Here is a 56985-nt window from a genome sequence, read left to right as displayed (position 1 = left end):
GCTTGATGGACCTTGAGTTGCTGCTGCGCGGCATCGAATTGTTGATCGAGCTCGGCACGGGCTTCAGGGGCCAGGGGCACCACGCCGGTGGCCTGGTCCTGCAACTGTTTGTGCGCATCCCGGGCCTCTTTGGCCTTGTCGAAGGCACGCCGGCCCAGCTGGGTGTACAGGGCCGTGTCGGTGAGCTTTTCCAGCAGTTCGCTGCGCTCGTTGTCCTTGGCCTTGAGGAACGCACTGAACTCGCTCTGCGCCAGCAACACGGCGCGGGTGAACTGTTCGAAGTTCAGGCCCAGGGCCAATTCCAGCTGGGTCTTGTATTCGGTTTTCTGGCTGGCCAGCAGTTGGTCGCTGTCCAGGTCGATCAGGCTCTGGCGGCTGTTCTGCAACTTGCCGCTGGCCTTGTCGCGCGCGCGATTGGCTTCCCAGCGCGCGCGGTAGCGGCGGCCACTGACGCCGACAAAATCCACCTCGGCATAACCGCCACCGGTGCCGCGGCGCAGCAGGGTACGTGGGTCACCGATGGAGATGTCGCTGTCGGCATCCGGCATCTTCGCCTGGCCGGTATCACCCAGGCGTGGCACGGCGCCAAACAACGCCAGGCACAAGGCATCGAGCAAGGTGCTTTTACCGGCGCCGGTCGGCCCGGTGATTGCGAACAACCCGGCGCTGGCCAGGGGCTCGGCGGTGAAGTCGATCTCGAACGGGCCGGCCAGGGACGCGAGGTTTTTCAGGCGGATGGCAAGGATCTTCATGGCTGTTCCTCCTCTTGCTGCACTTCCTGGAGCAACACGGCGAAGTCCTTCAAGGTCTGTTCATCCACCTCGCTGCCGTAGCTGTCCTGCCAGGCGCGGCTGAACAATTCCTGGGGCGTGAGCCGGTCGAGTTCGATCAGGCGGTCGTCGCCTTCGTCCTCACGGGGGCCCTTGCCGGCGTACTCGGCAGCGATGCGCACCAGGCGCACAGCCTTGCCTTGCAGCGCGGCTTCGATTTGCTGACGCAGGTCGGGCTGCGGTTCGTCGAGCAGGACGCGCACTTCGAACCAGGGGTGGCGTTGGGTTTCAGCCAGCAGGTCGATGTCCGGCAACTCGGCCAGGGCCTTGAGGATATCCGCCAGGGGCGCGGCTTCCAGACGTTGCAGGTCGACCGAACGCGGGATCAGGATGGGTTCGACGCTCACCAGGCATTGGCCCTGGAACACCACATCGAGGATCTGGTGCTTGTAGCCGATTTCGGAAAACGACAGTGGGATCGGCGAGCCACTGTAGCGAATACGTTCTTCGCCATTGACCTTTTGCGGCTTGTGCAAATGGCCGAGGGCAACATAGCCGACACTTTTATCGAACAGGCTGGCCGGCAGCGCCTCGGCATTGCCGATGATCAGGCTGCGCTCGGAGTCTTCCGACACCGAACCACCGGCCATGTGCGCATGGCTGATGGCAATCAGCGCCTGGCCTTTTTTGCGCTTGGCATTGGCCGCGGCGATCAGCCATTCATGCACCTGGCCGATACCCCGCAGGTAGTCGTCACCCAGGTGCGCGCCGGTGACTTCCGCCGGGCGCAAAAAGGGCAGCGCCAGGCACCACGCGGCAACCTTGCCTTTGGCGTCGGGCAGAGGGATCAGCAGCCGTTCGGCGTCGAGCTGGCCATCGTCCAGCCACAGCACGCGGCCGAGGGCATGGGTGTGCAGGCGGCGCATCAACGGTGCCGGCAGCTCGATACGTGAGCCGGAGTCGTGGTTGCCGGCGATCATCACGATGGTCAGCTTGGGGGTTTGTTCGTGGGCGCTGATGATGAAGTCATACAGCCGCTCCTGGGCCTTGAGCGGCGGGTTGACCGTGTCGAAGATATCGCCGGCGATGAGCAGAGCGTCCGGCTGATGGGTCTTGAGTTGGCCCAGCAGCCATTCGAGGAAACAGGCGTGTTCGAAGTCGCGTTCCTGGCCGTGGAGGTTTTGCCCCAGGTGCCAGTCGGAGGTGTGAAACAGACGCAAGGCGAACTCCGTGGAATAGATGAAAAGGAGGGGAGTTTACCTGTAATGCGACCATGCTGCCCCAGGCGATACAGATTCAATGTGGGAGGCGGCTTGTTCCCGATGGCGGTGGGTCAGTCAGTGCATTTCTATCTGACACATCGCCTTCGCGAGCAAGCCCGCTCCGTGCCAAGGGTTAGAATATTTCTCTGAAAAAACGCAAAGCAAAATGTTATTAAATGCCGATCCCATAAGTGGGCGGCAGGATTAGGAATCGCCTTACTTATTCCGACACTAAAAAATGACAGGACTTTCCTTCCAGGATTTAGGAAGCAGCTGGCTTACTTTGATAAAAAATTCATGCAGTCTGGCAAGCGTGGAGTGGTCAAGTAACGCGCTCCTCGTGTGATGCGCTTTTGTGTTTTCTTAATATGGATGGAGATTATTATGAAAAGCCTTATTGCATTGCCGCTTGCTGTATTGATGTTGATTGCCATGCCAGCCTCTGCGCTATGCCTCTATATCACTGATAGTTACAATGGAATTATACCGCCTGAGGAGGAAATTACTGCTCATGGTCCATTCGCAATAACCTCCGCCAACGGCTGTTACGGGGCGAGTATTGATGCAATGGTCACAGTAGGAGGGGCTGGAAGTACTCCTGGGATTTTTATCGAGCGTGAAGTAGGCGGGACCTGGAAAAAGGAAACTTTCAGTATAGGCAGTAACGCCTCGTACTCAGGCCCGTTTGGTAACTATCGAGTCAGGCTGAAAAACAACGAAGCGACACCGAAATCCTACTCAGGTACGATCAGGTACGGTCGCTGAGGGGTTAAAGGCAGTGCGTCAGGGCAGTCCCCGACGCACTGTGCTTCACGCTGTGCATTTAAGCACGCTCATTGACTGATAAATTACTATGCGTTGATTTTACGAAGTAGGCCAGCGCATTGATAGCTTGATTGGCCTCGACCATGCTTCGTAAATGGTCCATGGCACCATCGCGCTTGCTGATTCGTGGATCAGTTTTAAAATAAGCTACCGTGTCTTCCAGTTGTTCGTTGAATAACGCTATGCCGTTAAATTTCACATGGGTATTTGTCTGGCGCCCATTGGCATCGGATGCGCCGTCACCAGAAATGAACATTCCAAATGCACGCTCACTGATCATTCCGTCGTCAAAAAGCCGTCTGCCAACTTTCTTCAATTCTGCGGTACTGATTGACGTCATATCATAATCTTTCAAAAACTCCTTAAGCTGACTGATCTTCTCCTGATCGCCAAGCTTCAATGTATCCGCCGCCTCGGAGGCTTCGGTAATGGTGAATGCATTCGTGACTTGCTGCGGATTTTTGATGGTATAAGCATCTGTCTGCTTACTTAATGGCGGATAGGAAACATTCAACGTAATGGCCATTTTAAAAACTCCATTAATCGAAAGCTACATGGCTTTATCGGCCATGCCTGTCCTATCTTGAGTAGTGACCTTGGCTACTTGGGATACAGCGGCGGCAGGCTGGTGGTATCCGCCGCCGGGTCCGGTTCGCGCTCAGCTATCGGAATCGCCTTCACCGCACGCCACAGGTCTTCACCCAACCAGAAATGCCCGCTCTCGCTATACAGTGCACCATTCAAGCCGTCCAACGCGTCCGACAGCGGCACAAACCGCGCCGCCATATCCGCCAGGGTTTCCGGCTGTTGCCGCGCCCAGGCGTCAAGGGCCTGGCGGGTGGCTTGGGGGTCGTTGGCCTGGGTGGCGCGTTTAAGGTCGTCGAGCAGCGTGCGCGGGCTCGGGCCGGTCTGTGCGGCGCGCTGCACGGCCGGTTGCCGACGTGCACGCCACCACAGGCCAAAACCCAGCAGGGTGGTGCAGGCCAGGATCAGCGTACTCAGTTGCCACAGCCACAGGCGTTCATCGTCCGGTGCGGTGATCACCGTCGGCGTAGCGGGGGTATCCACGGCCAGGCTCGGGTTGATGGCGACCTGCAAGGTGCGCGCTGGCAGGCTGGTGCGTTCGAGGTGGTCTTCGTGGGTGTTCCACCACACCACGTCCACGGCGGGCAGTTCCAGATTGCCGGCGCGAGTGGGCACCAGGGCCTCGCGGTCTTCGCGGCTGCCGATCAGGCCATGGTCGCTGGTCTGGTTGCCGAGCACCGGCTGGTCCGGGTAACGACGCAGGCCGTTGGTTTCGGTGCTGGGCAGCGCCGGCAGTTGTGCGCTGGAAAGACCCTCGGCCTTGACCGTAAGGCTGCGGGTCAGGGAGTCGCCGACCTGCACATGCTCGGGCTCCGGGTTCCAGTGTTCGCTCAAGGTCAGGCTGCGTGCCGGCAACCACGGCGCATCGGCGGGATACAGCGCCGGTTTGGGTTTGACCACCAGCGGCAGCTCTGCGGAACTCACGTGGATCAACTTGCCCGGCTTGGTGCCTTGCAGGGTGTTTTCCTGGGGCGGGCGCGATTCCACCAGGGTCGCGCTGAAGGTCTGCGTCGGGATCGCCAATGTGCCGCTGTGCTGCGGGTAGATCGCGTAGCGGGTCTCGATCACGCCGTGGCGGATGCTGTTGATGACCTTTTCATAGGTGCGCGACTCGCCCAACTGCTCCACACGCGCATCGGCAATCTGCAACGGCGTGAGGCTGCTGTCGTCATACAGCGACACCGAGTGGTAGACGCGCACGGTCAACAGCGCCTGGGCCTGGACATAGACGCTGGTCTGGTCGAGGTTGGCCTCGATAAATACCGGCGCCAGCTCGGCAGCGGTGTTCTGGCTGGCGGTCTCCACCACTTGCAGGCTGATCGGCTGGGTCTTGTGTTCGCCCACTTGCAGGGGCGGGATGACCACCGTGCCGTTTTCCCTGGGCAGCAGGGTGATGATCCAGCGCGTGGTGGCGTGGTTGTCGCCGCCCAGCGTGGTGAGTTGGTTGATCTGCCGCGTGCCGCTGACTTCGAACTGCGCATCCAGCGGCGACAGGTCGGGTTTGCCGAACTGAGTGACGTCGCTGGACTCCACCGTCAGTTCCACCGTTTCCCCGGAGTTGACGCGGCTGCGGTCGACGCTGGCGACCAGGCTCGCCGCCTGGGCGTGGCCGGCCGACAAGGCGAGCAGAAGCAGTAGGGTGGTGCGGCGGCTCATCGAGTCTTGTCCTGATGTTGTTGCTGTTCGTACCAGAATTTGCGGCGCAGCAGTTCGCCGGGGTTGTCCGGGATCTCCTGCAGCCATTGCTCCAGGGCCTGGCGATGTTCACCGTCGAGGCTGGCATCGCTAGGCCGCAGCGGTGGGGTGGTGGTCTGTTCGTCGCCCAGTTCGCTGCCCGGTACTTCATTGCCCGCGGTTTGCGGCGCGTTGCCGGGCTCGGTGTCGCCAGTGCCGGCTTCACCCTGGCCTTGGGATGACTGTTCGCCGCCTGTGGCGTTTTGCCCAGTGGCGCCCGGTTGCGCAGTTTGGCCGGGTTGGGTGGTTTCGTCATCCTCGTTTTTTGCCGCAGGAGACGGCTCCGGCTGGGCCTGTTCCTGCATAAGGGTTTCTACCAGCGCTTTGTTTTTCAGCGCCGGTTGCAGGTCGGGCTGGGCTTCGAGGGCTTGCTCGTAGGCGTCGATAGCGGCTTCCAGTTCCCCGGATTTTGCCAGCGCATTGCCCCGATTGTAGTGGGAGTAGGCGTCATTGCCTTCGGCAAACAGCTTGATGGCCTCGGCATAGTTGCCGGCCTCGTAAAGCGCCACGCCCTTCCACTGCGGGTCCTGGAAGTGTTCGGCGGCTTCGGCGGGGCGTTTTTTCTTCAGCAGATATTGGCCCTGCTGGTCGGGACGCAGCCACAGGTCTTGCAGGCCGAAGGCGTAGCTGGGTTGCGGTGCAATCAACAGCAGCAACGGCAGGCAGAACAGCCAGCCGCGCCGACCGGCGCAGGCGGCCAGCAGCAACAGCGGCAGGAGCAGCCAGTAGCCCTGGTCGGCCCAGGTGTCGAGGTGCAGCAAACGGCCGTCGTTGCGCAGGGTTTGCGGTGGGTCGAGCACGCCGAGCTGGCGCAGGTCCTTGTCGTCCAGCCGCGCAGCGCGGTAGCGGCCACCCATTTCGCTGGCGAAGGCCTTGAGGGTCGGGCTGTCCAGGCGCGGCACCAGGATCGCGCCTTGTTCGTCCTTGAGGAACTCGCCGCTTTCCTGGGTCACCGGCGTGCCCTCGCGGCTGCCGATGCCGAGGATCGACAAACTCGGCGCCTGGCCGCTTTGCAGCAATAGGCGGATGCCCTGGCGCTCCTGTTTGGACAGCGAAGAACCGATCAGCAACAGGCGGCCCTGGCCGAGGCCGCCTTGTTTGAGCAGACCCAGGGCCTTCTCGACGGCCAGGTCGGCGCGGTGGCCGGGTTCGGGCATGATCGAGGGACGCAAGGCCTCCAGCAGGTTGCGGCTGGTGGCCAGGTCGTCCGACAGCGGCACCAGCGTGTGGGCGCTGCCGGCATAGACGACAATGGCGGTTTGCGCATCGGTGCGCGCCTGCAACAGGTCGTACAGCTTGCGCCGCGCCTGCTCCAGGCGGTTGGGCGGGCTGTCGGTGGCGAGCATTTCCGGGGTCAGCTCCAGCAGCACCACCAATGGGTCGGACGGTTTCTGGCTGGACTGCTCGACTCTTTGCCAACTGGGGCCGAGCAACGCCAGCACTGCCAACAACCAGGCAATGCCCAGCACCACCCAGGGCGATTTGCTCTCGCGGCCGTTGCCACCGCTGAGCAATACCGCGTGGAAGGCCGGCGGCAGGATCATTTGCCAGCGTCCGGCGCGCTTTTGCCGGTGCCACAGATGCCACAGCAGCCAGCCGAGCAACGGCAACAGCAACAACCACCAGGGACGGAACCAGTGCGGCCACAGGTCGATCATCGACGCCTCCGCAAACGCAGGCGTTTGAGGCGCTGGCGCCATTCCGGGTGTTGCTGCAGGAAAATCCCCTTGCTCGACAGCTTATTGAACACGCGTTGCAGGGCGTTGTTCGGCCAACGTTCCTGGATCACCAGCAACATGCTCAGCACCAGCGTGAGGGCCAGCGGCGCGCTGTACAAGGCCAGGGCGGGCCGCGCCTGGGTGGGTTGTTGTTCGACAGGTTCGAGCTTGTCGAGGGTTTGCTTGATCGCTTGCAACTCTTCGCCATCACGTGCTCGGAAGTACTGGCCGTGGGTGGCTTCGGCGATGGCCTTGAGCGCCGGTTCGTCGAGGTCCAGGCTCGGGTTGACGCCAAGGATGCCCAGGGAACCCGTTTGCTCCGGGTCGGCGCCGATGCCGATGGGGTAGATCTTCACGCCTTCTTCGGCCGCCAGGCGCGCAGCGGTCAGCGGGTCGATCTGCCCGGCATTGTTGGCGCCGTCAGTGACCAGGATCAGCACGCGGCTCTGCGCCGGACGCTGGCGCAGGCGTTTCAAGGCCAGGCCGATGGCATCGCCAATCGCAGTGTTCTTGCCGGCAATGCCGATGCGCGCTTCATCCAGCCAGGTGCGCACGGTGCGGCGGTCGAACGTCAGCGGTGCCTGCAGGTAGGCCTGGCTGCCGAACAGGATCAGGCCGACGCGATCACCCTCACGGCCCTCAAGAAAGTCGCCGAGCAGGTGCTTGACCAGGCTCAAGCGACTCACGTCTTCGTCCTGCCAGTTCATATCGGGAAAATCCATGGAGCCGGACACGTCCACCGCCACCAGCAGGTCGCGGCCACTGGCGGCGATGGGCAGTGGCTCACCGAGCCATTCCGGGCGTGCGGCGGCGGTCAACAGCAGCAACCACAGCACCACGAAGGGCGCTTGCTGGCGCCAGCCCGGCAGGTTGACGCGGGCGCGGCGGCGGGCCAGGCCTTCGAGGTCGCTGAGGTAGCTGACTTTCAATGCGGGCTCACCACTGTCGGCGGCGGGCAGCACCAGGCGCATCAACCAGGGCAATGGCAACAGGGCAAAGATCCACGGCCAGGCGAACTCAAACATGTTTGCGAATCCAGGTATCGACCGCTTGGGTCAGGCCGGCGATGGCCTTGTCGTCGAGTCTGCATTCGGGTTTGTAGGCGCCTTCCACCAGCACCATCCAGCGCGTGAGGCCGGCGGCAGGGCAGCGGTTGTCGAGGAACGCCAGCCATTTGCGGCCGTTGAGGGTGTGGCTCTGGCTGTAGGGGTAGTCGTTGCGGCACAGGCGCTTGAGCAGGCCGTTGAGCTGTTGCAGCCAGGCGCCGGCAGGCGCGCCGTCGTAGGGTTTGGGCATCAGCGCCAGTTCCGCCAGGGCGGCAATGCGCAGCGGGTCCAGCGGTTGTTCGGCGCGAGCCACGGGGCGGCGGGCCGGCAGGAAACGGCGCAGGGACCACAGGCCCCAACCGAGCAGCGGAATCACCAGCAGCAACAGCCACCAACCTGGCGCAGGCGGCCAGAAGCCGATGGCGGGCGGGGCGATCAGCGGTTGCAGTTGGTCCAGGCTGCTCATTGTTTTTTAACCGGGCGTTGCGGGTTGAGGTATTCGCGCAATTGCTCGACCATTTCGCTCTGGGTGCTCAAAGGCATCAACAGCACACGCAGTTTCTGCGCGAGCAGTTCCCAGCGGGCAATGCGCGCTTCGGCCTGGGCCTTGTAGGCCTGGCGCAGGTCGAAGTTGAGTGTGTCCAGTTCCAGCTGGGCGCCGCGTTCGGCGAAGCGCAACAGCCCGGCGGCGGGCAGGGCGTGGTCCAGCGGGTCGGAGATCGGCAGCAGCAACAGGTCGCAGTGGCGTGACAGCAGGCTGAGTTGTTGCTCGGCGCCCTCGGTCAGCGCGCGTTCATCGCAGATCACAATCACCAGGCTGCCGGGGCGCAGCACTTCGCGGCCACGGCGCAGGGCCATGCCGAGGGCGTCGGCTTCGGGGCGGCTCTCGGTGTTCAGGCTCTGGTTGACTCGCACCAGGCGGTTGAGCAATTGCAGCAGGCTTTGTTTGCTGCGCCGGGGCTTGATTTCGTAGTGCTCACTATCGCCGAACACCAGCCCGCCCACGCGGTCGTTGTGGCCCAGCGCGGCCCAGCCGATCAGGCTGGCCGCCTGTGCCGCCAGCACCGACTTGAACATTTGCCCGGAGCCGAAAAACAGCCGGCAGCTTTGCTCCACCATGATGAAGATGGGCCGCTCGCGCTCTTCATGGAACAGCTTGGTGTGCGGCTCCTGGGTGCGCGCCGTCACGCGCCAGTCGATGGTGCGCACATCGTCCCCGGCCTGGTACACGCGCACCTGGTCGAAGTCCACACCGCGTCCGCGCAGTTTGGAGTGGTGCAGGCCGATCAGCGGGCTGCGCTGGCTTGGGGTGGAAAACAGCTGCACTTCGCGCACGCGATGGCGCATCTCGATCAACTCGCTGAGCGTGATGCGGATGCCATCGCCTGCGTTCATGGGTTTCAAGCGACGGCAACGACGTCGAGAATGCGTTGCACCACGCGGTCCTGGTCGATGCCGGCGGCTTCGGCTTCGAACGACAGGATAATGCGATGGCGCAGCACGTCGAACAGCACCGCCTGGATGTCTTCCGGGCTGACGAAGTCGCGACCGGCCAGCCAGGCATGGGCGCGGGCGCAGCGGTCGAGGGCGATGGAGCCGCGAGGGCTGGCGCCGTAGGCGATCCACTCGGCCATCTCCGGATCAAATTTGGCCGGCGTGCGCGTGGCCATGACCAGTTGCACCAGGTATTCCTCCACCGCGTCGGCCATGTACAGGCCGAGGATTTCCTTGCGTGCGGCGAAGATCGCCTGCTGGCTGACGCGACGTTCCGGCTTGGTTTCGCCGTTGAGCGCTTCGCCACGGGCCTGTTGCAGGATGCGTCGCTCCACGGCGGCGTCGGGGAAGCCGATCTTGACGTGCATCAGGAAACGGTCGAGCTGGGCCTCCGGCAGGGGGTAGGTGCCTTCCTGTTCGATGGGGTTTTGCGTGGCCATCACCAGGAACAGCGGCGACAGGTCATAGGTACTGCGCCCGACGCTGACCTGGCGCTCGGCCATGGCTTCCAGCAGGGCCGATTGCACCTTGGCCGGGGCGCGGTTGATTTCGTCCGCCAGCACCAGGTTGTGGAAGATCGGGCCCTGCTGGAACACGAAGCTGCCGGTTTCCGGGCGATAGATTTCGGTGCCGGTGATGTCGGCGGGCAACAGGTCGGGGGTGAACTGGATACGATGGAACTGCGCTTCGATCCCTTCGGCCAACTCTTTGATGGCCTTGGTCTTGGCCAGGCCTGGCGCGCCTTCCACCAGCATATGGCCGTCGGCGAGCAAGGCGATCAACAGGCGATCGATGAGTTTTTCCTGGCCGAGAATCTGCGTAGAAAGAAAGGTTCGCAGCGCAAGCAGCGCTTCACGATGTTCCATCGATGACGGTTCCTGGAGAGATGAGCCTTGGCGTTGTGAAAAATGCCAAGACCTGGGGCGTCTACTTTAAAGCATCGAGGGGGGTGGCGACTAACGGCGTGACGGGTATTTTTGGCAAATCTTGTAGGAAATGTGTGTGGGAACGCGGTCGATGTGGGAGGGGGCTTGCCCCCGATAGCAGTGGGTCAGACGCAGATGCAGGAACTGGTTCGCCGCTATCGGGGGCAAGCCCCCTCCCACATTTGATTGTGGGTGCCGCTTAAATTCGGGTGAAAGTGCCGGTGCCTTTCAGGATGTTTTGCAGGGTTTGCTCGACTTCGGCCATATCCGACGCCGCCGTGGCGTGGGTAATCTCCAGCTGGTCCTTGCCACCCAAGGCATCGGCATCGCCGGCAGCCAATTCGACCAGCAGGGTAGTGTCACTCAGCGTGACCTTCAGCCCATCCAGCGTCGAGGGCTCGTAATCCCAGGTCAACTCCACTTCGTCTTCATCAGGGTAGCGGGTGAGCATGAACATTTCGCCGTTCTTGCCGTGGCAGCAGAGCATGGCCATGTTGTCTTCTTCGTCGTCGCACGGCGTGGCCATCAGGGCGTCGGTTTTCAGTTGCAGCATGGGCAATCCTGTCTGGGGTAGGGCGTAATGCGCGCAATTGTGCCATTGCGGCGAATTTTGTGCTGCTTCCTGTGTCATACCCCGTGCATGACCTGGCGGGCAATATCGGTCATTTCTGATACTCGCCGGCGTGGAAATAGCCGGTTTTTCTCCCGGGAATGATGGGTTGCCCAAGTCGCAACCCGGTGCCTGCTTACTGATGACCGAATATGTCGCAGCGTCGCAAGCAGCTGGCTTCCCACACTCGTTAAGCTGCGCAACGGATGTGCATGAGCCTGGCGCCTGACCTGCCCGTCGTACCGTCACCCGGCAAGGTGCACATCTTATGGAAGTTGTATGTGACCTCATTGTCTTGTCCAGCTTCACCCACCTGTCACCCTGATTCGTTTATGGTGCTTAACTCGTCACCCAGCGAACAGCGCTGACGGTCTCCCCGCAAGGGGATAACACGCGACGCTTCCATCAATAACAAGCCCAAGCGGAGTACCACAGATGGCGTTTTTCACCGCAGCCAGCAAGGCCGACTTCCAGCATCAACTGCAAGCGGCACTGGCGCAGCACATCAGTGAACAGGCACTGCCACAAGTGGCGCTGTTCGCTGAACAATTCTTCGGCATCATTTCCCTGGACGAACTGACCCAGCGTCGCCTTTCCGACCTGGCCGGTTGCACCCTCTCTGCGTGGCGCCTGCTTGAGCGCTTTGACCATACCCAACCGCAAGTGCGGGTCTACAACCCCGATTACGAACGTCATGGCTGGCAGTCGACCCACACCGCGGTCGAAGTGCTGCACCATGACCTGCCCTTCCTGGTGGACTCGGTCCGCACCGAGCTGAACCGCCGTGGCTACAGCATCCACACCCTGCAGACCACCGTGCTCAGCGTACGCCGTGGCGCCAAGGGCGAGTTGCTGGAAATCCTGCCAAAAGGCACCCAGGGCGAAGGCATCCTGCAAGAATCGCTGATGTACCTGGAAATCGATCGTTGCGCCAACGCCGCCGAACTGAACGTGCTGAGCAAAGAGCTTGAGCAGGTGCTGGGCGAAGTGCGCGTGGCCGTGGCCGATTTCGAACCGATGAAAGCCAAGGTCCAGGACCTGCTGGCCGGTATCGATGCGAGCCAGTTCGCTATCGACGGTGAAGAAAAAGCCGAGATCAAGAACTTCCTGGAATGGCTGGTGGGCAACCACTTCACCTTCCTCGGCTATGAAGAGTTCGTGGTACGTGACGAGGCGGACGGCGGTCATATCGAATATGACGCCGGTTCCTTCCTCGGTCTGACCAAGCTGCTGCGCGCCGGCCTCACCGCCGACGATCTGCGCATCGAAGATTACGCCGTGGCCTACCTGCGTGAGCCAGCCGCGCTGTCCTTCGCCAAGGCCGCGCACCCGAGCCGCGTGCACCGCCCGGCCTACCCGGACTACGTGTCGATCCGTGAGATCGACGCCGACGGCAAGGTCATCAAGGAACACCGCTTCATGGGCTTGTACACCTCCTCGGTGTATGGCGAAAGCGTACGGGCCATTCCATACATCCGCCGCAAGGTCGCGGAAATCGAACGTCGCTCGGGCTTCCAGCCCAAGGCGCACCTGGGCAAGGAGCTGGCCCAGGTCGTTGAAGTGCTGCCCCGTGACGACCTGTTCCAGACCCCGGTCGACGAGTTGTTCAGCACTGTGATGTCGATCGTGCAGATCCAGGAGCGCAACAAGATCCGCGTGTTCCTGCGCAAGGACCCGTACGGTCGTTTCTGCTACTGCCTGGCCTACGTGCCACGCGACATCTATTCCACCGAAGTGCGCCAGAAGATCCAGCAAGTATTGATGGATCGCCTGAAGGCCTCGGACTGCGAGTTCTGGACCTTCTTCTCCGAATCCGTGCTGGCCCGTGTGCAGCTGATTCTGCGGGTTGATCCGAAGAACCGCCTGGATATCGACCCGCTGCAACTGGAAAAGGAAGTGGTGCAGGCCTGCCGCAGCTGGCAGGACGACTACTCCAGCCTGGTGGTGGAAAGCTTTGGAGAAGCCCACGGCACCAATGTGCTGGCGGACTTCCCGAAAGGCTTCCCGGCCGGTTACCGCGAGCGCTTTGCCGCGCACTCGGCGGTGGTCGACATGCAGCACTTGCTCAGCCTCACCGAAGCCAATCCGCTGGTGATGAGCTTCTATCAGCCGCTGGGCCAGGTCTCCGGCCAACGCGAGCTGCATTGCAAGCTGTACCACGCCGACACCCCGCTGGCGCTGTCCGACGTGCTGCCGATCCTGGAAAACCTCGGCCTGCGTGTGCTGGGCGAATTCCCGTACCGTCTGCGTCATGCCAATGGCCGTGAGTTCTGGATCCATGACTTCGCGTTCATCGCCGCCGAAGGCGTGAACCTGGATATCCAGCAACTCAACGACACCCTGCAGGACGCGTTCGTGCACATCGTGCATGGCGACGCCGAGAACGATGCGTTCAACCGCCTGGTGCTCACCGCTGGCCTGCCATGGCGCGACGTCGCGCTGCTGCGCGCCTACGCCCGTTACCTCAAGCAGATCCGCCTGGGCTTCGACCTCGGTTACATCGCCAGCACCCTGAACAACCACACCGACATCGCCCGCGAGTTGACCCGGTTGTTCAAGACCCGCTTCTACTTGGCGCGCAAGCTCACCGCCGACGACCTGGAAGACAAGCAGCAACGCCTGGAGCAAGCGATCCTCACCGCCCTGGACGATGTCCAGGTGCTCAACGAAGACCGCATCCTGCGTCGCTACCTGGACCTGATCAAGGCGACCCTGCGTACCAACTTCTACCAGACCGACGCCAACGGGCAGAACAAGTCGTACTTCAGCTTCAAGTTCAATCCGCACGCGATCCCTGAATTGCCCAAGCCGGTGCCGAAGTTTGAAATCTTCGTGTACTCGCCACGGGTTGAAGGCGTGCACCTGCGCTTCGGCAACGTCGCCCGCGGCGGCCTGCGCTGGTCCGACCGTGAAGAAGACTTCCGCACCGAAGTGCTTGGCCTGGTCAAAGCCCAGCAAGTGAAGAACTCGGTGATCGTGCCGGTGGGGGCGAAGGGCGGCTTCCTGCCGCGTCGCCTGCCTCTGGGCGGCAGCCGTGACGAGATCGCGGCCGAGGGCATCGCCTGCTACCGCATCTTCATTTCCGGCCTGCTGGACATTACCGATAACCTCAAGGACGGCGCCCTGGTGCCGCCGGCCAACGTCGTGCGCCATGACGACGATGACCCGTACCTGGTGGTGGCGGCGGACAAGGGCACTGCGACCTTCTCCGACATCGCCAACGGCATCGCCATCGACTACGGTTTCTGGCTGGGTGACGCGTTCGCCTCCGGTGGTTCCGCCGGTTACGACCACAAGAAAATGGGCATCACCGCCAAGGGCGCATGGGTCGGCGTGCAGCGTCACTTCCGTGAGCGCGGCATCAATGTGCAGGAAGACAGCATCACCGTGGTGGGCGTCGGCGACATGGCCGGTGACGTGTTCGGCAACGGCCTGTTGATGTCCGACAAGCTGCAACTGGTCGCGGCCTTCAACCACCTGCATATCTTCATCGACCCGAACCCGAACCCGGCCACCAGCTTCGTCGAGCGCCAGCGCATGTTCGAGCTGCCGCGTTCGGCCTGGACCGACTATGACACCAGCATCATGTCCGAAGGCGGCGGTATCTTCTCGCGCAGCGCGAAGAGCATTGCCATCTCGCCACAGATGAAGGAACGCTTCGACATCTCGGCCGACAAGCTGACGCCGACCGAACTGCTGAATGCCTTGCTCAAGGCGCCGGTAGACCTGTTGTGGAACGGCGGTATTGGCACTTACGTCAAGGCCAGCAGCGAAAGCCACGCCGATGTGGGCGACAAGGCCAACGACGCCCTGCGCGTCAACGGCAACGAGCTGCGCTGCAAGGTGGTGGGCGAGGGCGGTAACCTCGGCATGACCCAGCTGGGTCGTGTGGAATTCGGCCTCAATGGCGGCGGTTCCAACACCGACTTCATCGACAACGCCGGTGGCGTGGACTGCTCCGACCACGAAGTGAACATCAAGATCCTGCTCAACGAAGTGGTGCAGGCCGGTGACATGACCGACAAGCAACGCAACCAGTTGCTGGCGAGCATGACCGACGAAGTCGGCAACCTGGTGTTGGGCAACAACTACAAGCAGACCCAGGCCCTGTCCCTGGCGGCGCGCCGTGCCTACGAGCGTGCTGCCGAGTACAAGCGCCTGATGAGCGACCTGGAGGGTCGTGGCAAGCTGGACCGCGCCATCGAGTACCTGCCGACCGAGGAGCAGCTCACCGAGCGCGCCGCGAACGGCAAGGGCCTGACCCGTCCGGAGCTGTCGGTGCTGATCTCGTACAGCAAGATCGACCTCAAGGAAGCGCTGCTCAAGTCGCTGGTACCGGATGACGAGTACCTGACCCGCGACATGGAGACCGCGTTCCCGCCGAGCCTGGTCGCCAAGTTCGGTGAGGCCATGCGTCGCCACCGCCTCAAGCGCGAGATCGTCAGCACCCAGATCGCCAACGACCTGGTCAACCACATGGGCATCACCTTCGTGCAGCGACTCAAAGAGTCGACCGGCATGAGCCCGGCGAACGTGGCCGGCGCGTATGTGATCGTGCGTGACATCTTCCACCTCCCGCACTGGTTCCGCCAAATAGAAGCCCTGGACCACCAGGTCTCCGCCGAGGTGCAACTGGAGCTGATGGATGAGCTGATGCGCCTGGGTCGTCGTGCTACGCGCTGGTTCCTGCGCAGCCGTCGCAACGAGCAGGACGCTGGCCGTGACACCGCGCACTTCGGTCCGCACCTGGCGGCGCTGGGCCTCAAGCTCGACGAACTGCTGGAAGGCCCGACCCGCGAAGGCTGGCAGAAGCGCTACCAGGCCTACACCGAAGCCGGCGTGCCGGAGTTGTTGGCACGCATGGTTGCAGGCACGACCCACCTGTACACCTTGCTGCCGATCATCGAAGCCGCTGACGTGACCGGGCATGACGCCGCCGAAGTGGCCAAGGCCTACTTCGCCGTTGGCAGCGCTTTGGACTTGCCATGGTACCTGCAGCAGATCAGCGATCTGCCGGTGGGCAACAACTGGCAGGCTGCGGCCCGCGAAGCGTTCCGCGACGATGTGGACTGGCAGCAACGCGCGATCACCATCTCCGTCCTGCAAATGGCCGACGCGCCACAAGACATGGAAGCCCGCGTGGCCCTGTGGCTTGAGCAGCACAAGGACATGGCCGAGCGTTGGGTGGCGATGATGGTGGAAATTCGTGCGGCGGTCGGCACGGACTACGCTATGTACGCGGTGGCCAACCGGGAGTTGCTGGACCTGGCGTTGAGTGGTCAGTCTGTGCTTTAAACGTCTGATCCGTCGTTGAAAACAAAAATCCCCGCATGGAATGATGCGGGGATTTTTTATGGGGCCTTCAATGTCGCCAGATGTTCTGGGATCAATGCGGTGCGCCCACGATGATGAAGGGGACGAAGGATTTGAATACGTGTTCTATACGTTCATGCAGGCTGACGCGGATTGCTTCGCTGGCCGAATACTGTTGCGGCGTCATTTGATGCCAAATAGCATCCATGTCATGTTGCAGGTTTTCAGCCGCGAGGGGGTTGGTCAGTTTCGGCAGAACCATGCCCAGCACTGCATAGGCCTTGGCGAAATCCCTTTCAAGTCCGTACGTCCGCGGTGCCACGGTGTGTCGCTGCACGACAAGGGACAGCCCTTGGTTAATTTGCGGCATGCCTGCCAGTGCATACCCATATTCCACCAACGCATCGAGTTGACCCAATAAAGCGAGCTGGACCAGTCGTTGTTGTTTTTCCAGAATGTCTGCGGTGGACGTTTGGGAGAAAACACGCTCAGCCAGCGCCGGCACGCTACCGCCGTCGGCCGCTTTCTGCCGAAGCTCTTCGATCAGTGCGTGACGTTCCACGGCGTTGGGGATCAGTTGCGGAGTATCGTGATAGGCCTCGGCGAGCTCGAATTGCGCTGAAGAATCGTTGAGGGCAACGGCTTTTTTCAACCAATTCACATCCTTGTCGAGTTTAAACAGGAAGCTCATGGCCTGAGTATCTCCGGCCTCCGCCTTGGGGGTGAGTATTTCAGCGGCTTTGCGCAGGGATTGGGTATCGCCCAAACGCATCAGTGCCGGGACGTAGTCTTGAGCCGCCGCCAGCCTCAGCCATTGGCGAGTTTCTTGCGAGGCAATGCGAAAACCACCGTCCCGGCGGGTAACGCAGGTTGCCATTGCGTACTGGGCTTGAGCCTTGCCTTGGGCGGCGGCAATCGTCAGGCATAGCTCGGCTTTGTCATAGCTCTCAAGCGCGAGCAGTTCAAAGCCGATCTTTGTCGCGATCTCATTCAGTTGTCCCAGTGATCCATTGATTGTTTCACCCAGTAGGCTTTTCTGCGCATTCAGCTGTGTGAGCAGCGCGAACAGCGCAGGCATGGTTTGAGTATCTACATACATGATGATGACCTGTGATTAGGCACTTTAGTTGTGCAGACACAGGGTATGGAGCAGGTCGGTATCCGGGCGGTACATACCTAGGGGGTGAGGGGCGTCGTCATTGATTCAGTTGTCTTTCCAGGTGATTCAGGTGCAGGGTCATCAGGTTGACGGCGCGGGTGACGTCCTGCTGTTCAATGGCGTCGGCAATTGCCCCATGCTCCTGCCATGCGCAGTAGGTACAGGCTTGCGCTTCATAGCGAGCGATTGCGAGTGACGTGAGCGGCACCAGGCTGTTGAGGAACTGTGCAAGCGGCTCGTTACCGGCGATCTTTGCCAGCTGCAGGTGAAACTCCCCGGATAACCGAATCGCCGGCCCACGCTGGTCGCGCTCGATGCATTCGCGCTCCCTGGTGATCAAGTCGCGCAACTGGCGTATTTTCGCGGGAGTGGCTTGGGCGCAGGCCAGTTGCACCACGGTGATTTCCGTCAGTCGCCGCGCTTCCAGAATTTCCCGGGTCTGTTGTGCGTCCGGTGCTGCCACCTGGGCGCGCTGGTTGGGGCGCAGGATGATCACTTGCTGATGGGACAGCTTGGCCAGGACCCGGCGGATCACACTGCGACTCACACCAAAGGTCTCGCCCAGGCCTTCTTCGGTAAAACGGCTGGCTGGGGCAATACGCTGTTCGAGGATGGCGTCGAACAAGCGCGGATAGATGTCATCCACTGAAGACTTTTTACCGGCGACCAGGCGCAGGGTCGGGAGGATAGGGTCGTAGTGCAAGGCGTGGGCGGTCATGGCCTGTCTCCAAAAAATCAGCTGCCCAGATGGTCGTCCGGGATGTTCAAGCGAATACCCATGCGCAGGCCTTCCCGAAGGATGTGCCGCCGCATCTCGGCACTGGCCAGGGCGCTGTTCTTGTTGCGGATGGCGCGTACTACGGCTTCGTTTTCCTGCAGGCGTTCGGCCAGGTGTTCGGGCGAGTTGCGCAGTACCTGGGCGCTTTGCTTGAGGGCATTGCTGGTCTGTTGCACCACGTTCTGGAAGATCGGGTTGGAGGTAAGGGCGAACAGCTCTTCGTGAAAGCCGATGTAGGCGTTCATGCCGGCTTCGGCGTCGCCCGCGTCGAGGGCTTCGCGCATGTCCATCAAGGTCAGGCGCAGTTGGCCGACTTCCTTGCTGCTGATGGACTGCGCTACCAGGCCGACAATGAAGGGTTCGAGGGTGTAGCGCAGTTGCAGGATGTCTTCCAGGCTGGCGTCCGCTACCGCGTCGCTGGATTGCGGTTCGCTGACGCTGGTTTCCAGCACCACTACGCCTTTGCCAGGCATGGAGCGCACAAGGCCGAGGGTCTCCAGCACGATCACCGCTTCACGCAGGCTGGGGCGGCTGATGCCCATCTGTTCGGCCAGTTCGCGTTGGCCGGGGAGCATTTCACCCCGGCGCCACTGACCACGCGCCAAGGCGGCGCGGAGTTTTTCTACGACTGAATTGACGACGGTTGAGGTGCTGATCACGTCGTGCGTCTCCCTGATCTTGCAAATGGATGTGTGGGAGAGGGCAAGCCCCCTCCGACATTTCAGAACTCTTGATGCGCCGGTAATACCGGCTTCTTGGCCTGGAAGGCATAGCCTTGCTGACCGTCCAGCACCTTGTTGGCGCGCTGGATATCGATGTCTTTTTCCCAGCGAGCAATGGCCACGGTCGCCACGCAGTTGCCGATCAGGTTAGTCAATGCACGGCCGATGCCCATGAACCAATCCACCGCCAGCACCAGCACCAGGCCCACCACCGGAATCGCCGGGATCGCGGTGAGGGTCGCCGCCAGGATCACCAGCGCCGACCCCGGAATGCCGTGGGCGCCCTTGGAGGTGATCAACGACACCAGCAGGATCGTCAGCAGGTCGGTCATCGACAGGGGGGTGCCGGTGGCGTTGGCGATAAACACAATGGCCAGGGTCAGGTAGATCGAGAACCCATCGAGGTTGAACGAATACCCCGTTGGAATCACCAGGCCCACGGTGGAACTGCCAATGCCCAGGTGCTCCAGCTTGCGCATGATCTGTGGCAATACGGCGTCAGAGGAAGCGGTGCCCATCACGATCAGCAGTTCTTCACGCAGGTACTTGAGCAGCGGCAACATGCGCAGGCCCGACAGGCGCATCACCATGCCGAGGATCAGTGCGACAAAGGCAAGACACGTCAGGTAGAACAGGCCCACCAGGCTGCCCAGGTGTTGCAGGGAGTCCAGGCCATAGGTGCTGGTGGTGAAGGCGATCGCGCCGAACACACCGATCGGCGCCAGGCGCACGATCATGCCCATGATGCGGAAAATGATGTGGCTCAGTTCGTTGATCAGTCGCGAGATGCCCGACGCCGCTTCGCCCACCAGGTTCAGCGCGCTGCCGAACAGCACCGAGAACAGCAGCACTTGCAGCACGTTGTTGTCGGCAAAGGCACCGATGACCGAGTTGGGAATCAGGTCCATCAGGAACTGACTGGTGCCGCGGATGTGCTGGCCCTTGTCGGCCAGTTCATTCAAACCAGCGGAGGACAATTGTTCCAGATGGATATTGGCGCCTTGGCCGATGCCGGTGCTGAAGGCCATGACCAGGCCGATCACCAGCGCGACGGTGGTGAGGATCTCGAAGTAGATCACTGACTTGAGGCCGATGCGTCCGACTTTCTTCAAGTCGCCGGCGCCGGAAATGCCGCTGACCACCACGCAGAACACGATCAGGCCGATCAGCATTTTGATCAGCTTGATAAAGCCGTCACCCAGGGGTTTGAGTTGCGAGGAGAATTCGGGAAGGGCCAGGCCGCAGGCGATGCCGAGCATCAGGCCAATCACGACTTGCAGGAAAATCGAACGCGAGCACCATCTGAGCATGGGAGGGATCTCTATTCGGTGCCCTGGTGGTTCCAGGGCTTAATTGTTGTGGTCTTACCGGTAAGTCCAGTGCGGGGCCAGTCTACGCCCAGTATTTTTGAAATCACAAGCAATTATTTGGCGGTTGATAGGTCCCGGTCTGACCAGTTGGTCGGTAACGGCGATGCTTGAGCGGTTGGCAGGGCGGAATTTTTTTCGCTTATCATCCGCTGCTCGGCACATGAGGTGATGGATGGACACACCAGGACTGACCACTGACGAAACCGGGCAGACCCACTGCACCTGGCGCACGGCGGCGCCGGAATACCCGCGTTACCACGACGACGAATGGGGCGTGCCGGTGGCGGATGACATTCAGCTGTACGAGAAGATCTGCCTGGAGGGCTTTCAGGCGGGCATGGCGTGGATCACCATTTTGCGCAAGCGCGAACAGTTTCGAGTGGCGTTCGAGGGCTTTGATTTCAGAAGAGTGGCGCAGTACGGCGAGGCGGATATCGCGCGGTTGATGCAGGACCCGGGCATTGTGCGCAATCGGGCCAAGATCGTGTCCACGATCAACAATGCGCGCCGGGCGTGTGAGCTGGTGGATGAGACCGGTTCGCTGGCGCGCTGGTTGTGGGCGTTCGAACCCGATGAGGATGAACGGCCGGCGGTGGTGGACATGGCTTACTGGACGGGCAATCCCACGTCGCCGGCCTCGGTGCGATTGTCCAAGGCCTTGAAGAAGCGCGGTTGGACGTTCGTGGGGCCGACCACGATGTATGCGTTGATGCAGGCGATGGGCATGGTCAATGATCACCTGGAAGGCTGTGCTTGTCGCGAGCGGATCGAAGGCCTGCGCCGCCAGTTCAAACGCCCCTGAGTCACTGACCGATACAAATCAAAATGTGGGAGGGGGCTTGCCCCCGATGGCGGCGTATCAGTAGCAGATTCATTGGCTGACACTCTGCTATCGGGGGCAAGCCCCCTCCCACCTTCCTGATTTGTGGCGTGGTGGGTTACTTGGGCAGAGGGGTAAGCACCTCGGCCTTGTCATCCAGCACCATCACCACCAGCAACCTGGCCGGCTTGGTCTGGCTGGCATTGCTCGATTCAAAGTGGCGGGAACCCGCTGGCTCGTAGAACGACTCGCCGACCTTGTAGGTTTTCGTGGGCTCGTCATTCACCCGTGAAGTGATCGCGCCTTCCAGCACATAGGCCACGGCGGTGCCGGTGTGGCTGTGGGGCACGGTGGCCTGCCCGGGGGCGTAATCGACGGTGAGCATGAGGGTTTTCTTGCCCGGGACATTGGCCAGCGCATGCTCCTGCAGGACCTTGATCGACTCCTGGTTGTACACCGGTTCGTGAGCAAAGGCGCTGAGCGAGGCGAGCATCAGGGAGGCGGCGAGCAGTCGTTTCATGATGAGGTTTCCGAGTAGTTCGAGACCTCTTCACCCTACGCCGCAGGGCCTGAGTGACCAATGACCAATCCGGCGGAAAATCCGCTAGCCAATCTGCTGGAGAATATCGCGGACCGTATCCAGCGCCGGGTCGATGTCCAGGGCCTCGATGGCACCGAAGCCGATGATCAGGCCTGGACGTACCGGCGCATCGTGGAAGAACACATCCAGGGGATACAAGCCCACTTCTGCCTGGCGCGCGAGCTCCATCAGCAGCGGCATGTCCACCGGCACCTTGCACAGCGCCGCCATGTGGAACCCGGCCACGGTCGGCACCGCTTCGAACCACGGCGACAGATCCCCCGCCAGGCGCTGCAGGATCCGCTCGCGGCGCCCGGCGTAGATCGTGTGGCAGCGGCGGATGTGCTTGAGCAGGTAGCCCTCGCTGATGAACTTGGCCAACGCCCACTGGGGCAGGGTGGAGCTGTGCTGGTCGGTCAATTGCTTGGCCTTGAGCACCGCGCCGTAGATCGCCGGCGGCAGCACTGCGTAGCCCAGGCGCAACTCGGGCAGCAGGGTTTTCGAGAAGGTGCCCACATAGGTCACCACACCACGGGTGTCCAGGCTTTGCAGCGAGTCGGTGGGCCGCCCCTCATAGCGGAATTCGCTGTCGTAATCGTCCTCGATAATGATCGCGCCCAGCTCGAACGCCCGCGCCAGCAAGGCTTCACGACGCGCCAGGCTCATGGGCATGCCCAGGGGGAACTGGTGGGAGGGCGTCACATAGATCAGCCGTGTGCCGTCGGGAATCAGGTCGACCCGGATGCCCTGTTCATCCACCGGCACGCTGGCGACCTGGGCGCCCACCGCCATGAACATCTGGCGGGCGGGGCTGTAGCCGGGGTCTTCCATCGCCACAACGCTGCCCGGTTCCAGTACCACGCGGGCAATCAGGTCCAGCGCCTGTTGCGCGCCGTTGGTGACCACGATGTCGGTGTCGCGGCAGTTGACGCCACGGGAGAACGCGATGTGCCCGGCGATTGCGCTGCGCAGCGCCGGCAAACCTTCGGGTTGGCTGTAGAAGCCACTGTTCTGGGCAATGCGCCGCAGCGCGTCCTGGGTGCAGCGGCGCCATTCATCCAGGGGGAACTGGTGGCGGCTGGTCGCACCGCCGATAAATTCGTAGCGCAAGGTGCTGTCGCGGGTGGGATGACGCATGGGCGAGGGCAGTGCCTGCCATTTCGCCAGGTTGGCGGCGCAGGCCAGGTCGGTGGCGGTTTGCACGCGATTCGTCTGTGGCGCCCACGCATTGACGAAGGTGCCACGGCCAATCTTGCCCACCAGCAGGCCTTCATAGGTCAACGTGGCGTAGGTGTCGGACACGGTCTTGCGCGATACGCCCAATTGCTCGGCCAGCAGGCGGCTGGGTGGCAATTGCGCGCCCGCCGCGAGTCGGCCGGTGGCGATGGCTTCACGCAACTGCTGATAAAGCTGGGCAGCCAGGTCCTTGCGCCCGTTGATGACGATGTGGAGTTCCATGTTTCATCCTGGGACAGTTCGATCTGCGCCAAGGTTACGCGCAAATCGATCTGTAGAAACCCAGGTGTACTCAGGACAGGAAACCGCCGTCCACATTCAGCGATACGCCGGTGGTGTAGCTTGACGCGTCACTGGCCAGGAACAGCACCGCACCGGCCATCTCGCTCGGGTCGGCCACACGCTTGAGCGGGATCTGCGCCAGGGCCATTTTCAGGATGGAATCGTTCTTCACCAGCGCCGAGGCGAACTTGGTGTCGGTCAGGCCCGGCAGCAAGGCGTTGCAGCGAATGCCGAACGCCGCGCATTCCTTGGCGAACACCTTGGTCATGTTGATCACGGCTGCCTTGGTCACCGAGTAGATGCCCTGGAACACACCCGGCGAGATCCCGTTGATCGAGGCGACGTTGATGATGCTGCCGCCGCCGTTCTCGCGCATCAGCTTGCCTGCTTCCACGGACATGAAGAAGTAGCCGCGGATGTTCACGTCCACGGTCTTCTGGAACGCACCGAGGTCGGTGTCCAGCACGTTGCAGAATTGCGGGTTGGTCGCGGCATTGTTGACCAGGATATCCAGGCGGCCGAACTGCTCGCGGATACCGGCGAACACCTGGGTGATCTGCTCCATTTCACCGATATGACAGGCGATGGCCGTGGCCTTGCCGCCGTCGGCGATGATCGCATCGGCGACGTGCTGGCAGCCTTCCAGCTTGCGGCTGGAGACGATCACGTGGGCGCCTTGCTGGGCCAGCAACTTGGCGATGGCCTCGCCGATGCCACGGCTGGCGCCGGAAACGAATGCGATCTTGCCATCGAGGTCGAACAGGTGGGTCTTGGACATAGCGGTTCCTTAAAGGGACGATTTGCTGATGACGTTCAGGCTCATCTGCTCGAGCAGCTTGTTCATGTGAATGAACTGCGCAAAGCGTTTGTCCTGGGTCTGGCCATGGAAGAAACGGTAGTAGATCTGCTGCACGATGCCGGCCAGGCGGAACAGGCCGTAGGTGTAGTAGAAGTCGAAATTGTCGATCTGGATGCCGGAGCGTTCGGCGTAATAGTCGACGAACTCACGGCGAGTGAGCATGCCGGGGGCGTTGCTCGGCTGGCGGCGCATCAACTGCACCGGCGCCGGGTCCGCCGCTTCGATCCAGTAGGCGAGGGTGTTGCCCAGGTCCATCAGCGGGTCGCCGAGGGTGGTGAGTTCCCAGTCCAGCACGCCGATGATCTGCATCGGGTTGTGCGGGTCGAGGATCACGTTATCGAAGCGGTAGTCGTTGTGCACGATGCTGGACGTGGGGTGATCGGCCGGCATCTTGTCGTCGAGCCAGGCGCGTACGGCTTCCCAGCTTGGTGCGTCGGGGGTCAGGGCCTTTTCGTAGCGGTCGCTCCAGCCGCGGATCTGGCGCGCCACGTAGCCGTCGGGCTTGCCCAGGTCGGCCAGGCCGCAGGCGTGGTAGTCCACCTGGTGCAGTTCCACGAACTTGTCGATGAAGCTTTTGCACAACGCCTCGGTCCTGGTCGCATCCAGGCCCAGTTCGGGCGGCAGGTCGGAGCGCAGGATGATGCCGTTGACGCGCTCCATCACATAGAACTCGGCACCGATCACCGACTCGTCAGTGCAATGCACATAGGCCTTGGGGCAATAGGGGAAACCGTCCTTGAGCTGGTTGAGAATGCGGTATTCGCGGCCCATGTCATGGGCGGACTTGGCCTTGTGGCCAAAGGGTGGGCGACGCAGCACGAATTCCTGGCCGGGGTATTCCAACAGGTAGGTCAGGTTCGACGCGCCACCGGGAAACTGGCTGATCCTGGGCGTGCCGTCCAGGCCCGGGATATGGGCCTTGAGGTAGGGATCGATCAGGCTGGCATCAAGCTCTTCGCCTGGGCGAATCTGGGTCGATTGGTCGTTCAGCGCCATGCTTATCCCTTCTGCTTATTCTAAAGGCCTCGGACTATTTCCTAATCTAATGCGCACAACCGCCCAGCGACAAGGTCGGGGCGGCTTAATAGGTTAGCGTGTTGGAGGATGATCAGCGTGCCTGATCGGTCATTTCGTAGGCGGGGGCAGGGCAACCGGAGTGAGCACCGGGCGGCCGGCAAAGTACTCCACCAGGTTGTCGGCCACGCGCTGCACGGTGTCATGGGCCGCTTCCGGCGACAGCCCGGCCACGTGGGAGGTGAGCACGGTATTGCCGAGTTTCTTGAGCGCGTCGGGCACCTTGGGCTCATCGTCGAACACATCCAGCGCGGCGCCACCGATGCGACGCTGCTCCAGGGCGGCGACCAGGTCGGCGGTGACCACCACGCTGCCACGACCGATATTGACCAGGTAGCCATTCGGCCCCAGGGCATCCAGGGCGTGGCGGTCGATCAGGTGGCGGGTGCTGGCACCGCCCGGCGTGGCCAGGATCAGGAAGTCCGAGGTCCGCGCCAGTTCAACGGCGGTGGCGCAGTAGGTGTAGTCCACATCGTCACGGGGCTGGCGGTTGTGATAGCTCACTTGCATGCCGAACCCCAGGGCGGCGCGCTTGGCGATCTCCATACCTACGGCGCCCAACCCGAGAATGCCCAATTGCTTGCCGCCCAGGGACGGGCGCATCACTTTGGGCCATTCGTTGCGACGCACCGCAGCGTCGGTCTGCGGGATGCCGCGCACCAGCGCCAGCAGCAACGCCATGGCGTGATCGGCCACCGACGGCGCATTCACCCCGGCGCCGTTGGTGACCACGATCCCGCGATTGCTGGCGGCCTGCAGGTCGACGTGTTCGTAGCCGGCGCCGATCACGCAGATGATTTCCAGCAGGGGCAGGGCGGCGATTTCCTCGGCGTACAAGCCCAGCGGACCACGGGTCAGCACCGCCTTGATCTGGCTGCCGTGGGCCTTGATGGCTTCGGCGCGTTCGGCGGGTGTCGGCGCGAGGATCACATGAAAGTCATTGCCCTCGATGATGGGCAGGTATTCGTTGATGGTTTCAACCAGGACCAGAACAGTGGCGGTCATCGGAAGGCTCTTCCTGAAGGGTTTGAGGGGAGGAGTATGCGGTATTTGTGCGGTCAGAAGCGGGTCTCGACTGCGCTTGCCCACCGCCGGAAGCGGTCGTGGTGGTACGGGTGAGGGACGAACCGGAAAAAGTTCATGGCCTGGTCATGCCGGGACGTGGGAAGGGCTGTCAACGGGCAGGAGGGCATTTCTTGCAGCCTTCAGGAACTCGTCCGACAGGCTATTGCCCCGTGTCGCACGTGCCAGGGTCACTGCGCCCACCATCATTGCGTACTGGGCCAGCATGGCTTGACGGTCACCGTCCTCGAGTTGGGCGAAGATCTCCAGGGACTTTTCAACGCCTTCTATAAACGTGCGCTGCAAAGCGGTATCGGCCGGTTCATGGCACATGTCCGGGGCGAAAGCCGAGACCGGGCAGCCGTCGCCGGGGTTGTCGCGGTGGGTGGCGGTCAGGTAGGGCCCCAGCACCGCCTGGCGCGCGGCCTGTTGATCGTCGCTGTGCTCGATTTTGGCCTGCCAGCCCAGGTTGGCGTGCTCGAATGCCTGTTGGCAGGCTTCGGTGGCCAGGGCTTCCTTGGAGGCGAAGTGCCCGTAGAATCCGCCGTGGGTCAGGCCGGCAGCAGCCATCACGTCTGACAGGCTGATACCGTGCAGTCCGCGCTCACGAAACAGGTGCGTGGCGGCCTCGACGATGATTTCGCGGTTGAGATCGGCTTGTTTGCGGGAGACGCGAGGCATGGCGGGGCTCTCTGGATAAGCGGCGGGCGTTGTGTGAAAACTACAGTAACAGCCGTGATTCTAAAATAGATTGGTACGGGAATGTATATTCTGCCTTCAGCCACAGGCCCCGAAAACCGCCGTCTACAGCCGCCCCTGCGGGCTTGCACCGCACCACCGTTCCTCAGCTAAGTCTTTGCTTCTTCAGAAGAATCCCGGACAATCCGGCCCCTTCTATGGTCGGGGCGCTGCCTGTCAGGTTTTTCTGACTCGTCCCGGCCGTGTAAATGCGGAGATCCGACCGGATGAATGATCAGGCCAATAGCGTCGACGAACGCTATGCAACGACACCTGCAACCCTCACAAGCTGGAGCCGCCAGGACACCACCTGGATGCTTGGCCTGTTCGGTACCGCCATTGGCGCCGGTACGCTGTTCTTGCCGATCAACGCGGGCCTGGGCGGCTTCTGGCCCCTGGTGATCCTGGCGCTGCTGGCGTTCCCGATGACCTTCTTCGCCCACCGTGGCCTGACCCGCTTCGTGCTGTCCGGCCGTGAAGGTTCCGACATCACCGACGTGGTGGAAGAACACTTCGGCATCAAGGCCGGCGCGCTGATCACCTTGCTGTACTTCTTCGCCATCTTCCCGATCCTGCTGATTTACAGCGTGGCGTTGACCAACACGGTCGGCAGCTTTATGGAACACCAATTGCACATTGCGCCACCGCCCCGGGCGATCCTGTCGTTCGTGCTGATCCTCGGCCTGCTGGCCGTGGTGCGTTGCGGCGAGCAAGTGATCGTCAAGGCCATGAGCCTGATGGTGTATCCGTTCATCGTCGCGTTGCTGTTCCTGGCGGTGTACCTGATTCCGCACTGGAACGGCGGCATCCTCAGCACCGCCAGCGTCATCCCCGCACCGTCCGCACTGCTCAACACGTTGTGGCTGGCGATCCCGGTGATGGTGTTCTCGTTCAACCATTCGCCGATCATCTCGGCCTTTGCGGTGGACCAGAAGCGCCAGTACGGCGCCCACGCCGATGAGCGCAGCTCGCAGATCCTGTCCCGCGCGCACCTGTTGATGGTGGTGATGGTGCTGTTCTTCGTATTCAGCTGCGTGCTGACCCTGTCGCCGGCGCAACTGGCCGAAGCGAAGGCGCAGAACCTGTCGATCCTGTCGTACCTGGCCAACCACTTCAATAACCCGACCATCGAGTTCGCAGCGCCGTTGATTGCGTTCGTGGCGATTGCCAAGTCGTTCCTGGGCCATTACATCGGCGCCAGTGAAGGTCTCAAGGGCCTGGTGCTGAAGACGGGTCGTCGTCCGCAGGCCAAGCGTCTGGACCGCATGACGGCGGCGTTCATGCTGGTGGTGTGCTGGATCGTGGCGACGTTGAACCCGAGCATCCTCGGCATGATCGAGGCGCTGGGCGGTCCGATCATTGCTTCGATTCTGTTCCTGATGCCGATGTATGCCATTCGCAAGGTGCCGGTCATGGCCAAGTACCGGGGGCAGGCGTCCAATGTGTTCGTCACGGCGGTTGGCCTGGTGGCGATTACTGCGGTGGTCTATTCGTTCTTCGCTTAAACCTGACGCGGTAAAAATGTGGGAGGGGGCTTGCCCCCGATCGCGGTGTCTCAGTGCCGGATTTATTGGCTGACCCACTGCTATCGGGGGCAAGCCCCCTCCCACATTTGTACTGCATTCCAGGCATAAAAAACGCCGCGTACCTCACGATACGCGGCGTTTTTTCACATCAACACCTTAGGCTTGAATCACCGGGATGTTGGCGCTTGCTGCGATCTTGCGGAACTCGGCGATCTGGTCGAAGTTCAGGTAGCGGTAGACGTCACTGGCCATGGTGTCCAGTTTCGCTGCGTAGCCCATGTACTCTTCGACGGTCGGCAGGCGACCCAGGGTAGAAGCTACCGCTGCCAGCTCGGCCGAAGCCAGGTAGACGTTGGCGCCGTCACCCAGACGGTTCGGGAAGTTACGGGTCGACGTCGACACCACGGTCGAATTCGGCTCAACACGTGCCTGGTTACCCATGCACAGCGAGCAGCCCGGCATTTCCATGCGCGCGCCAGCCTTGCCGTAGATGCCGTAGTAGCCTTCTTCGGTCAGTTGGTGAGCGTCCATCTTGGTCGGCGGCGACAGCCACAGACGGGTTGGCAGCTGACCCTTGACCTGCTCCAGCAGCTTGCCGGCCGCACGGAAGTGACCGATGTTGGTCATGCACGAACCGATGAACACTTCGTCGATCTTCTCGCCGGCAACGCTCGACAGCAGGCGGGCATCGTCCGGGTCGTTCGGTGCGCAGAGGATCGGCTCGTTGATGTCGGCCAGGTCGATCTCGATGATTTCGGCGTATTCCGCGTCGGCATCGGCTTCCATCAGCTCAGGGTTCTTGACCCAGGCTTCCATCGCTTGGGCGCGACGTTCCAGGGTGCGTGCATCGCCATAGCCTTCACCGATCATCCAGCGCAGCAGGGTGATGTTGGAGTTCAGGTATTCGGTGATCGACTCTTTCGACAGCTTGATGGTGCAACCGGCAGCCGAACGTTCAGCCGAGGCGTCGGACAGCTCGAAAGCCTGTTCCAGCGTCAGGTCGTTCAGGCCTTCGATTTCCAGGATGCGGCCGGAGAAGGCGTTCTTCTTGCCTTTCTTCTCTACAGTCAGCAGACCCGACTGGATCGCGTAGTAAGGAATGGCATGAACCAGGTCACGTAGGGTGATGCCAGGCTTCATCTTGCCTTTGAAGCGCACCAGGATCGATTCCGGCATGTCCAGTGGCATCACGCCAGTGGCTGCGGCGAACGCAACCAGACCGGAACCGGCCGGGAACGAAATGCCCATCGGGAAACGGGTGTGGGAGTCACCACCGGTACCCACGGTGTCCGGCAGCAGCATGCGGTTCAGCCAGCTGTGGATGATGCCGTCGCCTGGACGCAGCGATACACCGCCACGGGTCATGATGAAGTCAGGCAGGGTGTGGTGGGTGGTCACGTCGATCGGCTTTGGATAGGCCGCGGTGTGGCAGAACGACTGCATTACCAGGTCGGTCGAGAAGCCCAGGCACGCCAGGTCTTTCAGTTCGTCACGGGTCATCGGACCGGTGGTGTCCTGGGAACCCACGGTGGTCATCTTCGGTTCGCAGTAGGTGCCAGGACGAACGCCTTTGCCTTCTGGCAGGCCGCACGCCTTGCCGACCATTTTCTGCGCCAGGGTGAAGCCTTTGCCGGTGTCGACAGGCGCTTCAGGCAGCTTGAACAGGTCGGTTGGGCCCAGGCCCAGCTCGGCACGGGCCTTGTCGGTCAGGCCGCGACCGATGATCAGCGGGATACGGCCACCGGCGCGGACTTCGTCCAACAGCACCGGAGTCTTCATTTCGAAGGTGGTGATGACTTCGTCGGTGCCGTGTTTGCAGACCTTGCCAGCATGCGGGTACAGGTCGATCACGTCGCCCATGTTGATGTTGGAAACGTCGAATTCGATGGGCAGTGCGCCGGCATCTTCCATGGTGTTGTAGAAGATCGGGGCGATCTTGCTGCCGAAGCAGAAGCCGCCAGCGCGCTTGTTCGGCACGTACGGAACGTCGTCGCCGAAGAACCACAGTACGGAGTTGGTCGCGGATTTACGCGAGGAACCGGTACCGACCACGTCACCGACGTAGGCGATCGGGAAGCCCTGGCCGCGCATTTCTTCGATCTGCTTCATCGGGCCGGTCTTGCCTTGCTCGTCCGGCACAATGCCTTCACGGGCCATTTTCAGCATGGCCAGGGCGTGCAGTGGGATGTCGGGACGGGACCAGGCATCCGGCGCAGGGGACAGGTCGTCGGTATTGGTTTCGCCGGTCACCTTGAATACGCGCAGGCTGATCTTGTCGGCCAGGGTAGGGCGGTTGCGGAACCACTCGCCGTCAGCCCAGGACTGGATCACGGCTTTGGCGTGTTCGTTGCCGTTCTTGGCTTTTTCGGCCACGTCGTGGAACGCATCGAACATCAGCAGGGTGTGCTTGAGTTGGGCGGCGGCGACGGGAGCCAGTGTGGCGTCGTCCAGCAGCTCGACCAGGGTCACGATGTTGTAGCCGCCTTGCATGGTGCCAAGCAGTTCAACGGCGCGTTTCTTGTCGATCAGGGGGGAAGTGGCTTCGCCCTTGGCCAGGGCAGACAGGAAACCGGCCTTGACGTATGCAGCTTCGTCAACGCCTGGTGGAATGCGGTTGGTGATCAGGTCAACGAGGAATTCTTCTTCGCCAGCCGGAGGATTTTTCAGCAGCTCGACCAGGCCTGCGGTTTGTTCGGCGTTAAGCGGCTGGGGAACAATACCCAGGGCTGCGCGCTCTTCGATATGTTTGCGGTAGGCTTCAAGCACAGTTATTACCCTCATCAGTGGTCCCACGGGACGCTCATCCAGAAATGAACGGCACGCATGCGCTCGGGGGCTTTTTGGGCCGCAAAGCCAGCGCTGCCGGCATTCCTCACAGAAGCTGCTTTCAAAGTTTTACGCCTGCAGAACGGAGCTGATGAGGGTTGGCGAGGGCTTTGACCTACCGAGTCAGGGCCCGCGCCAACACCGTTCTGAAGGAACGACTGTGCTCGTGACGCTTTGAAAACAGCTTCCAGCGGATTATTGGCGCCTTACAAGGCCGGATGATTCTACGGCAAAAAATTTCTAAAGGTAAGTTGCCTGACCAAGTTTGCTGGGTGATCACGCTTAGACAAAGGGCTAACATGGCGCATTGTTTTGCTGATCTGCGTGTCGTTACCCATGTCCAACCAAACCATCAAGACCCCCTGCGTCGGCCTGTGCTCCACGGTTTACGGCGATCTGGTGTGCCGTGGCTGCAAGCGCTTCCACCACGAAGTGATCCAGTGGAATGGCTATAACGAGGAAGAAAAACGCGCGGTCTGGCTGCGATTGGAGCAGCTGTTGGTGCAGGTGATGGCCGGCAAACTGGAGGTCTTCGACCCCAAGACCCTGCGCGGCCAGCTGGAACAGCGCAAGATCCGCTTCGTGCCGCACCAGTCCGAGTACTGCTGGGCCTACCAGTTGATCGCCCGGGGCGCGCGGGTGATTTCCAACCTGGAGGCGTATGGGATGGTGCTATTACCGGAATTTCGCGATTGGCCGTTGCCGGACCTGCGCGACGCGATTGACCGTGAGTTCTTTATCCTGTCCGAGGCGCATTACCAGCGCTATATCGCGCCCGGCTTTCTGCGTGATGTGTTTTCCAGCTGACAACGGATAACCCCTGTTGGAGGGGGCTTGCCCCCGATGGCAGTGTGTCAGCCCGGGATGTATCAACTGACACACCCTCATCGGGGGCAAGCCCCCTCCCACATTTTTATCTTCATTGTTTGAAAGGTCGGCATCAGGCCTTGGTGGCCTGCTCCACCAGACGGTCCATCACTTCGTCAGGTTTCAGCACCAGCACATCACTCTCCAGGGCATCCAGCACCACCTCTGCGGTGTTACCGATCAGCGCCCCGGAAAGACCTGTGCGCCCCACGGTGCCGAGGATGGTAACCGCCGCCGGCAATTGGTGGGCAAGGTAGGGGATCAGTACATCGGCAGGGCCTTCTTCAATATGCAGGTGCTTGTCATCCACATCGAACTCAGCCTGGAACGTCCTGCATTGCTCGCGATACCGCGCCTCGATGGTTTCCTTGAGTTGGAACGTCGGGTCCGCCGCCGACAGCATCGGTGACGGATGTGCGCTGATCACATGCAACTGCGCCTTGGCCAGGTTGGCGATATCAAAGCCATGGTCAATGATCGAGTTGTGCAGCGAACGGTGTTCGCCATCGGTATTGCCTACGTCGATCGCCGCCAGGATCTTTCCGCCCATCCAGGGTGTAGACGTCTTGACCAGCAATACCGCGCTCGGGCAATAGCGCAGCAGCTTCCAGTCCGCCGGCGTCAGCAGGGCTTTTTTCAGTGGGCTGTCCGGGAAATGCTGCTTGATCACCAGCCCGCAGCCTTCGGCCTGCTGCACGTCGATAATGGTTTCATGCAGGCTGGTATTCCATGCCTGCTCGGTGCTGACGCGGTAGCCGTCTTCCTGCAGGCCCGCCTTGAGTAGCGCCAGCAGCGCCGAGTGCTCATGCTTCTTGTCGCAGACCAGCAAGTGCAGGTGCGCGTCGGTGACCCCGGCGATCAGCTTGGCGCGCTTGAGGGCCAGGCTTTCCGAGTGCTCGGGCTCGATGATCACCAGAATGCTGCGGATGGCTTGCATGATCGGGATCTCCATAAAAAAGGGCGGGGCCTGGAACAACTATAGTTGCTGGCGCGCGCACGTCATGTTGATGCACATCAAGGCCGGTGGCTGGTGGTCTGCGGCGGGGTCGGTATAATCGCCGGCCTTTTGTGATCCTTTTGCCCGTGAGCCCGATGAACCTGCCAGAAATCCACGAATTCCTCGGTTGCCGCACCCCTGATGCCTGGGTCCAGGCCGCGCTGGCCGATCAGGAAACCCTGCTGATCGACCACAAGAACTGCGAATTCAAAGCCGCCAGCACCGCCCTGAGCCTGATCGCCAAGTACTACAGCCATGTCGACCTGATCAACATGATGTCGCGCCTGGCCCGCGAGGAGCTGGTGCATCACGAGCAGGTCATGCGCCTGATGAAAAAGCGCAAGATCGAGCTGCGCCAGCTGCATGCCGGGCGCTATGCCTCGGGCTTGCGCAAAGTGGTGCGCAGCCATGAACCGGTGAAACTGGTGGACACCCTGGTGGTCGGCGCCTTTATCGAAGCGCGCAGTTGCGAGCGTTTCGAAGCCCTGGTGCCGCATTTGGACGAAGAACTCGGCAAGTTCTATTTCGGGCTGCTGAAGAGCGAGGCGCGGCACTTCCAGGGTTACCTGAAGCTGGCGTACCAGTACGGCGACGCCAAGGACATCGCCCAGGTGATCGAGCGGGTCAGGGCGACCGAGCAGGACCTGATCGAGTCACCCGACATCGAGTTCCGCTTTCACAGTGGCGTGCCAGCCTGAGGCCACGGCCACACCGAGCAATGCGGCGATCCCGGCCAACAGCAGGATCACCGCCTGCGTCCCCAGCGGCGCCGCCAGCAACGCCACCGCCAGGCCCGCCAAGGGTTGCGGCAGGTTGTTGAGCAGGGTGATCACGCCCACGGTCTTGCCGAAGTCCTGCACGGGGATCACCCGCTGGCGGGTGCTGCGCAGGTAGACGTTGAACATCTTGTCGAAGCCGGTCACCAGCAGGAAACCCACGGCATACAGCCATACGCCGGGGCTTGCGGCCATGATCAACGCCCCCATCCCGATCATCGAATACGACAAGCCACCCAGCACTTTCAACGGCAGGCCGGCCCGGGCCAGATAAAACAGAATGCCGATGGTCACCAGTGCACCCGCTGCCTGCAGCAGGGCATAGGCGTCCTTGTCTGCTGCAAAGTGGCCGGTGACCATCGCCGCCGATGTGGCCAGGGTGACGCCAATGATCAGGTTCACCCCCACGGCCAGGGTGATGATCCGTTTCAAGTCCGGCAGGCTGCGGATATGCCCGAACGCAATCTTCAGGGGTTGCAGCCAGATATCCTGATGCTGTTCGAAGGTTTCCAGGTGCGCCGTGCTGGAGCGTTGCCACGCGCGCATCGCCAGGTCGGCCAGTACAAACAATCCGGCCACTCCCAGCACCACCCAATGCCAGGCCCAGACTTCCAGCATCAGCGCCGCCACCAGCGGCCCCAGCACCAGCCCGCTCTGGTCGGCGATCTGCGAGTAGGAGAGGGTCTTGGCGTAGCTGTAGTGCGCGAAGATGTGCGGCATCAGCACTTCCCGCGCCATGATGCCCTGGGTCGTCAGCACCCCGCACAACGCCGAGAGCAGGACAATCCAGTAGAGGCCATCGAACACCCCATGCAAGACCACCGCGAGCACACACGCCAGCGCCCGGTAAACCTGGCTGATCTGCAGCAGGCGCACTGGCGCGAATTTATCGCACAAGGCGCCACACACCGGGAACGCCAGGTAACGCGGTAGCGACTCGACGAAGAATGCCAGTCCGGCCCAGGCTACACTCTGCGTGGTCTGGAATACGATCAGGGGCACGATGAATAGCAGGATCTGGTCCGCCAACCGCGAGAGGAACAGCGAAACAAAGAACGCCAGGTAATCCTTGCGCATACAACTCCCTGTGGCTGGCGTTAAAGAGTGCGGGGTATTTGTTAAAAACTCTTAAAAGCATGAAGCTTCGTCGGCAACGGCTGGCCAGTTGCTTAAGTTGGGCAGCTTGCCACTTATAATGCCCGCTCTTCAATCTGCGTCTGCACACTGAGAACTTATGGAAAATCTGGGGCTGGGCAAGGTCTTGCTCGTTGAAGACGACGAAAAACTCGCGGGGCTGATCGCGCACTTCCTGGAGCAGCATGGCTTCGAGGTGCGCGTGGAGCACCGGGGCGATGAGGCCCTTGCAGCGTTTCTGGCGTTCAAGCCGAAGATCGTCGTGCTGGACCTGATGCTGCCTGGCCAGAGTGGCCTGCATGTGTGCCGTGGGATCCGCACGGTATCTGACACGCCGATTGTGATCCTCACGGCCAAGGAAGATGACCTGGACCACATCCTGGGACTGGAGTCCGGTGCCGACGATTATGTGATCAAACCGATCAAGCCGCCCGTGCTGCTGGCGCGCCTGCGTGCCCTGCAACGGCGCCAGGCCCCGGAGCCGACGGTGCGCGGTGCCCTGGCGTTCGGGCGGTTGGCCATCGATCGCAGTTGCCGGGGGGTCAGCCTGGGGGATGACAAGATCGATCTGACCACCATGGAGTTCGAGCTGTTATGGCTGCTGGCCAGCAACTCAGGCACGATCCTGTCCCGCGATGACATCCTCAACCGCATGCGCGGTATCGCGTTCGACGGCCTCAACCGTAGCGTCGACGTGTACATCAGCAAACTGCGCAGCAAGCTCAACGACAACCCCCGTGAACCGGTGTGCATCAAGACCATCTGGGGCAAGGGCTACCTGTTCAACCCGTTCGCGTGGGAGGCTTAAATGCTGCGGCTGTTTCTGCGCCTGTATGTGATCCTGGCCCTCGGTCTGGCGGGGGCGATCTGGCTGGTCAACTACACCTTCGACGAGCTGCTGCCCGAAGCCAACGAAACCTATAACCGCGAAGCCTTGCGCGGCCCGGCGTATGCCCTGGTGGAACAGCTGCGTCCGCTCGGCGCCGAGCAACGCCAGGCCCGGCTGGCCGAGTTGCAGCCCCATTATGGGCTGCATTTGAGGTTGGTCCAGAAGGACACCCAGGCGCTCACCGAACGCGAGACACAACTGCTGGCCGCTGACTTGCTGGTGGTGCGCGGTGATTTCATGGAGTTCCTCGCCAGCATTGACGGTGGCCCGCAGTTGCTGGAAATCAAACTGCCGGAAGAGCCCAAGTGGCTCTACCTGTGGGCCTATGGTTTTCTCGGGGTGTGCCTGGCGATCGTCCTGTATTTCTGGGTGCGCCCGCACTGGCGCGACCTGGAGCATATTCGCCTGGCCGCACAACGCTTCGGTGACAACGACCTCGGTTCACGCATCCTGCTGCCGCGCCGTTCCACCGTGCGCGAGCTGGCGGGGCACTTCAATCAGATGGCCGAACGCATCGAAAGCCTGATCGCCAACCAGCGCGAACTGACCAACGCCGTGTCCCACGAGCTGCGCACGCCGATTGCGCGCCTGTCGTTCGAACTCGACCAGCTCAAGCAACAAGTCGACCCGCGTCTGCGCGGCGAACTGATTGCCGACATGTATGCCGACCTGGGCGAGCTGGAAGAAATGGTCTCCGAACTGCTCACCTACGCCAGCCTGGAGCGCGGCGCCACCCAGGTCACCCGCGAGCGCATCGAGGCCCACAGTTGGCTCGACAGTGTGATCGGCAGCGTGGCGCTGGAGGCCGAAGCCGCCGGTATCCAGTTGTCGTTGCGCACCTGCGAAGTGGACTACATCCAGATCGAACCGCGTTTTATGGCGCGGGCGGTGATCAACTTGCTGCGCAATGCCATTCGGTATGCCGAGCGGCGTGTGGAAGTGTCGCTGGTCAAGTTCGGCAGTGGCTATGAAGTGCGGGTGTGTGATGACGGCCCTGGCGTGCCGGAGGAAGGCCGCTCGAAGATCTTCCAGCCCTTCATGCGCCTGGACGACAGCCGCGACCGTCGCACCGGTGGCTTCGGCCTGGGCCTGGCACTGGTGCAGCGGGTGTCGCAGTGGCACGGCGGCCAGGTGCAAGTGCAGGATTCGGAATGGGGCGGCGCGTCGTTCCGGATGACCTGGGCGTACGCCGAATAGCGCTTTTACATTCAATGGAGATCCAAGTGTGGGAGGGGGCTTGCCCCCGATAGCGATATGGACTGATGCACCGCCATCGGGGGCAAGCCCCCTCCCACCTATCCAATCAGAACGTGTATTCCAGCACGCCCATCACCGACGTCTGCAACCGTCGCTCCACAATCGGGCTCTTGCCCGCTTCATCCGCCAGGTACTGCACATCCAGCAATGTCGAGAACTCGGTGTGCTCGCTGATCGGCAGGCTCCAGGCCAGGTTCAGGCCATTGCTGATATTGCCGGCACCGGCCTTGTAGGCCTTGAAGCGGCTGCGCGCGGCTTGGCCGGTAGTGACGCCGTACCAGGTCTGCATATAGTCCCGGTCGCCAAAGTGGCTGTTGATGCTGGCATCGACGGAGCCATAACGCCCCTCGTACAGCGTGGTGCCCAGACTCAATTCCAGATGGGTGAACGCCTTGCCGCTGTCCTTGTGGTCATCTTCCTTGAGGGCGTGTTCCAGGGTCGCGCCGACAATGGCGCCGCCGAGATTGTAGTGGGCACTCACGCCCAGTTGCGGGCGTGACTTGATTTCGCCCATGCCCTTGAGGCGCTTGGAGCCCAAGTGCAGGGATTCGTTCTTGTCCTTGCGCGATGCGCTGGCGCCGACATACGCACTGAAACTCAAGGCGTTGCCTTCGTAGCCCCAGCCCAGGCCCTTGTCGGTATCGAGGAAAATTCCCCAGGGGCTGACAATGGCGCCGCCGAACACCGGGGCGGTCATGCGCTCGTCGCTGCCGCTGTAGCGCGGCAGATTGGCCACGCCGGCTTTGAGGCTGTAGGTCCAGTCCTCGGCCAGTGCTGCGTCGGCGCCTACCAGCAAACACAACGAGGTGAGGGACAGGCAGAGGTTTTTGGGGCTCATCAGGGTTTTCATGTCGGTCAGAAACTCAAGGGTGGATGGGTACGTTTGAAGGAGTAGCCCGAGGCGCTCAGGCCGTTGACTTGGCGGCTGACGGTGTCGCCCAGGCCATAGCCGTTGCCGGCGAGCACGGCATGGGCGTTGTCCACGGGCAGCAGGATGTAGTCGGTCAGTGGCTCGTCGTGCAGTTGGCCGCGAATCACCAGGAAACCTTCTTCCAGGCGCACGCTGATGCCGCTCAACGGCGCATCGGGCTCGTGGGTGTTGAGCACTTGGTAGGTCCCGACGGTGTCGGCCCAGGCCATGGGCAAGGGTGGCGGGTCGATGCGTTCACCGATGGCGATGCGCTGGCCGTGGCTGCGCGCGGTGAGCATCTGCCGGCCTTGCACGGTGATCACATCCAACTGCACGCGGCCGAGTTCGCCGAGGTCCTTGAGCCAGAACCCCAGGACTTTCTTCTGCGCGCGCAGCCAGCCGTGGTCGTCACGCAGCAGCTCGAAGTCGTAGCCGGCCAGTTCACCGCGCAGCCGACCGGCGTCGTCCCGGATGCGGAATACGCCCCAGGCGGTGGCGTAAAACCCGGACAGGCGCTGGCGGTCGACGGCGGCCGGCACCTGGCGCAACTTGAGCCCGTGGCGGGGCGCCTGGCAGTCTTCGCTGCACACCGGTTCGCCGGTCTGCGCCTGGAGCATCAGGCGCAGGGTGTCGGTGGTCAGCGTGGCAACCAGGTCTTCGGCATTGCTGTCGTTGGCCATGATGATCACCGCCAGTTGCTGGTCTGGCAGCAGGCTCAACTGCGCGGCGAAATCATCGCCGCCACCGCTGTGCTGATAGGTGCGCACCCCAGGCCCGACCGGCTCGTCACCGCACGGTGCGAGAAACCAGGCCAGGCCGATCCGGCAATCGAAGTCCAGGGCGTTGCCGGTGTTTTGCTGGGTAAACATGTCATCGATGGAGCGCTGGTTCATTACCCGGTTGCCCTTGTACAGGCCCTCGGCGAACAGCATCTGCACGTAATGGCTGAGGTCCTTGGGGCTGGCCCACAAGCCGCCGGCCGCCAGGTCACGCACTTGCGCGTCGGTGCTGGCGATACCGTCCTGATAACCCTTGGCGCGATAGCTCACCTGTGCGGCGGTGCCGATAAAACTCGCCTGGTTCATCTCCAGCGGCTTGAGCAGGCTGTGTTGCATTTGGGCCTCGAACGCTCTGCCGCTGCTGCGCTCGATCGCCGCGCCGACCAGCGCATAACCCAGGTTGGAATACGCCACCTGGGTGCCGGGCGGTGTACTCAGCCAGACGCCGGACAGGCGCATCGGCATCTGCCCCATGGCATAGCTGTTGCGCAGGTCGCGCAGGTGCTCGCTGGGCAGGCCGGATTGATGGCTGAGCAGGCGGCGCAAGGTGATGTCGCGGTCGGCGGCCTGCTGGTCGGTGTGGAAACGCGAGCGCACATAGAACTCGCGCAACGTCTGTTGGATCGGTGCATCCAGCGCCAGCCGCTGCTGTTCAACCAGTTGCAGGGCCGCGCTGGCGGTGAGCAGCTTGGAGATCGCACCGGCGCGAAACGCCGTGTTCGGCGTCACCGGCACGCCCAGTGTTTTGTCGGCCAAGCCGAACCCAGCGGCCCAGATCAACTCCTGGCCATTGACCAGGGCAATCGACAAACCGGGCACGTTGGCCTGGGCCATGTCCCGGGGGATGCGGGTTTGCAGGTAGCGGATGATCGCGCTGTAGTCGCCCTTGGGGATCGGCGGCGGGGCAGAGGCTTGCCCATGGCAGCCGATGCTGCCCAGCAGGCAACCGAGCAATGGAATACCGCGCAATGTGCGAAGCATGAAGAGCACCCGGCAGGTGGTTTGGATGCTCGAATGCTAGGGGCGTGGTGCCTGGGGGTCTTTGACAGCTTTGTCGAGAAACTGTCAAAGAGTGTTAACGCACCAGCCCATGCCGCTCATGCCACTGGGCAATGGATTCTTCGGGATATTCATTGAACTGCTGATCGCCCTTGCGCAACGTGACCTCCACCCACGGCGCCTTCGACCCCAGCATCAAGTGCGTATGGTCCGGCGGCACCGGCAATGGTGTGTCGATGGCCGAGGCAAACGGGTGGATCAGCTCCGGCCATTCCGGGCTGAACACCCACAGCGCGCTGCCGCACTGCGAGCAGAAGTGCCGCTCGGCGCTACTCGCATGGGCACGGTTGGCGCCTTCGGGCTTGAGTCTGGCGTGGTAGATCGTAATGGATTTGCGTCCGCGCACCTTCAAACTCGCGGTGTTACCGGCCAGGTTGATCGCGTAACCGCCACCGCCCTGGGTCTTGCGACAGATCGAGCAGTAGCAGCGCTGGTAAGGGTAGGGGTGGGCACTGGTGAGGCTGAACGTGACGGCGCCGCAATGGCAGGATCCTTCGAGCTGCATGGGCTGACTCCTTTGGCAAGGTGACTGATCAGCTTAGGCGTTTTCCGGCATCAACGTGGCAATCAACGCCCGAATGGTGCCGGGCAGCGCCTCCAGCTCCCGCACCAGGATGCTGCGCTCGCGGATTGCCCAGGGCTCATCCAGCTTCACCGCCACCAGTTGCATGGTGCGGCTGTGGCGTACAGCGGCGGACTCGGGAATGATGCCGATGCCCACGCCGGCTTCGACCATCCGGCAGATCGCCTCGAAACTCGACACCTGGATACGCAGCGACAAGTGTTTGCCCAGCCGCTCGACGTGTTCACGCAGGAAGCTCAGCAAGGTGCTGCCTTCATGTAGGCCGATGTGCTGGTAGGCGAGGGTCTGTTCCAGGGTGACTGAGGGTTGTTGCGCCAGTGCATGCCCCACCGGCACCATCAGCACCAGTTTATCCGTGCTGAAGTGCAGCACCTGCAACCCCGAGGCTTCCACGGGGCCGGCGATGATGCCCATGTCGCTGGTGCCATCCAGCACACCACGCACGATGTCGCGGGACAGGCGCTCCTGCAGGTCCACCGTTACGCCAGGGCGCTGGGACAGGAAGCCCGCCAGCACCTCTGGCAAGAACTCGGTGACCGCCGTGGTGTTGGCAAAAATGCGGATATGCCCGGCCGAATCCACGCCGTATTGGGTGAATTCGCTTTTCAGGTAATCCACCTGGCGCATGATCAACCGCGCATGGTGCAGCAGGCGCTCCCCGGCCGGGGTGATCTCCACGCCACGGCTGTCGCGGTACAGCAGGCGGGTGTCGAGTTGGCCTTCGAGGGCCTTGATCCGCGCACTGGCGGCGGCCGGCGAGAGGAACGCGCGCTTGGCGCCCTGGGTCAGGCTGGGGGATTCGGCGATGTGGATAAACAGGCGCAGGTCGGCCAGATCGAAGTGCATGCAAGACTCCCGGGACAGGATGGCGGCGTTCAGCATAACCGAACGCTGGTTTATTGAAATGCAAATTCCCGGAACGGGTGCGTCCTTGCATGATCCGGGGCAGACACTCACTGCCCGAGGACCTGCACCCGATGAGCGCCACCGATTGGATCGGCCGAAGCGAAACCGCCCACGACCACCTCAGCCATAACCTGCTCAAGCGTATTGCCGCTACCTTCGGCGAAGCCGTGCCCGAGGATGGCGCGGATATCCCGCCGCTGTGGCAGTGGTGTTTCTTCCAGGACCCACTGCCGGAAACCGCCCTGGGCAGCGACGGCCACCCGGCCCGGGGCGGCTTCCTGCCGCCGGCCGACAATCGCAATCGCATGTGGGCCGGTGGGCGCATCGAGTTCCTGCATGCCCTGCGTGCCGGTGAGGCGGCGACCCGGGTGTCGACCATCACCCAGGTCGAAGAAAAGACTGGCCGCACCGGCGCGCTGCTGTTCGTCACCGTGCGCCACGACTACTCCCAGGAGGGCCGCCTGGCGATCCGCGAGGAACAGGACATCGTCTACCGCGAACCCACGCCGCCCAAATCGGGCAGCGGCGAGGCGCTGGAGCAGGGCGAGTGGTCCGAAACCGTCGACCCCACGCCGACCCTGCTGTTTCGCTACAGCGCGGTGACCTTCAACGGCCACCGCATTCACTACGACTACCCCTATGTCACCGGCACCGAAGGCTACTCGGGACTGGTGGTGCACGGGCCGCTGATCGCCACCCTGGGCCTGCGCGCGTTCTGCCGCGCCCATCCTGAAGCCACCTTGCGCCGGTTTGCCTATCGCGGTGTGCGCCCGTTGATTGCGCCGCAACCTTTTGAAGTAGGCGGGCGCGTCACCGAGAGCGGCGTAGCCCAACTGTGGGCCGGCAATACCGATGGCCTGGCGCAGCAAGCCCAGGTGCATTTCGAATAATCCAAGAACAACAGGCGGAGAGCCGCAGATGAACCCGAATGACAACGAAGAACTCAATGCCATCCGCGACGGCGTGCGCGCCTTGTGCGCTGAATTCGATGCCGCTTACTGGCGCCGGATCGATGAAGAGAAGGGCTTCCCCGAAGCTTTCGTCAAGGCGCTGACCGACGCCGGCTGGCTGTCGGCGATGATCCCCGAGGAATACGGCGGTTCCGGCCTGGGCCTGGCCGAAGCTTCGGTAATCCTTGAAGAAGTGAACCGCTGCGGCGGCAACTCCGGCACCGTGCACGGCCAGATGTACAACATGTTCACCCTGTTGCGGCACGGCAGCGAAGCGCAGAAACGCTTCTACCTGCCCAAGCTGGCCAGCGGTGAATTGCGCCTGCAATCGATGGGCGTGACCGAGCCCACCACCGGCACCGATACCACCAGGATCAAGACCACCGCGATCAAGCGCGGCGACAAGTACGTGATCAACGGCCAGAAGGTGTGGATCTCGCGGATCCAGCATTCCGACCTGATGATCCTGCTGGCGCGCACCACGCCGTTGGCCGAGGTGAAGAAGAAATCCGAAGGCATGTCGATCTTCCTCGTCGACCTGCGCGAAGCCATCGGCAACGGCCTGACCGTGCAGCCCATCGCCAATATGGTCAACCACGAGACCAACGAGCTGTTCTTCGACAACCTGGAGTTGCCGCTGGACAGCCTGATCGGCGAAGAGGGCAAGGGTTTCAAATACATCCTCGACGGCCTCAACGCCGAACGCACGTTGATCGCCGCCGAATGCATCGGCGACGGCCGCTGGTTTATCGAAAAAGCCAGCGCGTATGCCCGTGACCGCGTGGTGTTTGGCCGGCCCATCGGGCAGAACCAGGGTGTGCAGTTCCCGATTGCCGAGGCGCATATCGAGATCGAAGCGGCGGACCTGATGCGCTGGCGCGCCTGCGAGGAATACGACAGCGGTAAACAGGCCGGCGCCAGCGCCAACATGGCCAAGTACCTGGCGGCCAAGGCGTCCTGGGAGGCGGCCAATGCCTGCCTGCAAACCCACGGCGGTTTCGGCTTTGCCTGCGAGTACGACGTGGAGCGCAAATTCCGCGAGACGCGCCTGTACCAGGTGGCGCCGATCTCCACCAACCTGATCCTGTCCTACGTGGCCGAGCACTTGCTCGAACTGCCACGCAGCTTCTGAGGGCCCGACCATGAGCCATACCCAAGCCTTGTGTCGCTTCCTGGCGGACCTGCACTACGCACAGTTGCCCGAAAACGTCCTGGCGCGCACCGAAGATTTGTACCTGGACTGGCTGGCCTCGGCGCTGGCGAGCAAGGGCGCGCATCCGATTCCATTGTTCGAGCGTTATGCGCAGAAGATGGGGCCGAGTAACGGCCCGGCGCAAGTGATCGTCAATGGCGCCGGCAGCAGCGCCTACTTCGCCGCGTTGGTCAACGGTGCTTCGTCGCACCTGGTGGAGCAGGATGACCTGCACAACAGCTCCGTGTTGCACCCGGCCACCGTGGTGTTTCCGGCTGCCCTGGCCGCCGCCCAGGACCTGGGCAAATCCGGCCGCGACTTGCTGCTGGCCTCGGTGGCCGGCTACGAGGCTGGTATCCGTATCGGCGAATTCATGGGGCGCTCCCATTACCGCATCTTCCACACCACGGCCACCGTCGGCACGTTGGCGGCGGCGGTCGCGGTGGGCAAGCTGCTGGATTTCAACCAGGAACAATTCATCAACCTGCTCGGCAGCGCGGGCACCCAGGCCGCCGGCTTGTGGGAGTTCCTGCGCGATGCCGCCGACTCCAAGCAACTGCACACCGCCAAGGCGGCAGCGGATGGCTTGCTCGCCGCATACCTGACGGCGGATGGGCTGACGGGGGCGCGTAATATCCTGGAAGGTGACCAGGGCTTGGCGGCGGGCATGTCCAGCGATGCCGAGCCGAGCAAGTTGTCCGCTGGCCTTGGCAGTCGCTGGGCGCTGCTGGAAACCTCGTTCAAGTTCCACGCCTCGTGCCGCCATACCCATCCGGCCGCCGATGCGCTGCTGGACCTGATGCAACGCGAACGTCTCGCCGCCGCCGATATTGCCCGCGTCGAAACCCGCGTGCATCAAGGCGCGATCGATGTGCTGGGGCGCGTGAACGTGCCGACCAGCGTGCACCAGGCCAAGTTCTCCATGGGCACCGTGCTGGGCTTGATTGGCGTGCATGGCAAGGCCGGTCTCACCGAGTTCCATGAGCTGGCATTGACCGATCCAGCCGTCTCGGCTTTTCGCGACAAGGTCAGCATGACCCTCGACCCCGAAGTCGACGGCGCCTACCCGCAACGCTGGCTCGGCCGCGTCACCGTCACCACGCAGGATGGCCGCACGCTGCATGGCGCTATCGACGAGCCCAAGGGCGATCCGGGCAACACCCTGAGCCGCGCGGAGCTGGCGGATAAATTCCAGCGGCTGAGCCTGTTCAGCGGCGCCCGCACCCCGGCCCAGGCCAACGCCCTGATCGAGAAGGTCTGGAATTTGCGCAACGCCACGTCCATGGCCCACTGGCTCTGAGGAACTGTCATGACTAACCCGAGACCGCTGGACGGCATCACCGTTGTCAGCCTGGAACATGCGATTGCCGCGCCATTCTGCACACGCCAGTTGGCAGACCTGGGCGCCCGCGTGATCAAGGTCGAACGCCCCGGCGCCGGCGACTTTGCCCGTGGCTACGACGAGCGCGTGCGCGGCCTGGCCTCGCATTTCGTGTGGACCAACCGTTCCAAGGAAAGCCTGACCCTGGACCTCAAGCAGGACGAGGCAGGCGATATCCTCGGCACCCTGCTCGCCGATGCCGATGTGCTGGTGCAGAACCTGGCGCCCGGCGCGGCGGCGCGCATGGGCCTGTCGTTCGAGGCGCTGCACGAGCGTTTCCCACGGTTGATCGTCTGCGATATTTCCGGCTACGGCGAGGGCGGGCCGTACGAGAAAAAGAAGGCCTACGACCTGCTGATCCAGAGCGAAGGCGGTTTTCTCTCGGTGACCGGTGGCCCTGGCGACGACCAGATGGCCAAGGCTGGTTGTTCCATCGCCGACATCTCGGCAGGCATGTACGCCTACAGCGGCATCCTCTCGGCGCTGCTGCTGCGCGGCAAGACCGGCAAGGGCAGTCGCATCGACGTGAGCATGCTGGAAAGCCTGGTGGAGTGGATGGGCTACCCGATGTATTACGCCTTCGACGGCGCACCGCAGCCACCGCGTGCCGGCGCTGCGCACTCAACGATCTACCCCTATGGGCCGTTCCCCACTGGCGATGGTGGCACCGTCATGCTGGGGTTGCAGAACGAGCGCGAATGGGCGGCGTTTTGCGACAAGGTGCTGCTCACGCCTGAACTGGCGGCGGACGAGCGTTTCAGCGCCAACTTCAAGCGCTCGGCCAACCGTGAAGTGTTACGCCAGATCATCGTCGACCGCTTTGCGCAATTGGATGCCGAAGCGGTGATCCAGCGCCTGGAGGAGGCGCAGATCGCCAGCGCCCGGGTCAACGATATGCAAGGCGTGTGGGACCACCCGCAACTCAAGGCGCGCGACAGCTGGCGTGAAGTCGACAGCCTGGCCGGTCCGCTGCCGTCGCTGTTGCCGCCGGCCCGCAATGCCGCGTTCACCCCACGCATGGACGGCGTTCCGGCATTGGGTCAACACAGCCAGGACATTCTCGATCAGCTCGGTTACTCCGGCGATGCCATCGACAGCCTGCGCGCGCGCGGCGTTATCTGAATAAGGAATTGTGTCATGCCAAAGCCATTGGTGCGTTCGGCGTTGTTTGTACCCGGTAGCCGACCGGAACGATTTTCCAAAGCCCTGGCCAGTGGGGCCGATGCGGTGATCGTGGATTTCGAGGACGCGGTGGAAGAGCCGCTCAAGCGCCAGGCGCGGGATAACCTCGGGGTGTTTTTGAAGGCGAACCCCGCTGCCCAGGTGTGGGTGCGCATCAATGCGCCGGAACATGCCGAGCATTTTGAGGATGTGGCGTTCTGCAAGGCCCATGCGAATGTGGCGGGGGTGTTGCTGCCTAAGGTTGAAAGTGCCGCGCAGGTGGCGGTGGTTGCCGCCACCGGCAAAGTGATCTGGCCGATTATCGAAAGCGCCCGTGGCTTGTTGGCTGTGGCCGAGATCGCCCATGCGCCGCAGGTGCAGCGTCTGTCGTTTGGTGGGCTGGACCTGGCGCTGGACCTGAACCTGAGCAGCAACTCCCCGGCTGCGCAGTTCGCCCTGGACCAGGCGCGCCTGGCGCTGATCGTACACTCCCGCGCCGCCGGGTTGGTCGCGCCGTTGGACGGCGTCCACCCGGCCATCGATGACCCGGAGGGCCTGCGCCGTTCGATCCGGCATGCCTATGAAATGGGCTTTGCCGGGGCGTTGTGTATCCATCCCAAGCAGGTCGCGGTGATCCATGAAGCGCTCGCACCGAGCGCCGCAGACCTGGCCTGGGCGCAGCGGGTGGTGGACGCCGGCGCCCATGGGGCAGGGGCCTACCAGATCGATGGGCAGATGGTGGATGCGCCGGTATTGCTGCGTGCACAAAGGTTGTTGGCGGCCCAGGCGCAGCGTTCGGCCACTCCGAACGCAGGTATCTAAAATTCGAAATTCACTACACGCGTCACATCAGGCACCTTGCCTTACAACACAACAATAAGAAGGTAATTTTCCATGCTCAAGCTCTCCCGGGCGCTGCTGTGCGCCGCCACCTTGTTTGCCGCAGGCCTGGCTCAGGCGGCGGACCCGATCGTGATCAAGTTCGCCCATGTGGTGGCCGAAAACACCCCCAAGGGCCAGGGCGCGCTGTTGTTCAAGAAGCTCGCCGAAGAGCGTCTGCCCGGTAAGGTGAAGGTCGAGGTGTACCCGAACTCGTCGCTGTTCGGCGATGGCAAGGAGATGGAAGCGCTGCTGCTGGGCGACGTGCAGATGCTGGCGCCGTCCCTGGCAAAGTTCGAGCAATACACCAAGCAGGTGCAGATCTATGACCTGCCGTTCCTGTTCAATGACCTGGCTGCTGTCGACCGTTTCCAGGCCGCCCAGGGCAAGGAACTGCTGACCTCGATGCAGGACAAGAACATCCTCGGCCTGGCCTATTGGCACAACGGCCTCAAGCAATTGTCCGCCAACAAAGCACTGCATGAACCCAAGGACGCCCGTGGCCTGAAGTTCCGCGTACAGGCCTCCAGCGTACTGGAAGAGCAGTTCAAAGCGATCCGCGCCAACCCGCGCAAGATGAGCTTCGCCGAGGTGTACCAAGGCCTGCAGACCGGCACCGTCAACGGCACCGAGAACACCTGGTCGAACTATGAAAGCCAGAAGGTCAACGAGGTGCAGAAGTACTTCACCGAGTCCAATCATGGCCTGATCGACTACATGGTGATCACCAACGCCAAGTTCTGGAACGGCCTGCCACCGGACATCCGCAGCACCCTGGAACAGATCATGGTCGAGGTCACTGTCGAGGTGAACAAGCAGGCCGAAGCGCTGAACCAGTCGGCCAGGCAGAAGATCGTCGACGCCAAGACCAGCGAAATCATCGAACTGACCCCGGAACAACGCCAGCTTTGGCGCGAAGCCATGCGCCCGGTGTGGCAGAAGTTCGAAGGTGAGATCGGGGCTGATCTGATCAAGGCTGCGGACGCCTCCAATCGGTAACCCGCAATGTGGGAGGGGGCTTGCCCCCGATTGCGGTGTGTCAGCTTGCCCATCTGTCTCTGACCCACCGCTATCGGGGGTAAGCCCCCTCCCACATATCGATATCTCATTTGCTTTCGCGAGGTTTTGCCATGCAAACGCTAAGGCGCGTCTGGGAGCACCTGGAGGAAGGTTTCATTGCCTTCCTGCTGGCCGCCATGACCCTGGTGACATTCGTCTACGTCATGCTCAACAACATCTACACGCTGTTCTTTGCCCTGTCGGACAAGTGGGCCTTCAGCAGCACCTTCTTCGGTGCCCTGGGTGACCACACCATGACCTGGGCCCAGGACATGACCTGGAGCGTGGCGCTGACCAAGGCCATGTTCGGCTGGCTGATTTTCTTCGGTATTTCCTACGGCGTGCGCACCGCCGGCCATCTGGGCGTGGACGCCCTGGTCAAGCTGACCAAGCGCCCGGTGCAACGCGTGCTCGGGATGTTCGCCTGCCTGTGCTGCCTGGCCTATGCCGGGCTGTTCATGATCGCCAGCTACAAATGGGTGAGTGCGGTGATGACCGCCCATATCGGCGCCGAAGATCTCGACCAGTACGGCATCGACGTCGGTGACATCGTGATCATCGTGCCCATCGGTTTTGCCATGGTGTTTATCCGCTACCTGGAAATTTTCTACCGCATCCTTACCCACCGTCAGGTCGGGCTGGGTTTGGCCGACGAGGCCGGTGAGGCCAGCAAATTGGCCGGCAGTCATGAGGAGCGTCACTGATGGCCGTGCTCTGTCTGTTTCTGTTGTTGTTCGTGTTCATGTTCCTCGGCGTGCCCATCGCGATTTCCCTGGGCCTGTCCGGTGCGGTGTCGATCCTGATGTTCAGCCAGGACTCGGTGAGTTCCCTGGCGATCAAGCTGTTCGAGACCTCCGACGCCTACACCTTCCTGGCGATCCCGTTCTTCCTGTTGTCCGGGGCGTTCATGACCACCGGCGGGGTGGCGCAGCGGCTGATCGACTTTGCCAACGCCTGTGTTGGGCATATTCGTGGCGGCCTGGCGATTGCGGCGGTGTTGGCGTGCATGCTGTTTGCGGCGCTGTCCGGTTCGTCACCGGCGACGGTGGCGGCGGTGGGGTCGATTGCCGTGGCGGGCATGGTGCGTTCCGGTTACCCGAAGGAGTTCGGTGCGGGGATCATCTGTAACGCCGGCACCCTGGGCATCCTGATCCCGCCGTCGATTGTGATGGTGGTGTATTCGGCGGCGACTGAAACCTCGGTCGGCAAGCTGTTCATGGCAGGGGTAATTCCAGGGTTGCTGCTGGGCCTGATGCTGATGATCGCCATCTACATCGTCGCACGCATCAAGAAGCTGCCGGCCCAGCCCCGGGCGACGTTCCGCGAATGGCTGACCTGCGCGCGCCGCGCCTTCTGGGGCCTGTTGCTGCTGGTGATCATCCTCGGCGGCATCTACAGCGGCATGTTTACCCCGACCGAAGCGGCCGCAGTGGCGGCGGTATACTCGGCATTCGTGGCGTTGTTCGTCTACAAGGACATGAAGCTGCGCGACTGTCCCAAGGTGCTGCTGGAGTCCGGGCGCCTGGCAATCATGCTGATGTTCATCATTGCCAACGCCATGCTGTTTGCCCATGTGCTGACCACCGAACAGATCCCCCAGGAAATCACCGCGTGGGTGATCTCCGAAGGGCTGACGCCGATTGGCTTCCTGATCATGGTCAACGTAGTGCTGCTGGTAGCGGGCAGCTTCATGGAGCCGTCGGCCATTGTGCTGATCCTGGCGCCGATCTTCTTCCCGATTGCCATGAAGCTGGGCATCGACCCGATCCACCTGGGGATCGTGATGGTGGTGAACATGGAGATCGGCCTGGTGCACCCGCCGGTGGGGCTGAACCTGTTCGTGACCTCGGCGGTGACCGGGTTGACCCTGGGGCAGACCATCCGCGCGGCGATGCCGTGGCTGATGATTCTGTTGGTGTTCCTGATCATGGTCACGTACTTGCCGTTCATTTCGCTGGCGCTGCCGCATTGGCTCGGTATGTAACCCAACGTGCAGGAGCCGGCTTGCCGGTTCCTGCGGGGCGTGTGTATCAGTGGTCCAGCGCACTCAGGATCGCATGGGCCACTTTCACCCGTTCGGCATTCGGGTAGTTCTTGTTGGCCAGAATCACCACCCCCATGTCCTTGCTCGGCACATAGGCCACATAGGCACCGAACCCACGGGTCGAGCCGGTCTTGTTGTACAGCACGTTGGCCGGCTGCGCCTGGGCCGGGGCCAACCATTTCACCGTGTGCGGCTCCATGGCCATCGGTGTGGAGTTGCCCTCCATCAGCGCTTGCAGCGTGATCGGGTAGGGGTAGTACTCCCAGCCCAGGCCCTGGGTCATGCCGTTCACCGTGTAGTAACCGGTGTGGGTGGTGGCGATGGCCTGTTGCAGCGGTTTCTCCAGGGTTTGCGGGTGCATGTTCAGCATCACGTACTGCGCCAGGTCCTGGGTGCTGGTCTTGATGCCATAGGCTTCGCTGTCCAGCGCGCCGGGGCCGACGCGCACGGGTTTCTGGTCCTTGTCGTAGCCTTGGGCGTAGGTAGGGATTTTGTCTGCCGGCACGCTGACATGGGTGTTCGTCAGGCCCAGCTTGGGCAGCAGGGTTTTCTCCATGGCGACGTTGAACGGCTGGCCCAGGCTTTGCGCACTGAGGTAGCCGAACAGGCCAATGCTGGGGTTGGAATACAGACGCTGTGCGCCTGGGGCGTAAGTGGGTTTCCAGTGCTGGAAATAATTGAGCATGGTGTCGGCACTGTCGGCGGCATCTGGAAACTGCAGCGGCAGGCCGCCAGGGGTGTAGGTGGCCAATTGCAGCAGGCTGATGCGGTCGAAGGCACTGCCCTTGAGTGCGGCCAGATGCTGGCTGGCCATGTCCGACAGCTTCAGCTTGCCGCTTGCCGCAGCGTAGCCGCCGAGGGTGGCAGTGAAGGTCTTGCTCACCGAGCCGATCTCGAACAGCGTGTCTTCGGTCACGCGTTGTTGCATGTCTTTGTTGGCGACGCCGTAGTTAAAGTATTGCACCTTGCCCTTGTTCACCACCGCCACCGACAGGCCGGCGATGCCTTGCTGCTGCATCAGGGGTTCGACGCTGCTGTCTACGACCTGGCGCAGGTCGGTGGCGGCCATGCAGGTGCCGGAGCTGATAAATAAGGCTGAAATCAGGAAATTTCTGACGTTGGAATTCATGGTTATTCGCTTCCATGTAAATGATGCACTGACGATCGGGGCCTGCGCAGGCGTGGCAAATCTAGTCAGGTTCGGTTCCTTCGACAAACGATGATATCTTGCAGCTGCCATTAGAAAATCTAGGGTAGGACATGCTGCGTTCCCATTTGCCCCTCAACGCCCTGCGCGCGTTCGAGGCGTCGGCCCGCCATTTGAGCTTTACCCGGGCGGCCATCGAGTTGTGTGTGACCCAGGCTGCGGTCAGCCATCAGGTGAAAAGCCTGGAGGCGCAACTGAATGTCACCTTGTTCAAACGCCTGCCACGAGGGCTGATGCTGACGCGCGAAGGTGAAACCCTGCTGCCGGTGTTGCGCGAGTCCTTCGACCGTATTGCTCACACCCTCGGTCAATTTGAAGGCGGGCATTACCGCGAGGTCCTCACCGTCGGTGCGGTCGGCACGTTCGCGGTCGGTTGGTTGCTGCCACGCCTGGCGGATTTTCAGCAGCGCTACCCGTTTATCGACCTGCGTCTGTCGACCCACAACAACCGTGTCGACGTGGCCGCCGAAGGCCTGGATTACGCCGTCCGTTTCGGTGCCGGCGCCTGGCACGGTACGGATGCCTGCGAACTGTTGGAGGCCCCGCTTACCGTACTCTGCATACCGCAACTGGCCGAACAGTTGCACGCACCGTCCGACCTCTTGAAACACACCTTGCTGCGGTCCTACCGCGCCGATGAGTGGAACCTGTGGTTCCAGGCTGCCGGCTTGCCCGCCGACACCCTGCTGCCGCGCAGTATCGTGTTCGATTCCTCGCTGGCGATGATGGAAGCGGCCTTGCAAGGCCTGGGCGTGGCCTTGGCGCCAGCGATGATGTTTGCGCGGCAACTGGAGAGCGATGTGATTCGCCAGCCGTTCGATGTCGGCATCACCACCGGCAGTTACTGGTTGACGCGCTTGCAGTCGCGGGCCGAGACGGCGGCGATGCTGGCGTTCAAAGGCTGGTTGCGGGACATGGCTGCGGAAGATTGAAACGCTTTTTTTGAAACATAATGAAACATTTGTCGAGGGCCAGCGCTCTACCGCAACACCTGCACTGAGTTTTTCCATGAAGATACCGCGCCCCTCCGCCCGCCTGCCGCACCTGACCCAACTACGCAACCTGAAAATGGCCCGCTCTGCCCACGCCTACGTGCGCGGCAGCACCGTGCAATTCTACGAATGGCTGCACAGCCAGAGCGGGCGCCGCTTGCCCCATGGCCCGGCGATCTGGATCTGCGGCGACTGCCACGCCGGCAACCTGGGGCCTACCGGCGATATCAAGGGGCGCATCGATATGCATATCCGCGACCTTGACCAGACGGTGATCGGCAACCCGGCCCACGACCTGGTGCGCCTGGCGCTGTCCCTGGCCACCGCCGCACGCGGCTCGGACCTGCCCGGCGTCACCACCGCGCGCATGCTCGAAGAAATGATGGTGGGCTACGAACAGGCGTTCAAAGACAAGCCTGACGAAGCGCCGCCGCGTCCGTCCCAGGTCAAGGCGGGCATGCGCAGCGCCGTGGCGCGCACCTGGAAGAACCTGGCGCGTGAACGCATCGAGAACGCTCGCCCGAGTATTCCGCTGGGCAAGCATTTCTGGTCGCTGTCGCGGGCCGAAAAGCACGCGCTGCAAACGCTCTGTGCCTCCGCAGACATCCATCAATTGGTGACGTCACTCAAAGGCCGCCCCAAGGACGCCAGGGTCGAGCTGCTGGATTCGGCCTATTGGGTCAAGGGCTGCAGCTCCCTGGGCCTGCAGCGTTATGCCGCCTTGCTCGGCGTGGGCGACAAGGACGACCAGGAATATTGCCTGATCGATATCAAGCAGGCCGTCGGCGCGGCGGCGCCCCGTGTGGCACGGGCGAAGATGCCCAGGGACAATGGCCGCCGGGTGGTGGAGGGTGCCCGTCAACTGTCACCGGGTTTGGGGGAGCGCATGGTGGCGACGCGGATGCTGGACAACGGTTTCTTCATCCGCGAACTGCTGCCCCAGGACATGAAGCTGGAATTGGACGAATTGAGCGAGATCGACGCCATGCACGCCGCCGGTTACCTGGCGCGGGTGGTGGGTGTCGCCCATGCCCGGCAGATGGACCGCGACACCCGCAAGGACTGGATGGCGGTGTTGCAGGAGAACCGTTCCAGACAGCTGGATGCGCCGTCGTGGCTGTGGACCAGCGTGGTGCAACTGGTGGGGAGCCATGAGCAGGGTTATCTCGACCATTGTCGGCGCTATGCACTGGAACACTGAGCCCGTCCCTGTGCGCCCCGCGCTCAAACCAGGTATTTGCGGAACCAGCCCAGTGTGCGCTCCCACGCCAGGTTCGCCGCCGCTTCGTCATAACGCGGCGTCGAATCATTGTGGAAACCGTGGTTGGCCCCCTTGTAGATGTACGCCTCATAGGTGGTGCCGGCTGCTTTCAACGCTTTTTCATACGCCGGCCAGCCTTCATTGATCCGCGTATCCAGCTCAGCGTAATGCAGCATGATCGGCGCCTTGATGCGCGGTACGTCCTTGGCTTCCGGCTGGCGTCCATAGAACGATACGGCCGCGCCCAGTTCCGGGTAGGCCACGGCCGCCGCATTGGTCACGCCACCGCCATAACAGAAACCGGTAATGCCGACCTTGCCGGTGCTGCTGTCGTGGTGCATCAGCCATTCGATGGCGGCGAAGAAGTCGTTCATCAACTTGGTCGGGTCGACGGTCTGTTGCAGTTCCACGCCTTTTTCGTCGTTGCCGGGGTAGCCGCCCACTGAGGTCAGGCCATCCGGCGCCAGCGCGATAAAACCGGCCTTGGCCAGGCGCCGGGCGACGTCTTCGATATAGGGGTTGAGGCCACGGTTTTCATGGACCACCACCACCGCCGGCAATTTGCCCGTCGCCTTGGCCGGGCGCACCAGGTAGCCGCGCACGCTGCCGTTGCCTGTGGGCGACGGGTAGGTGATGTAGTCGGCGACGATGTCCGGGTCGGTGAATTTCACCTGTTCGGCCAGGGCGTAGTTGGGGCTCAGGGCCGCGAGCAGGGCCGAGGCGGTGAGGCCGCCGAAGGTGAACAGGGCGGCGCGGTCGAGAAATTCGCGACGGTTGAGCTTGCCATGGGCGTAGCCGTCGTAGAGTTCCAGCAGTTCGGGCGCAAAGTCTTTCGCGGTGAGACGAGTCATCGGTGCAGTCCTCGATTAGCGGTGGCCATCAATGTAGACCAGGATCAGCTGTCACGGCCATGGGCGGCGGCGGCCAGTTGGCCGGTGTCGACGCGCACGAAGATCGAGTCGCCTACGGCGGTCAGCACGTCACCGGCGTACACCTCGCAGATCACGCGGGTTTTGCGCCCCACGTCGCCCTCGACACGGGCGCGCAGCGTGAGGGTGACGCCCATGGGGGTCGGCTTGATGAATTTGATGCCCAGGTTGCCGGTCACGCAATCGATGCGCGGCAGGCTGCCGGGTTCGCGGTGTTCGGCGCGGTAGTGGTAGGCCATGGCGGTCCAGTTGGAATGGCAGTCCACCAGCATCGCGATCAGGCCACCGTAGACCAGATCGGGCCAGCCGCTGTACCTGGCCTCGGGCAGGTGTTGGGCGACCAGGTGGATACCGTCCGCGTCCCAGCGGCTCTTGATATGCAGGCCATGGGGGTTGCTGCCGCCGCAGCCGTAGCAGATGCCTTCCGGCGCGGTGGTGTCCTGGAGCGAAGGGGCGTGCATGCAGCGTCCTTATTGTTGTGGGGCGACTACTCTGTTTAGCAGGACAAACGCCCGATGGGAATAAATCCCTGGTATGAAGTGTCAGCTCGATACTGTGTCCTTACCTGTTGCGGAGTGCTGCATGAAACCTCGAAAGTCCCCGGTCGCCGTCCTCGCCTTGATCCTTGCCTATGGTGCCGGCGCCCAGGCGGTGGAGTACAAGGACGTCAACCGCACCGCCAGCCAGATCAGCTTCACCTACAAGCAATTGGGGCAGCGGGTATACGGCACCTTCAGCGACTTCGAGGGCACCTTGACCTTCGATACGCAACAGCCGGAAGCCGGGCATGCCTTGCTCAGGATACAGCTCGCCAGCATCGACGCCGGCAGCCCGGACGCCAACGATGAGCTGCAACGCGCCTCCTGGTTCGATACCGCGACCTACCCGGTGGGCGTGTATGAATCCACCGGGGTCAAGGCGCTGGGGGGTAACCGCTACACGGTCAGCGGTAACCTGACAATCAAGGGCACCACGCGGCCGGTGGACGTCGACGTGGTGCTCAAGGAGCAGGGCGGCATTGGTGTGTTCGACGGCGAGTTCATCCTCAGGCGTGGCGACTTCAAGATCGGCGAGGGCGAGTGGGCCGGCAACAGCGTGGTGTCCAATGACATCAACATCAAGTTCAAGATGGTCGCGCCGCAGCGTTAACGGGCGAACTTCTTCGCGCCAGCCACACAGCCGATCACCGCGACGGTGACCAGCACCATGCCCAGGCTGACCTGCTCATGCAACAGGCCCGCCGCCAGCGCCAGGCCGAAGAAAGGTTGCAGCAATTGCAACTGGCCGACGGCGGCGATCCCGCCCTGGGCCAAGCCGCGATACCAGAACACAAAGCCGATCAGCATGCTGAACAACGCCACATAGCCCAGGCTGAGCCAGGCGGGCAGCGTGATGTCGCTGAAGCTCGTGGGCGCCAGTATCAGGCTCAGTGGCACCACCACCGGTATCGAGACCACCAACGCCCAGCAGATCACCTGCCAGCCGCCGAGGCTGCGTGACAGCTTGGCGCCTTCGGCATAGCCCAAGCCGCAGACCAGCACCGCCAGCAGCATCAGCAGGTCGCCGGCCGGCGCGGCGCTCAAACCCTGGGCGAAGGCATAGCCCATCACCAGCACACTGCCCAGGATCGAAAACAGCCAGAACACCGGGCGCGGACGCTCGCCGCCGCGTAGCACGCCAAACACTGCGGTGGCCAATGGCAGCAAGCCGATGAACACGATGGAGTGGGCCGAGGTTACGTATTGCAACGCCAGGGCGGTGAGCAGCGGGAAGCCGATCACCACGCCCAGGGCGACAATCGCCAGGGGCATCCACTGCTGGCGGGCGGGGCGTTTTTCCTTGAACAGCCACAGCAGCAACACGCCCAGCAGGGCGGCGATGGCCGCGCGGATCATGGTGAGGAATACCGGGTCGAACTCCATCACGGCCAGGCGCGTGGCGGGCAAGGAGCCACTGAAGATCACCACGCCGATAAAGCCGTTGATCCAGCCTTGGGCGCTGGTATTCAAGGTGTCGAGAGAGGAGGTGCGTTCCATGATCAGGCGTCCGGACAAGGAGGGGTTGCGTTGCGGTCATCCTAGGGGTGAGGATTGAGACAATCAAAAAATTGTCATGGATACAGCCCAATGCCCCGCGCCCGCTACAAGTCGTTGGTCGATACCTTTGCCCAAGCCATCCGCAGCGGAGCCATGTCTCCCGGCACACGCCTGCCAACCCACCGGCAACTGGCCGCCGAGCATGGCCTCGCGCTGGTCACCGCCAGCCGGGTGTATGCGGAGCTTGAGGGGATGGGACTGGTCAGCGGTGAAGCCGGGCGTGGCACCTTTGTACGCGAAATCTCGCTGCCGCCGGGGCAGGGCAGCGGGCAGATGACGGTGGCGCCGGGCATGCTCGACCTGAACTTCAATTACCCCTCGTTGCCGGGCCAGGCGGATATGTTGCGTACGGCGTTGCGCCA

At 62.3% G+C, this 56985-nt stretch carries 51 protein-coding genes (2 of these 51 cut by a window edge); 20 read left to right on the top strand and 31 right to left on the bottom strand.

What is annotated here, in order from left to right; genetic code table 11:
• Both AC3WP7_RS24340 and AC3WP7_RS24335 read right to left on the bottom strand, forming a co-directional pair.
• On the bottom strand, window positions 1-752 hold the 5' portion of the coding sequence (locus AC3WP7_RS24340; RefSeq protein WP_102592602.1) for an AAA family ATPase. It extends 2887 nt beyond the left edge of the window; only the first 752 of its 3639 coding nucleotides appear in the window; the start codon lies at window positions 750-752; its stop codon lies beyond the left edge, outside the window.
• Entirely contained in the window at window positions 749-1990 is a 1242-nt protein-coding gene (locus tag AC3WP7_RS24335) for an exonuclease SbcCD subunit D C-terminal domain-containing protein (RefSeq protein ID WP_102592601.1), read from the bottom strand. The genes AC3WP7_RS24340 and AC3WP7_RS24335 overlap by 4 nt, the downstream gene beginning before the upstream one ends.
• Window positions 1991-2416: 426 nt before the next feature.
• Here AC3WP7_RS24335 and AC3WP7_RS24330 point away from each other — a divergent pair, with 426 nt between their 5' ends.
• Window positions 2417-2797: a hypothetical protein gene (locus tag AC3WP7_RS24330; protein ID WP_146012703.1), complete on the top strand. Its 381-nt coding sequence runs from the start codon at window positions 2417-2419 to the stop codon at window positions 2795-2797.
• Window positions 2798-2855: 58 nt separating this feature from the next.
• Here AC3WP7_RS24330 and AC3WP7_RS24325 read toward each other — a convergent pair whose 3' ends face one another.
• From AC3WP7_RS24325 to AC3WP7_RS24290, 8 genes are all read right to left on the bottom strand, one after another.
• Window positions 2856-3383 carry a hypothetical protein gene (locus tag AC3WP7_RS24325; RefSeq protein ID WP_093121213.1) on the bottom strand — a complete coding sequence of 176 codons (528 nt, stop codon included), beginning with the start codon at window positions 3381-3383 and terminating at the stop codon, window positions 2856-2858.
• Between the two features lie 74 nt (window positions 3384-3457).
• The gene (locus AC3WP7_RS24320; RefSeq protein WP_102592600.1) at window positions 3458-5098 is read right to left on the bottom strand and encodes a BatD family protein; all 1641 of its coding nucleotides are present in this window, start codon (window positions 5096-5098) and stop codon (window positions 3458-3460) included.
• A complete protein-coding gene (locus AC3WP7_RS24315; RefSeq protein WP_102592599.1) occupies window positions 5095-6834 on the bottom strand; it encodes a tetratricopeptide repeat protein in 1740 nt (579 codons plus the stop codon). The genes AC3WP7_RS24320 and AC3WP7_RS24315 overlap by 4 nt, the downstream gene beginning before the upstream one ends.
• The gene (locus AC3WP7_RS24310; protein WP_102592598.1) at window positions 6831-7919 is read right to left on the bottom strand and encodes a vWA domain-containing protein; all 1089 of its coding nucleotides are present in this window, start codon (window positions 7917-7919) and stop codon (window positions 6831-6833) included. Before AC3WP7_RS24310 ends, AC3WP7_RS24315 begins: the two co-directional genes overlap by 4 nt.
• Window positions 7912-8406, bottom strand: coding sequence for a DUF4381 domain-containing protein (locus tag AC3WP7_RS24305; RefSeq protein ID WP_071487950.1), 495 nt, complete (start codon window positions 8404-8406; stop codon window positions 7912-7914). Before AC3WP7_RS24305 ends, AC3WP7_RS24310 begins: the two co-directional genes overlap by 8 nt.
• Window positions 8403-9335, bottom strand: coding sequence for a DUF58 domain-containing protein (locus tag AC3WP7_RS24300; RefSeq protein WP_071487949.1), 933 nt, complete (start codon window positions 9333-9335; stop codon window positions 8403-8405). The genes AC3WP7_RS24305 and AC3WP7_RS24300 overlap by 4 nt, the downstream gene beginning before the upstream one ends.
• A gap of 5 nt (window positions 9336-9340) precedes the next feature.
• On the bottom strand, window positions 9341-10300 hold the full coding sequence (locus tag AC3WP7_RS24295) for an AAA family ATPase (protein ID WP_003174327.1): 960 nt from the start codon (window positions 10298-10300) through the stop codon (window positions 9341-9343).
• A 259-nt stretch (window positions 10301-10559) separates the two neighbouring features.
• Window positions 10560-10913: a hypothetical protein gene (locus AC3WP7_RS24290; protein WP_071487948.1), complete on the bottom strand. Its 354-nt coding sequence runs from the start codon at window positions 10911-10913 to the stop codon at window positions 10560-10562.
• 492 nt (window positions 10914-11405) lie between these two features.
• Here AC3WP7_RS24290 and AC3WP7_RS24285 point away from each other — a divergent pair, with 492 nt between their 5' ends.
• On the top strand, window positions 11406-16265 hold the full coding sequence (locus AC3WP7_RS24285) for an NAD-glutamate dehydrogenase (protein WP_102592597.1): 4860 nt from the start codon (window positions 11406-11408) through the stop codon (window positions 16263-16265).
• A gap of 91 nt (window positions 16266-16356) precedes the next feature.
• On the opposite strand, the gene AC3WP7_RS24280 is transcribed toward AC3WP7_RS24285, so the two are convergent.
• The 4 genes from AC3WP7_RS24280 to AC3WP7_RS24265 form a co-directional block, all read right to left on the bottom strand.
• Window positions 16357-17382 (bottom strand): SEL1-like repeat protein, encoded by a 1026-nt coding sequence (locus tag AC3WP7_RS24280; RefSeq protein ID WP_102642511.1) that lies wholly within the window; start codon window positions 17380-17382, stop codon window positions 16357-16359.
• A 97-nt stretch (window positions 17383-17479) separates the two neighbouring features.
• On the bottom strand, window positions 17480-18160 hold the full coding sequence (locus AC3WP7_RS24275) for a GntR family transcriptional regulator (protein WP_102592596.1): 681 nt from the start codon (window positions 18158-18160) through the stop codon (window positions 17480-17482).
• A 17-nt stretch (window positions 18161-18177) separates the two neighbouring features.
• Entirely contained in the window at window positions 18178-18879 is a 702-nt protein-coding gene (locus AC3WP7_RS24270) for a FadR/GntR family transcriptional regulator (protein WP_092244184.1), read from the bottom strand.
• A gap of 62 nt (window positions 18880-18941) precedes the next feature.
• Entirely contained in the window at window positions 18942-20267 is a 1326-nt protein-coding gene (locus tag AC3WP7_RS24265; protein ID WP_172963357.1) for a C4-dicarboxylate transporter DctA, read from the bottom strand.
• Window positions 20268-20484: 217 nt separating this feature from the next.
• On the opposite strand from AC3WP7_RS24265, the gene AC3WP7_RS24260 reads away from it, so the two are divergent.
• Window positions 20485-21114, top strand: coding sequence for a DNA-3-methyladenine glycosylase I (locus AC3WP7_RS24260; protein WP_093529976.1), 630 nt, complete (start codon window positions 20485-20487; stop codon window positions 21112-21114).
• Between the two features lie 136 nt (window positions 21115-21250).
• Here the strand turns inward: AC3WP7_RS24260 and AC3WP7_RS24255 are convergent, their stop codons facing one another.
• The 6 genes from AC3WP7_RS24255 to AC3WP7_RS24230 form a co-directional block, all read right to left on the bottom strand.
• On the bottom strand, window positions 21251-21652 hold the full coding sequence (locus AC3WP7_RS24255; RefSeq protein WP_093529974.1) for a cupin domain-containing protein: 402 nt from the start codon (window positions 21650-21652) through the stop codon (window positions 21251-21253).
• An 84-nt stretch (window positions 21653-21736) separates the two neighbouring features.
• On the bottom strand, window positions 21737-23170 hold the full coding sequence (gene pdxR / locus AC3WP7_RS24250) for a MocR-like pyridoxine biosynthesis transcription factor PdxR (RefSeq protein ID WP_093513375.1): 1434 nt from the start codon (window positions 23168-23170) through the stop codon (window positions 21737-21739).
• A gap of 70 nt (window positions 23171-23240) precedes the next feature.
• The gene (locus tag AC3WP7_RS24245; RefSeq protein WP_071487940.1) at window positions 23241-24008 is read right to left on the bottom strand and encodes an SDR family oxidoreductase; all 768 of its coding nucleotides are present in this window, start codon (window positions 24006-24008) and stop codon (window positions 23241-23243) included.
• Between the two features lie 9 nt (window positions 24009-24017).
• Window positions 24018-25085 (bottom strand): phosphotransferase family protein, encoded by a 1068-nt coding sequence (locus AC3WP7_RS24240; RefSeq protein ID WP_092244157.1) that lies wholly within the window; start codon window positions 25083-25085, stop codon window positions 24018-24020.
• Window positions 25086-25214: 129 nt separating this feature from the next.
• Window positions 25215-26168 (bottom strand): 2-hydroxyacid dehydrogenase, encoded by a 954-nt coding sequence (locus AC3WP7_RS24235; RefSeq protein WP_092244153.1) that lies wholly within the window; start codon window positions 26166-26168, stop codon window positions 25215-25217.
• Window positions 26169-26312: 144 nt separating this feature from the next.
• Window positions 26313-26906: a TetR/AcrR family transcriptional regulator gene (locus AC3WP7_RS24230; RefSeq protein ID WP_092244150.1), complete on the bottom strand. Its 594-nt coding sequence runs from the start codon at window positions 26904-26906 to the stop codon at window positions 26313-26315.
• Window positions 26907-27190: 284 nt separating this feature from the next.
• Here AC3WP7_RS24230 and AC3WP7_RS24225 point away from each other — a divergent pair, with 284 nt between their 5' ends.
• On the top strand, window positions 27191-28468 hold the full coding sequence (locus tag AC3WP7_RS24225) for a serine/threonine transporter (RefSeq protein WP_092244147.1): 1278 nt from the start codon (window positions 27191-27193) through the stop codon (window positions 28466-28468).
• 177 nt (window positions 28469-28645) lie between these two features.
• Here AC3WP7_RS24225 and acnB read toward each other — a convergent pair whose 3' ends face one another.
• Complete coding sequence (gene acnB / locus AC3WP7_RS24220; RefSeq protein ID WP_092244144.1) at window positions 28646-31255, bottom strand: bifunctional aconitate hydratase 2/2-methylisocitrate dehydratase; 2610 nt, start codon at window positions 31253-31255, stop codon at window positions 28646-28648.
• A 396-nt stretch (window positions 31256-31651) separates the two neighbouring features.
• Between acnB and AC3WP7_RS24215 the strand changes: the two genes are divergently transcribed.
• Window positions 31652-32122 carry a DUF1289 domain-containing protein gene (locus tag AC3WP7_RS24215; RefSeq protein ID WP_102592594.1) on the top strand — a complete coding sequence of 157 codons (471 nt, stop codon included), beginning with the start codon at window positions 31652-31654 and terminating at the stop codon, window positions 32120-32122.
• A 133-nt stretch (window positions 32123-32255) separates the two neighbouring features.
• Here AC3WP7_RS24215 and AC3WP7_RS24210 read toward each other — a convergent pair whose 3' ends face one another.
• Window positions 32256-33119, bottom strand: coding sequence for a universal stress protein (locus AC3WP7_RS24210; RefSeq protein ID WP_102592593.1), 864 nt, complete (start codon window positions 33117-33119; stop codon window positions 32256-32258).
• Between the two features lie 155 nt (window positions 33120-33274).
• Here AC3WP7_RS24210 and AC3WP7_RS24205 point away from each other — a divergent pair, with 155 nt between their 5' ends.
• Window positions 33275-33877: a MiaE family protein gene (locus AC3WP7_RS24205; RefSeq protein ID WP_071487932.1), complete on the top strand. Its 603-nt coding sequence runs from the start codon at window positions 33275-33277 to the stop codon at window positions 33875-33877.
• On the opposite strand, the gene AC3WP7_RS24200 is transcribed toward AC3WP7_RS24205, so the two are convergent.
• Window positions 33833-35032 carry an MFS transporter gene (locus AC3WP7_RS24200; protein WP_102592592.1) on the bottom strand — a complete coding sequence of 400 codons (1200 nt, stop codon included), beginning with the start codon at window positions 35030-35032 and terminating at the stop codon, window positions 33833-33835. The two genes, AC3WP7_RS24205 and AC3WP7_RS24200, sit on opposite strands and share 45 nt — an antisense overlap.
• A gap of 157 nt (window positions 35033-35189) precedes the next feature.
• On the opposite strand from AC3WP7_RS24200, the gene AC3WP7_RS24195 reads away from it, so the two are divergent.
• Both AC3WP7_RS24195 and AC3WP7_RS24190 read left to right on the top strand, forming a co-directional pair.
• On the top strand, window positions 35190-35897 hold the full coding sequence (locus AC3WP7_RS24195; RefSeq protein ID WP_071487930.1) for a winged helix-turn-helix domain-containing protein: 708 nt from the start codon (window positions 35190-35192) through the stop codon (window positions 35895-35897).
• A complete protein-coding gene (locus AC3WP7_RS24190; RefSeq protein ID WP_092244127.1) occupies window positions 35898-37175 on the top strand; it encodes an ATP-binding protein in 1278 nt (425 codons plus the stop codon).
• A gap of 106 nt (window positions 37176-37281) precedes the next feature.
• Here AC3WP7_RS24190 and AC3WP7_RS24185 read toward each other — a convergent pair whose 3' ends face one another.
• The 4 genes from AC3WP7_RS24185 to AC3WP7_RS24170 form a co-directional block, all read right to left on the bottom strand.
• Window positions 37282-38073 carry a MipA/OmpV family protein gene (locus tag AC3WP7_RS24185; RefSeq protein ID WP_102592608.1) on the bottom strand — a complete coding sequence of 264 codons (792 nt, stop codon included), beginning with the start codon at window positions 38071-38073 and terminating at the stop codon, window positions 37282-37284.
• 17 nt (window positions 38074-38090) lie between these two features.
• Window positions 38091-39905 carry a serine hydrolase domain-containing protein gene (locus tag AC3WP7_RS24180; RefSeq protein ID WP_102592591.1) on the bottom strand — a complete coding sequence of 605 codons (1815 nt, stop codon included), beginning with the start codon at window positions 39903-39905 and terminating at the stop codon, window positions 38091-38093.
• A gap of 94 nt (window positions 39906-39999) precedes the next feature.
• Window positions 40000-40488: a GFA family protein gene (locus AC3WP7_RS24175; protein ID WP_102592590.1), complete on the bottom strand. Its 489-nt coding sequence runs from the start codon at window positions 40486-40488 to the stop codon at window positions 40000-40002.
• Between the two features lie 33 nt (window positions 40489-40521).
• On the bottom strand, window positions 40522-41412 hold the full coding sequence (locus AC3WP7_RS24170; RefSeq protein ID WP_092244118.1) for a LysR family transcriptional regulator: 891 nt from the start codon (window positions 41410-41412) through the stop codon (window positions 40522-40524).
• Window positions 41413-41543: 131 nt separating this feature from the next.
• Here AC3WP7_RS24170 and AC3WP7_RS24165 point away from each other — a divergent pair, with 131 nt between their 5' ends.
• The 8 genes from AC3WP7_RS24165 (at window position 41544) to dctM (ending at window position 50078) form a co-directional block, all read left to right on the top strand.
• A complete protein-coding gene (locus AC3WP7_RS24165) occupies window positions 41544-42362 on the top strand; it encodes an HTD2 family dehydratase (protein ID WP_102592589.1) in 819 nt (272 codons plus the stop codon).
• Window positions 42363-42390: 28 nt separating this feature from the next.
• Window positions 42391-43554 carry an acyl-CoA dehydrogenase family protein gene (locus tag AC3WP7_RS24160; protein WP_102592588.1) on the top strand — a complete coding sequence of 388 codons (1164 nt, stop codon included), beginning with the start codon at window positions 42391-42393 and terminating at the stop codon, window positions 43552-43554.
• A gap of 10 nt (window positions 43555-43564) precedes the next feature.
• Window positions 43565-44914, top strand: a complete 1350-nt coding sequence (locus AC3WP7_RS24155; protein ID WP_092244107.1) for an MmgE/PrpD family protein — start codon at window positions 43565-43567, stop codon at window positions 44912-44914.
• Window positions 44915-44923: 9 nt separating this feature from the next.
• A complete protein-coding gene (locus AC3WP7_RS24150; RefSeq protein ID WP_102592587.1) occupies window positions 44924-46117 on the top strand; it encodes a CaiB/BaiF CoA transferase family protein in 1194 nt (397 codons plus the stop codon).
• Between the two features lie 15 nt (window positions 46118-46132).
• Window positions 46133-46978, top strand: a complete 846-nt coding sequence (locus tag AC3WP7_RS24145) for an HpcH/HpaI aldolase/citrate lyase family protein (RefSeq protein ID WP_102592586.1) — start codon at window positions 46133-46135, stop codon at window positions 46976-46978.
• A 72-nt stretch (window positions 46979-47050) separates the two neighbouring features.
• Complete coding sequence (locus AC3WP7_RS24140; protein ID WP_092244101.1) at window positions 47051-48034, top strand: TRAP transporter substrate-binding protein; 984 nt, start codon at window positions 47051-47053, stop codon at window positions 48032-48034.
• A gap of 131 nt (window positions 48035-48165) precedes the next feature.
• Window positions 48166-48798, top strand: coding sequence for a TRAP transporter small permease (locus AC3WP7_RS24135; protein WP_092244098.1), 633 nt, complete (start codon window positions 48166-48168; stop codon window positions 48796-48798).
• Window positions 48798-50078, top strand: a complete 1281-nt coding sequence (dctM, locus tag AC3WP7_RS24130) for a C4-dicarboxylate TRAP transporter large permease protein DctM (protein ID WP_093121188.1) — start codon at window positions 48798-48800, stop codon at window positions 50076-50078. The genes AC3WP7_RS24135 and dctM overlap by 1 nt, the downstream gene beginning before the upstream one ends.
• A 46-nt stretch (window positions 50079-50124) precedes the next feature.
• Here dctM and ampC read toward each other — a convergent pair whose 3' ends face one another.
• Window positions 50125-51267, bottom strand: a complete 1143-nt coding sequence (ampC, locus tag AC3WP7_RS24125) for a class C beta-lactamase (protein ID WP_093121187.1) — start codon at window positions 51265-51267, stop codon at window positions 50125-50127.
• A gap of 131 nt (window positions 51268-51398) precedes the next feature.
• On the opposite strand from ampC, the gene AC3WP7_RS24120 reads away from it, so the two are divergent.
• Together AC3WP7_RS24120 and AC3WP7_RS24115 are read left to right on the top strand one after the other, a co-directional pair.
• Entirely contained in the window at window positions 51399-52277 is an 879-nt protein-coding gene (locus AC3WP7_RS24120) for a LysR family transcriptional regulator (protein WP_093121186.1), read from the top strand.
• A gap of 76 nt (window positions 52278-52353) precedes the next feature.
• Window positions 52354-53538: a DUF2252 family protein gene (locus tag AC3WP7_RS24115; RefSeq protein ID WP_093121185.1), complete on the top strand. Its 1185-nt coding sequence runs from the start codon at window positions 52354-52356 to the stop codon at window positions 53536-53538.
• 23 nt (window positions 53539-53561) lie between these two features.
• On the opposite strand, the gene yghX is transcribed toward AC3WP7_RS24115, so the two are convergent.
• Together yghX and AC3WP7_RS24105 are read right to left on the bottom strand one after the other, a co-directional pair.
• Window positions 53562-54449 carry a YghX family hydrolase gene (gene yghX, locus AC3WP7_RS24110; protein WP_102592585.1) on the bottom strand — a complete coding sequence of 296 codons (888 nt, stop codon included), beginning with the start codon at window positions 54447-54449 and terminating at the stop codon, window positions 53562-53564.
• A 44-nt stretch (window positions 54450-54493) separates the two neighbouring features.
• The gene (locus AC3WP7_RS24105; RefSeq protein ID WP_092244080.1) at window positions 54494-54988 is read right to left on the bottom strand and encodes a PaaI family thioesterase; all 495 of its coding nucleotides are present in this window, start codon (window positions 54986-54988) and stop codon (window positions 54494-54496) included.
• Window positions 54989-55109: 121 nt separating this feature from the next.
• Here AC3WP7_RS24105 and AC3WP7_RS24100 point away from each other — a divergent pair, with 121 nt between their 5' ends.
• Window positions 55110-55676, top strand: coding sequence for a YceI family protein (locus tag AC3WP7_RS24100; RefSeq protein ID WP_071487911.1), 567 nt, complete (start codon window positions 55110-55112; stop codon window positions 55674-55676).
• Here the strand turns inward: AC3WP7_RS24100 and AC3WP7_RS24095 are convergent.
• Window positions 55673-56563, bottom strand: a complete 891-nt coding sequence (locus tag AC3WP7_RS24095) for a DMT family transporter (protein WP_102592584.1) — start codon at window positions 56561-56563, stop codon at window positions 55673-55675. The two genes, AC3WP7_RS24100 and AC3WP7_RS24095, sit on opposite strands and share 4 nt — an antisense overlap.
• Window positions 56564-56653: 90 nt before the next feature.
• Between AC3WP7_RS24095 and AC3WP7_RS24090 the strand changes: the two genes are divergently transcribed.
• On the top strand, window positions 56654-56985 hold the beginning of the coding sequence (locus AC3WP7_RS24090) for an aminotransferase-like domain-containing protein (RefSeq protein ID WP_102592583.1). Its footprint extends 994 nt past the window's final position; 332 of the gene's 1326 nt are visible here — the first part of the coding sequence; its start codon is at window positions 56654-56656; its stop codon lies off the right edge, out of view.

The organism is Pseudomonas sp. FW305-3-2-15-C-LB1, from assembly GCF_058787615.1.
The sequence above is the reverse complement of the archived record's forward strand: the minus strand, read 5'-3'. Positions and strand labels throughout refer to the sequence as shown.

Coding starts and splice junctions, on each gene's coding strand:
- AC3WP7_RS24330 (WP_146012703.1), top strand. CDS start 2,417: ATGAAAAGCCTTATTGCATTGCCGCTTGCTGTATTGATGTTGATTGCC.
- AC3WP7_RS24325 (WP_093121213.1), bottom strand. CDS start 3,383: ATGGCCATTACGTTGAATGTTTCCTATCCGCCATTAAGTAAGCAGACA.
- AC3WP7_RS24320 (WP_102592600.1), bottom strand. CDS start 5,098: ATGAGCCGCCGCACCACCCTACTGCTTCTGCTCGCCTTGTCGGCCGGC.
- AC3WP7_RS24315 (WP_102592599.1), bottom strand. CDS start 6,834: ATGATCGACCTGTGGCCGCACTGGTTCCGTCCCTGGTGGTTGTTGCTG.
- AC3WP7_RS24310 (WP_102592598.1), bottom strand. CDS start 7,919: ATGTTTGAGTTCGCCTGGCCGTGGATCTTTGCCCTGTTGCCATTGCCC.
- AC3WP7_RS24305 (WP_071487950.1), bottom strand. CDS start 8,406: ATGAGCAGCCTGGACCAACTGCAACCGCTGATCGCCCCGCCCGCCATC.
- AC3WP7_RS24300 (WP_071487949.1), bottom strand. CDS start 9,335: ATGAACGCAGGCGATGGCATCCGCATCACGCTCAGCGAGTTGATCGAG.
- AC3WP7_RS24295 (WP_003174327.1), bottom strand. CDS start 10,300: ATGGAACATCGTGAAGCGCTGCTTGCGCTGCGAACCTTTCTTTCTACG.
- AC3WP7_RS24290 (WP_071487948.1), bottom strand. CDS start 10,913: ATGCTGCAACTGAAAACCGACGCCCTGATGGCCACGCCGTGCGACGAC.
- AC3WP7_RS24285 (WP_102592597.1), top strand. CDS start 11,406: ATGGCGTTTTTCACCGCAGCCAGCAAGGCCGACTTCCAGCATCAACTG.
- AC3WP7_RS24280 (WP_102642511.1), bottom strand. CDS start 17,382: ATGTATGTAGATACTCAAACCATGCCTGCGCTGTTCGCGCTGCTCACA.
- AC3WP7_RS24275 (WP_102592596.1), bottom strand. CDS start 18,160: ATGACCGCCCACGCCTTGCACTACGACCCTATCCTCCCGACCCTGCGC.
- AC3WP7_RS24260 (WP_093529976.1), top strand. CDS start 20,485: ATGGACACACCAGGACTGACCACTGACGAAACCGGGCAGACCCACTGC.
- AC3WP7_RS24255 (WP_093529974.1), bottom strand. CDS start 21,652: ATGAAACGACTGCTCGCCGCCTCCCTGATGCTCGCCTCGCTCAGCGCC.
- pdxR (WP_093513375.1), bottom strand. CDS start 23,170: ATGGAACTCCACATCGTCATCAACGGGCGCAAGGACCTGGCTGCCCAG.
- AC3WP7_RS24245 (WP_071487940.1), bottom strand. CDS start 24,008: ATGTCCAAGACCCACCTGTTCGACCTCGATGGCAAGATCGCATTCGTT.
- AC3WP7_RS24240 (WP_092244157.1), bottom strand. CDS start 25,085: ATGGCGCTGAACGACCAATCGACCCAGATTCGCCCAGGCGAAGAGCTT.
- AC3WP7_RS24235 (WP_092244153.1), bottom strand. CDS start 26,168: ATGACCGCCACTGTTCTGGTCCTGGTTGAAACCATCAACGAATACCTG.
- AC3WP7_RS24230 (WP_092244150.1), bottom strand. CDS start 26,906: ATGCCTCGCGTCTCCCGCAAACAAGCCGATCTCAACCGCGAAATCATC.
- AC3WP7_RS24225 (WP_092244147.1), top strand. CDS start 27,191: ATGAATGATCAGGCCAATAGCGTCGACGAACGCTATGCAACGACACCT.
- AC3WP7_RS24215 (WP_102592594.1), top strand. CDS start 31,652: ATGTCCAACCAAACCATCAAGACCCCCTGCGTCGGCCTGTGCTCCACG.
- AC3WP7_RS24210 (WP_102592593.1), bottom strand. CDS start 33,119: ATGCAAGCCATCCGCAGCATTCTGGTGATCATCGAGCCCGAGCACTCG.
- AC3WP7_RS24205 (WP_071487932.1), top strand. CDS start 33,275: ATGAACCTGCCAGAAATCCACGAATTCCTCGGTTGCCGCACCCCTGAT.
- AC3WP7_RS24200 (WP_102592592.1), bottom strand. CDS start 35,032: ATGCGCAAGGATTACCTGGCGTTCTTTGTTTCGCTGTTCCTCTCGCGG.
- AC3WP7_RS24195 (WP_071487930.1), top strand. CDS start 35,190: ATGGAAAATCTGGGGCTGGGCAAGGTCTTGCTCGTTGAAGACGACGAA.
- AC3WP7_RS24190 (WP_092244127.1), top strand. CDS start 35,898: ATGCTGCGGCTGTTTCTGCGCCTGTATGTGATCCTGGCCCTCGGTCTG.
- AC3WP7_RS24185 (WP_102592608.1), bottom strand. CDS start 38,073: ATGAGCCCCAAAAACCTCTGCCTGTCCCTCACCTCGTTGTGTTTGCTG.
- AC3WP7_RS24180 (WP_102592591.1), bottom strand. CDS start 39,905: ATGCTTCGCACATTGCGCGGTATTCCATTGCTCGGTTGCCTGCTGGGC.
- AC3WP7_RS24175 (WP_102592590.1), bottom strand. CDS start 40,488: ATGCAGCTCGAAGGATCCTGCCATTGCGGCGCCGTCACGTTCAGCCTC.
- AC3WP7_RS24170 (WP_092244118.1), bottom strand. CDS start 41,412: ATGCACTTCGATCTGGCCGACCTGCGCCTGTTTATCCACATCGCCGAA.
- AC3WP7_RS24165 (WP_102592589.1), top strand. CDS start 41,544: ATGAGCGCCACCGATTGGATCGGCCGAAGCGAAACCGCCCACGACCAC.
- AC3WP7_RS24160 (WP_102592588.1), top strand. CDS start 42,391: ATGAACCCGAATGACAACGAAGAACTCAATGCCATCCGCGACGGCGTG.
- AC3WP7_RS24155 (WP_092244107.1), top strand. CDS start 43,565: ATGAGCCATACCCAAGCCTTGTGTCGCTTCCTGGCGGACCTGCACTAC.
- AC3WP7_RS24150 (WP_102592587.1), top strand. CDS start 44,924: ATGACTAACCCGAGACCGCTGGACGGCATCACCGTTGTCAGCCTGGAA.
- AC3WP7_RS24145 (WP_102592586.1), top strand. CDS start 46,133: ATGCCAAAGCCATTGGTGCGTTCGGCGTTGTTTGTACCCGGTAGCCGA.
- AC3WP7_RS24140 (WP_092244101.1), top strand. CDS start 47,051: ATGCTCAAGCTCTCCCGGGCGCTGCTGTGCGCCGCCACCTTGTTTGCC.
- AC3WP7_RS24135 (WP_092244098.1), top strand. CDS start 48,166: ATGCAAACGCTAAGGCGCGTCTGGGAGCACCTGGAGGAAGGTTTCATT.
- dctM (WP_093121188.1), top strand. CDS start 48,798: ATGGCCGTGCTCTGTCTGTTTCTGTTGTTGTTCGTGTTCATGTTCCTC.
- ampC (WP_093121187.1), bottom strand. CDS start 51,267: ATGAATTCCAACGTCAGAAATTTCCTGATTTCAGCCTTATTTATCAGC.
- AC3WP7_RS24120 (WP_093121186.1), top strand. CDS start 51,399: ATGCTGCGTTCCCATTTGCCCCTCAACGCCCTGCGCGCGTTCGAGGCG.
- AC3WP7_RS24115 (WP_093121185.1), top strand. CDS start 52,354: ATGAAGATACCGCGCCCCTCCGCCCGCCTGCCGCACCTGACCCAACTA.
- yghX (WP_102592585.1), bottom strand. CDS start 54,449: ATGACTCGTCTCACCGCGAAAGACTTTGCGCCCGAACTGCTGGAACTC.
- AC3WP7_RS24105 (WP_092244080.1), bottom strand. CDS start 54,988: ATGCACGCCCCTTCGCTCCAGGACACCACCGCGCCGGAAGGCATCTGC.
- AC3WP7_RS24100 (WP_071487911.1), top strand. CDS start 55,110: ATGAAACCTCGAAAGTCCCCGGTCGCCGTCCTCGCCTTGATCCTTGCC.
- AC3WP7_RS24095 (WP_102592584.1), bottom strand. CDS start 56,563: ATGGAACGCACCTCCTCTCTCGACACCTTGAATACCAGCGCCCAAGGC.